This window comes from Bradyrhizobium sp. KZN70725 (assembly GCF_055264925.1).
The window spans coordinates 1-57,671 of record NZ_JBUYWT010000028.1 but is presented as its reverse complement, the minus strand read 5'-3'; the positions used below and the strand labels follow the sequence as shown (position 1 = coordinate 57,671).

The 57,671-nt window shown below is 65.6% G+C and carries 49 protein-coding genes (1 of these 49 running past the window's edge); 29 read left to right on the top strand and 20 right to left on the bottom strand.

Annotation, left to right across the window (positions count from 1 at the left end; translation table 11 throughout):
- Positions 1 to 49, bottom strand: partial view of a cytochrome P450 gene (locus ACZBJS_RS24690; protein WP_316396570.1) — the 5' end (the start) only. Its footprint begins 1,154 nt before the window's first position; only the first 49 of its 1,203 coding nucleotides appear in the window; the start codon lies at positions 47 to 49; its stop codon lies beyond the left edge, outside the window.
- Between the two features lie 82 nt (positions 50 to 131).
- On the opposite strand from ACZBJS_RS24690, the gene ACZBJS_RS24685 reads away from it, so the two are divergent.
- Positions 132 to 656, top strand: coding sequence for a MarR family winged helix-turn-helix transcriptional regulator (locus tag ACZBJS_RS24685; RefSeq protein WP_076831045.1), 525 nt, complete (start codon positions 132 to 134; stop codon positions 654 to 656).
- Between the two features lie 437 nt (positions 657 to 1,093).
- On the opposite strand, the gene ACZBJS_RS24680 is transcribed toward ACZBJS_RS24685, so the two are convergent.
- On the bottom strand, positions 1,094 to 2,959 hold the full coding sequence (locus tag ACZBJS_RS24680; protein ID WP_410469741.1) for a feruloyl-CoA synthase: 1,866 nt from the start codon (positions 2,957 to 2,959) through the stop codon (positions 1,094 to 1,096).
- 155 nt (positions 2,960 to 3,114) lie between these two features.
- Between ACZBJS_RS24680 and ACZBJS_RS24675 the strand changes: the two genes are divergently transcribed.
- A complete protein-coding gene (locus ACZBJS_RS24675) occupies positions 3,115 to 3,645 on the top strand; it encodes a MarR family winged helix-turn-helix transcriptional regulator (RefSeq protein WP_316396568.1) in 531 nt (176 codons plus the stop codon).
- 195 nt (positions 3,646 to 3,840) lie between these two features.
- On the top strand, positions 3,841 to 5,670 hold the full coding sequence (gene atzF / locus ACZBJS_RS24670) for an allophanate hydrolase (protein ID WP_316396645.1): 1,830 nt from the start codon (positions 3,841 to 3,843) through the stop codon (positions 5,668 to 5,670).
- 56 nt (positions 5,671 to 5,726) lie between these two features.
- Here atzF and ACZBJS_RS24665 read toward each other — a convergent pair whose 3' ends face one another.
- The 10 genes from ACZBJS_RS24665 to ugpB form a co-directional block, all read right to left on the bottom strand.
- Positions 5,727 to 6,446, bottom strand: coding sequence for a GntR family transcriptional regulator (locus ACZBJS_RS24665; RefSeq protein ID WP_057019483.1), 720 nt, complete (start codon positions 6,444 to 6,446; stop codon positions 5,727 to 5,729).
- Positions 6,447 to 6,459: 13 nt separating this feature from the next.
- On the bottom strand, positions 6,460 to 6,852 hold the full coding sequence (hpxZ, locus tag ACZBJS_RS24660; RefSeq protein ID WP_168859043.1) for an oxalurate catabolism protein HpxZ: 393 nt from the start codon (positions 6,850 to 6,852) through the stop codon (positions 6,460 to 6,462).
- Between the two features lies 1 nt (position 6,853).
- Complete coding sequence (locus tag ACZBJS_RS24655) at positions 6,854 to 8,251, bottom strand: AtzE family amidohydrolase (protein ID WP_316396566.1); 1,398 nt, start codon at positions 8,249 to 8,251, stop codon at positions 6,854 to 6,856.
- A gap of 7 nt (positions 8,252 to 8,258) precedes the next feature.
- On the bottom strand, positions 8,259 to 8,438 hold the full coding sequence (locus ACZBJS_RS24650) for a DUF4089 domain-containing protein (protein ID WP_229189674.1): 180 nt from the start codon (positions 8,436 to 8,438) through the stop codon (positions 8,259 to 8,261).
- Positions 8,439 to 8,533: 95 nt separating this feature from the next.
- Complete coding sequence (locus ACZBJS_RS24645) at positions 8,534 to 10,360, bottom strand: dipeptide ABC transporter ATP-binding protein (RefSeq protein ID WP_316396564.1); 1,827 nt, start codon at positions 10,358 to 10,360, stop codon at positions 8,534 to 8,536.
- 300 nt (positions 10,361 to 10,660) lie between these two features.
- On the bottom strand, positions 10,661 to 11,560 hold the full coding sequence (locus ACZBJS_RS24640; RefSeq protein ID WP_253588692.1) for an ABC transporter permease: 900 nt from the start codon (positions 11,558 to 11,560) through the stop codon (positions 10,661 to 10,663).
- A gap of 3 nt (positions 11,561 to 11,563) precedes the next feature.
- Positions 11,564 to 12,577 carry an ABC transporter permease gene (locus ACZBJS_RS24635; RefSeq protein ID WP_316396562.1) on the bottom strand — a complete coding sequence of 338 codons (1,014 nt, stop codon included), beginning with the start codon at positions 12,575 to 12,577 and terminating at the stop codon, positions 11,564 to 11,566.
- A gap of 7 nt (positions 12,578 to 12,584) precedes the next feature.
- Entirely contained in the window at positions 12,585 to 14,207 is a 1,623-nt protein-coding gene (locus ACZBJS_RS24630) for an ABC transporter substrate-binding protein (protein WP_316396560.1), read from the bottom strand.
- Between the two features lie 247 nt (positions 14,208 to 14,454).
- Positions 14,455 to 15,405: an aminoglycoside phosphotransferase family protein gene (locus tag ACZBJS_RS24625; protein WP_316396558.1), complete on the bottom strand. Its 951-nt coding sequence runs from the start codon at positions 15,403 to 15,405 to the stop codon at positions 14,455 to 14,457.
- A gap of 162 nt (positions 15,406 to 15,567) precedes the next feature.
- Entirely contained in the window at positions 15,568 to 16,887 is a 1,320-nt protein-coding gene (ugpB, locus tag ACZBJS_RS24620; protein WP_316396557.1) for a sn-glycerol-3-phosphate ABC transporter substrate-binding protein UgpB, read from the bottom strand.
- 216 nt (positions 16,888 to 17,103) lie between these two features.
- Between ugpB and ACZBJS_RS24615 the strand changes: the two genes are divergently transcribed.
- The 6 genes from ACZBJS_RS24615 to ACZBJS_RS24590 all read left to right on the top strand — a co-directional run bounded on the left by ACZBJS_RS24615 (position 17,104) and on the right by ACZBJS_RS24590 (position 26,847).
- Positions 17,104 to 18,060, top strand: coding sequence for a TRAP transporter substrate-binding protein (locus ACZBJS_RS24615; protein ID WP_316396556.1), 957 nt, complete (start codon positions 17,104 to 17,106; stop codon positions 18,058 to 18,060).
- A gap of 34 nt (positions 18,061 to 18,094) precedes the next feature.
- Entirely contained in the window at positions 18,095 to 20,161 is a 2,067-nt protein-coding gene (locus ACZBJS_RS24610; RefSeq protein ID WP_176936741.1) for a sensor histidine kinase, read from the top strand.
- Positions 20,131 to 21,879: an ATP-binding response regulator gene (locus ACZBJS_RS24605; protein WP_057019490.1), complete on the top strand. Its 1,749-nt coding sequence runs from the start codon at positions 20,131 to 20,133 to the stop codon at positions 21,877 to 21,879. Before ACZBJS_RS24610 ends, ACZBJS_RS24605 begins: the two co-directional genes overlap by 31 nt.
- Positions 21,876 to 22,613 carry a response regulator gene (locus ACZBJS_RS24600; RefSeq protein ID WP_076831064.1) on the top strand — a complete coding sequence of 246 codons (738 nt, stop codon included), beginning with the start codon at positions 21,876 to 21,878 and terminating at the stop codon, positions 22,611 to 22,613. Before ACZBJS_RS24605 ends, ACZBJS_RS24600 begins: the two co-directional genes overlap by 4 nt.
- A gap of 256 nt (positions 22,614 to 22,869) precedes the next feature.
- Complete coding sequence (gene polA / locus ACZBJS_RS24595; RefSeq protein WP_316396555.1) at positions 22,870 to 25,908, top strand: DNA polymerase I; 3,039 nt, start codon at positions 22,870 to 22,872, stop codon at positions 25,906 to 25,908.
- A 303-nt stretch (positions 25,909 to 26,211) separates the two neighbouring features.
- The gene (locus ACZBJS_RS24590) at positions 26,212 to 26,847 is read left to right on the top strand and encodes a LysE family translocator (protein WP_316396554.1); all 636 of its coding nucleotides are present in this window, start codon (positions 26,212 to 26,214) and stop codon (positions 26,845 to 26,847) included.
- A 148-nt stretch (positions 26,848 to 26,995) separates the two neighbouring features.
- Here ACZBJS_RS24590 and ACZBJS_RS24585 read toward each other — a convergent pair whose 3' ends face one another.
- Positions 26,996 to 27,622, bottom strand: coding sequence for a glutathione S-transferase family protein (locus tag ACZBJS_RS24585; protein WP_057019494.1), 627 nt, complete (start codon positions 27,620 to 27,622; stop codon positions 26,996 to 26,998).
- 214 nt (positions 27,623 to 27,836) lie between these two features.
- Between ACZBJS_RS24585 and pyrE the strand changes: the two genes are divergently transcribed.
- Both pyrE and ACZBJS_RS24575 read left to right on the top strand, forming a co-directional pair.
- Positions 27,837 to 28,400 carry an orotate phosphoribosyltransferase gene (gene pyrE, locus ACZBJS_RS24580; RefSeq protein ID WP_057019495.1) on the top strand — a complete coding sequence of 188 codons (564 nt, stop codon included), beginning with the start codon at positions 27,837 to 27,839 and terminating at the stop codon, positions 28,398 to 28,400.
- A 196-nt stretch (positions 28,401 to 28,596) separates the two neighbouring features.
- Positions 28,597 to 29,394, top strand: coding sequence for a DUF2865 domain-containing protein (locus tag ACZBJS_RS24575; RefSeq protein ID WP_316396552.1), 798 nt, complete (start codon positions 28,597 to 28,599; stop codon positions 29,392 to 29,394).
- A 107-nt stretch (positions 29,395 to 29,501) separates the two neighbouring features.
- On the opposite strand, the gene ACZBJS_RS24570 is transcribed toward ACZBJS_RS24575, so the two are convergent.
- On the bottom strand, positions 29,502 to 29,933 hold the full coding sequence (locus ACZBJS_RS24570) for a hypothetical protein (RefSeq protein WP_016843277.1): 432 nt from the start codon (positions 29,931 to 29,933) through the stop codon (positions 29,502 to 29,504).
- Between the two features lie 186 nt (positions 29,934 to 30,119).
- Here ACZBJS_RS24570 and ACZBJS_RS24565 point away from each other — a divergent pair, with 186 nt between their 5' ends.
- Positions 30,120 to 30,410, top strand: coding sequence for a GIY-YIG nuclease family protein (locus ACZBJS_RS24565; RefSeq protein WP_168858359.1), 291 nt, complete (start codon positions 30,120 to 30,122; stop codon positions 30,408 to 30,410).
- Between the two features lie 280 nt (positions 30,411 to 30,690).
- Here the strand turns inward: ACZBJS_RS24565 and ACZBJS_RS24560 are convergent, their stop codons facing one another.
- On the bottom strand, positions 30,691 to 30,924 hold the full coding sequence (locus tag ACZBJS_RS24560) for a hypothetical protein (protein ID WP_057019498.1): 234 nt from the start codon (positions 30,922 to 30,924) through the stop codon (positions 30,691 to 30,693).
- Positions 30,925 to 31,216: 292 nt separating this feature from the next.
- Here ACZBJS_RS24560 and ACZBJS_RS24555 point away from each other — a divergent pair, with 292 nt between their 5' ends.
- The 3 genes from ACZBJS_RS24555 to rocF all read left to right on the top strand — a co-directional run bounded on the left by ACZBJS_RS24555 (position 31,217) and on the right by rocF (position 35,772).
- Entirely contained in the window at positions 31,217 to 33,736 is a 2,520-nt protein-coding gene (locus tag ACZBJS_RS24555) for a glycogen/starch/alpha-glucan phosphorylase (protein WP_463439402.1), read from the top strand.
- A 134-nt stretch (positions 33,737 to 33,870) separates the two neighbouring features.
- The gene (locus ACZBJS_RS24550; protein ID WP_316396549.1) at positions 33,871 to 34,692 is read left to right on the top strand and encodes an acyl-CoA thioesterase; all 822 of its coding nucleotides are present in this window, start codon (positions 33,871 to 33,873) and stop codon (positions 34,690 to 34,692) included.
- A 102-nt stretch (positions 34,693 to 34,794) separates the two neighbouring features.
- Positions 34,795 to 35,772 carry an arginase gene (gene rocF / locus ACZBJS_RS24545; protein ID WP_076831116.1) on the top strand — a complete coding sequence of 326 codons (978 nt, stop codon included), beginning with the start codon at positions 34,795 to 34,797 and terminating at the stop codon, positions 35,770 to 35,772.
- 269 nt (positions 35,773 to 36,041) lie between these two features.
- On the opposite strand, the gene ACZBJS_RS24540 is transcribed toward rocF, so the two are convergent.
- Together ACZBJS_RS24540 and ACZBJS_RS24535 are read right to left on the bottom strand one after the other, a co-directional pair.
- The gene (locus ACZBJS_RS24540; protein ID WP_316396546.1) at positions 36,042 to 37,658 is read right to left on the bottom strand and encodes a phosphoenolpyruvate carboxykinase; all 1,617 of its coding nucleotides are present in this window, start codon (positions 37,656 to 37,658) and stop codon (positions 36,042 to 36,044) included.
- Positions 37,659 to 38,570: 912 nt separating this feature from the next.
- Positions 38,571 to 39,305: a HugZ family pyridoxamine 5'-phosphate oxidase gene (locus ACZBJS_RS24535; RefSeq protein ID WP_316396544.1), complete on the bottom strand. Its 735-nt coding sequence runs from the start codon at positions 39,303 to 39,305 to the stop codon at positions 38,571 to 38,573.
- Between the two features lie 241 nt (positions 39,306 to 39,546).
- On the opposite strand from ACZBJS_RS24535, the gene ACZBJS_RS24530 reads away from it, so the two are divergent.
- From ACZBJS_RS24530 to ACZBJS_RS24510, 5 genes are all read left to right on the top strand, one after another.
- Positions 39,547 to 40,248, top strand: coding sequence for a response regulator transcription factor (locus ACZBJS_RS24530; protein WP_016843287.1), 702 nt, complete (start codon positions 39,547 to 39,549; stop codon positions 40,246 to 40,248).
- A gap of 110 nt (positions 40,249 to 40,358) precedes the next feature.
- Positions 40,359 to 42,167 (top strand): sensor histidine kinase, encoded by a 1,809-nt coding sequence (locus tag ACZBJS_RS24525; RefSeq protein WP_057019534.1) that lies wholly within the window; start codon positions 40,359 to 40,361, stop codon positions 42,165 to 42,167.
- Positions 42,164 to 42,604: an HPr kinase/phosphorylase gene (locus ACZBJS_RS24520; protein ID WP_316396540.1), complete on the top strand. Its 441-nt coding sequence runs from the start codon at positions 42,164 to 42,166 to the stop codon at positions 42,602 to 42,604. The genes ACZBJS_RS24525 and ACZBJS_RS24520 overlap by 4 nt, the downstream gene beginning before the upstream one ends.
- 214 nt (positions 42,605 to 42,818) lie before the next feature.
- Positions 42,819 to 43,220, top strand: a complete 402-nt coding sequence (locus ACZBJS_RS24515; RefSeq protein ID WP_021076632.1) for a PTS sugar transporter subunit IIA — start codon at positions 42,819 to 42,821, stop codon at positions 43,218 to 43,220.
- Complete coding sequence (locus ACZBJS_RS24510; protein ID WP_028335869.1) at positions 43,217 to 43,543, top strand: HPr family phosphocarrier protein; 327 nt, start codon at positions 43,217 to 43,219, stop codon at positions 43,541 to 43,543. Before ACZBJS_RS24515 ends, ACZBJS_RS24510 begins: the two co-directional genes overlap by 4 nt.
- Positions 43,544 to 43,727: 184 nt before the next feature.
- Here ACZBJS_RS24510 and ACZBJS_RS24505 read toward each other — a convergent pair whose 3' ends face one another.
- Positions 43,728 to 45,341 carry a glycosyltransferase family 39 protein gene (locus tag ACZBJS_RS24505; RefSeq protein WP_057019504.1) on the bottom strand — a complete coding sequence of 538 codons (1,614 nt, stop codon included), beginning with the start codon at positions 45,339 to 45,341 and terminating at the stop codon, positions 43,728 to 43,730.
- A gap of 109 nt (positions 45,342 to 45,450) precedes the next feature.
- The gene (locus ACZBJS_RS24500; RefSeq protein ID WP_316396532.1) at positions 45,451 to 45,726 is read right to left on the bottom strand and encodes a M15 family metallopeptidase; all 276 of its coding nucleotides are present in this window, start codon (positions 45,724 to 45,726) and stop codon (positions 45,451 to 45,453) included.
- Between the two features lie 176 nt (positions 45,727 to 45,902).
- Here ACZBJS_RS24500 and lepA point away from each other — a divergent pair, with 176 nt between their 5' ends.
- The 6 genes from lepA (at position 45,903) to ACZBJS_RS24470 (ending at position 54,481) form a co-directional block, all read left to right on the top strand.
- Positions 45,903 to 47,714, top strand: a complete 1,812-nt coding sequence (gene lepA / locus ACZBJS_RS24495; RefSeq protein WP_057019506.1) for a translation elongation factor 4 — start codon at positions 45,903 to 45,905, stop codon at positions 47,712 to 47,714.
- 100 nt (positions 47,715 to 47,814) lie between these two features.
- Positions 47,815 to 48,144: a hypothetical protein gene (locus tag ACZBJS_RS24490; RefSeq protein WP_057019507.1), complete on the top strand. Its 330-nt coding sequence runs from the start codon at positions 47,815 to 47,817 to the stop codon at positions 48,142 to 48,144.
- Between the two features lie 252 nt (positions 48,145 to 48,396).
- A complete protein-coding gene (locus ACZBJS_RS24485; RefSeq protein WP_076831136.1) occupies positions 48,397 to 49,623 on the top strand; it encodes an MFS transporter in 1,227 nt (408 codons plus the stop codon).
- A 161-nt stretch (positions 49,624 to 49,784) separates the two neighbouring features.
- Positions 49,785 to 50,957: an acyl-CoA dehydrogenase family protein gene (locus ACZBJS_RS24480; RefSeq protein WP_316396528.1), complete on the top strand. Its 1,173-nt coding sequence runs from the start codon at positions 49,785 to 49,787 to the stop codon at positions 50,955 to 50,957.
- 459 nt (positions 50,958 to 51,416) lie between these two features.
- Positions 51,417 to 52,334, top strand: a complete 918-nt coding sequence (locus ACZBJS_RS24475) for an NADP-dependent oxidoreductase (protein WP_316396526.1) — start codon at positions 51,417 to 51,419, stop codon at positions 52,332 to 52,334.
- Between the two features lie 179 nt (positions 52,335 to 52,513).
- Positions 52,514 to 54,481 carry a methyl-accepting chemotaxis protein gene (locus ACZBJS_RS24470; RefSeq protein ID WP_253588679.1) on the top strand — a complete coding sequence of 656 codons (1,968 nt, stop codon included), beginning with the start codon at positions 52,514 to 52,516 and terminating at the stop codon, positions 54,479 to 54,481.
- Positions 54,482 to 54,508: 27 nt separating this feature from the next.
- Here ACZBJS_RS24470 and ACZBJS_RS24465 read toward each other — a convergent pair whose 3' ends face one another.
- Entirely contained in the window at positions 54,509 to 55,414 is a 906-nt protein-coding gene (locus ACZBJS_RS24465; protein ID WP_316396523.1) for a sterol desaturase family protein, read from the bottom strand.
- A gap of 108 nt (positions 55,415 to 55,522) precedes the next feature.
- Here ACZBJS_RS24465 and ACZBJS_RS24460 point away from each other — a divergent pair, with 108 nt between their 5' ends.
- The 3 genes from ACZBJS_RS24460 to ACZBJS_RS24450 are packed head-to-tail and all read left to right on the top strand — an operon-like array spanning position 55,523 to position 57,404.
- Entirely contained in the window at positions 55,523 to 56,128 is a 606-nt protein-coding gene (locus tag ACZBJS_RS24460) for a TetR/AcrR family transcriptional regulator (RefSeq protein WP_316396521.1), read from the top strand.
- Positions 56,129 to 56,139: 11 nt separating this feature from the next.
- Positions 56,140 to 56,922 (top strand): sulfite exporter TauE/SafE family protein, encoded by a 783-nt coding sequence (locus tag ACZBJS_RS24455; RefSeq protein WP_316396519.1) that lies wholly within the window; start codon positions 56,140 to 56,142, stop codon positions 56,920 to 56,922.
- Positions 56,923 to 56,957: 35 nt separating this feature from the next.
- The gene (locus tag ACZBJS_RS24450) at positions 56,958 to 57,404 is read left to right on the top strand and encodes a DUF1801 domain-containing protein (protein ID WP_057019512.1); all 447 of its coding nucleotides are present in this window, start codon (positions 56,958 to 56,960) and stop codon (positions 57,402 to 57,404) included.
- The last annotated feature ends 267 nt before the right edge of the window (positions 57,405 to 57,671 follow it).

Here is a 57,671-nt window from a genome sequence, read left to right as displayed (position 1 = left end):
ACGGATCGATATCGAGATGCGGGACGGACGCAGCTTCTGTTGCAGTCATCGGGACCTCCCGAGGTTTGATCTTGTCAACACGGGCCGCATATCTATTGCTCCCGGACAGTTTCGCAGCGATGATTTGAGAGATGAGCAGCCAGCCCCTCCCCCGAAAGCCCCGCCGGCCGAGACCGGCCGATCCCGCAGACGCCAGTGACGGCCCGCTGCTGGACCTTGATCGCTATGTGCCGGCGTTCATCACCTTCATCGGCAACAAGCTGTCGAACAGCGCCACCGCGTTTTACCAGAAGAATTTCGGCGTCAACGTCACCGAGTGGCGGATCATTTCGCAACTGGCGATCGAGCCCGGCATTCCCGCCTCCCGGATCTGCCAGGTGATCGGCTTCGACAAGGGGCCGGTCAGCCGCAACCTCGCGGCATTGCAGAAGCGCGGCCTGCTGACCATCCGTACCGCGCCGGACGACGGCCGCACCCATTCGATCACGCTGACCGCGCGCGGCCGCGCCGTCCACGACAAGGTCATCGTCGCGGCGCTGGAGCGCGAGCGGCGGCTGCTGGCCTGCCTGAAGAAGGACGAGCGCGAGGTGCTGATCGAGCTGCTGCGCCGGCTGCACGAGAATCTCGGCGCCGTGACCGGGCAAAGCACGACCTGAAGGCGAAGCCAGGCCACGGGCGGCGCGCTGCGCCCCCACGGTATTCGCCCGATCTTCCATGCGTGCCGTTCGCGCCGTGCTGCGCAACATTCTCCTCCCAAACGCGTGGCCGTTGACCGGCCCTATCCCTATGGGTGCGGAAACTCGCACAGCTTAGTTGCTATGGCAACTAAAAACGCAGCCGCGTGCAGCGCGGCAAGTGGAAGCAGCGGGGACCTGGCGGGTTGGACAGCTGAAACTTGGATGATCCGTGCCACAAACGCGGTGTCGTCCCGGCCTCCGAGCCGTGACCCATAACCACAAATGCTGATTATCGCATGTCGGCGGAACGACGAACTTTGTTCACAATTACGGCCGCGGAGTATGGGTGCCTGCTTCCGCAGGGACGACGGCAGTGTACGCGGCTCGCTGCTGGCGCGTCAGATGCACAAATCGCCTCACACGCCCGCGCAGGCGATCGCCTCACCCGACCCGTCGTCCTCCAATACCGCCACTGCTGCGGCGCGGCGCGTCAGCACGGCGCGCTGGTTGATGTAGCCCTTGTCGGTGATCTCCCCGCCGTCGACCGAGGCAGGCTCGGCCAGCAGCAACGCGCGCGTGGCATGGCCGGAGGAATGGCCGCCTTGCGCCTTCAGCGTCGCCAGCCCCCGCCCAACCGCAGCACGAACCGCCGGATGGCCGATCACCTCCCGCGGATCGGCGCCCTCGGGCAGCCCTGCCAGCGAACGGCAGGCGGCGAGGTTCGGGAACACCAGGAAGCGCACCTCGTCGCGGCCATGGCCGGTGACGACGATGTCTTGCGCGAGCGGCGCCAGCGCCGTGATGCCGGCGACGCGCAAGGTGCCGACGCTGACCCAGGTGCCGGAATTGAGCTTGAAATCCTCCGCCACGCGGCCGTCGAAGAACAGGCCGAGATCGGGCCGTGCGGGATCGGCGAAGGTGACGGCGTCGCCGATCTTGTAAAAACCCTCGGCATCGAAGGCCTCAGCGGTCAGCTCGGGCGCCTTCCAGTAGCCCGGCGTGACGTTGGGCCCGCGCACGCGCACCTCGAGCTTGTCGCCCGACGGCACCAGCTTGAGCTCGGTGCCGGGGATCGGCACGCCGATATTGCCGGAGCGCTTGGCCAGGAAGTGGCAATCGGTCGCGAGCGGCGAGGTCTCGGTCGAACCCCAGGCCGACACCATCGGCAGCCGGCGGCCGACCGTCCGCAACGACAAGTCCTCCAGCGCGTCCCACAGATTCTGCGGCAGCGCCGCGCCGGCATAGAAGGCGAATTTGGTGCCCTCGAAGAATTTTCTGCGCAGTTCGTCGTCGGTGCGCAGCGCCGCGATCAGCATGTCGAAGCCGCGCGGCACGTTGAAATAGACCGTCGGCACCACGCTGCGCAGGTTGGCCAGCGAGGTCGCGAACAGCCCGGGCGCCGGCTTGCCGCCGTCGATATAGAGCGTGCCGCCGTTGCGCAGCACCAGGTTGAAGTTGTGGTTGGCGCCGAAGGTGTGGCTCCACGGCAGCCAGTCCAGGATCACCAGTTCCTCGCCCGCTTGCTCCAGGAACGTCCAGGTCTGCGCCTTGGCTTGCTGGCTCGAGGTCAGCATGCGCTGGGTGTTGATCACGGCCTTCGGCGTGCCCGTCGAGCCCGAGGTGAACAGGAATTTTGCGATCGTGTCCGCCGTCACCGCCGCGAACGCCTTGGCGACCCCGGGCGCTTCCGGCGTGGCAGCGACGGTACGGAACGACAATGCGTCGGCGTCGTCCGGATTGCCGCTGACGATGGTTGCGCGATGCAGCGACTTGATTGCGGCAAGCGCCGCCGCGAACGGCCTTGTGCTTGCGACGTAGATCGCGCCGGGGTCGAGCAGCTCGATCATGCTCTTCAGCTTGTCGAAGTCTTTCGACATCAAGGAATAGGCCGGCGAGATCGCGGCCGAGGGCACGCCGACATGCTGCGCGGCGAGCGCGAACAACGCGTGATCGATGCCGTTGTCGGAGAGGATGACGAGTGGACGTTCCGTGCTCAGCCCTTGCGCCAGCACCCACGATGCGGCCCGCCGCACGATGCCGAGCGCGTCGCGATAGCTGACGGTGCTCCAGGGCGCATCGGCATTGGCGCGCTCGCCGAGAAAGATGCGATCCGGCGCCTGCCGCGCCCAATGCTCCAGCCAGTCGCCGACGCAGCGGGCGCCTTGCCTCAGCGGCGTGGTGGAGCGAACCAGGATGCTGCCGTCGTCGCGGCGATCCGCAACGATCGCGGGCGTCGCAAACAGGCTGCTCGGATTGTCTCCGCCGGCGGCGGCCATCGTCATGGTTTCCTCCTCGCCCGTGTCTTTGCGGGATTGCGCCGCAACATGGTGCGGCGCCGCGGTCCTGGCCGGGTTCTTTGGTGATAATGTTGCGGACATCAATTGTTGTCGTCAACAACAATCTTTCCCTCTCGCCTTGGGCGCGCTAGCCTGAGCTCATGGCGAGCCAGCAAAAGACATCGCGCAAGGCGGCAGGAACGGTAGCAGCAATCCGCCGCCCCCGATCGCATGGAGCAAATGGCGGGGCGCCCGGCGGCGAGGCCGGCGACGACATCGGCCTCGACGCGCTGGTCGGTCACGCCGGCTATGCGGTGCGGCGCTTCCAGCTCTGGATCTTTCAGGACTTCATCAAGACGCTGGCGACGGTCGATATCCGTCCAACCCAGTATTCGGTGATGACCGTGATCGGGACCAATCCGGGCCTCAGCCAGATGGCGGTGGCAAAGCGGCTCGGGATCGAGCGCGCGCGGCTGGTGCATCTGCTCGACAGCCTGGAAGACCGCGACTTCGTCAGCCGCGTCCCCTCCGCGACCGACCGCCGCTCCCATGCGCTGCATCTGACGGCGCGCGGCAAGACCGCGCTGGCGCAGTTCAAGCGGCTCGCCGCCGAGCATGAGCGGCATGTGGCCGAGAAGATCGGCAAGGAAAACCGCGAGCATTTGTTGCGCATCCTCGCCTCCTTCACCTGACCTTTCGACCGAGATTTCGGCTTGACCGGATTTGCCTTTAAATTGGGCAGATACTCTCTCATACCGGCCTACGTCCGTTCCCGACGAGCATTTCAAGCAACTGATATTGTGCAATAATCCGCCGCGCGACGGACGCGGGTGAATTGTACACAATGGCACATTGCTTGCTTCGACCAGGCTGCAATTCCCTTGCGGATGGCATCCGACGCCTCCCGCTCACGAGATGAGGCCAAGCACGTGACTGAAACTGTCGCCGCGATCGTCGCCGCGCACCGCGCCGGGACCATGACGCCGGCCCAAACCGTGGCGCGCAGCTACCAGCGCATCCGCGAGCACAACGACCCCGCCATCTTCATCAGCCTGCGCGACGAGAAGGATGCGCTTGCCGAGGCCGGGCGGCTCGCCGATCCGACGTTGCCGCTCTATAGCGTGCCGGTCGCGGTGAAGGACAATATCGATGTCGCGGGCCTGCCGACCACCGCCGCCTGCCCGGCGTTCTCCTATCTGCCCGCGCGGGATTCCACCGCGGTCGCCAAACTGCGCGCGGCCGGCGCCATCATCATCGGCAAGACCAATCTCGACCAGTTCGCCACCGGCCTGGTCGGCGTGCGCTCGCCCTACGGCATTCCCAGGAACCCGGTGCGCGGCGATCTGGTGCCGGGCGGGTCGAGCTCGGGCTCCGCGGTCGCGGTCTCCGCGGGCCTGGTGCCGCTGTCGCTCGGCACCGACACCGCGGGCAGCGGCCGCGTGCCGGCGATGCTCAACAACATCGTCGGGCTCAAGCCGAGCCTTGGGCTGATCTCGACCACCGGAGTCGTGCCGGCGTGCCGGACGCTCGACTGCGTCTCGATCTTCTCGCTCACCGCCGACGACGCGCTGGCCGCGCTCGCCGTCATGTCCGGGCCCGATCAGTCCGATCCGTATTCGCGCGACCGGGCGCTGGCCCCGCTGGCGAGCTTTCCGGCCAAGCTGAAGCTCGGCATTCCCCAAACCGGCCAGTTGAAATTCTTCGGCGATCGCGAGGCCGAGGAGGCCTATGGCGAGGCGTGCAAGCGCTGGCAGGCGCTCGGCGCCAACCTCGTCGAGTTCGACCTCGCGCCGTTCTACGAGACCGCGCGGCTGCTCTATGAGGGCCCGTGGGTGGCGGAACGGTATCTCGTGATCCGCGACCTGCTCGCGTCGTCGCCCGAGGCGGTCCATCCGGTGACGCGCGAGATCACCGTCGGCGGATCGCGCCCCACCGCTGCGGACACCTTCTCGGCGCTGTACCGCCTCGAGGCGCTGCGCCGCATCGCCGAGCGCAGCCTTGCGCAACTCGATGCGATCGTGCTGCCGACCGCCCCGACCGTGTATTCTACCGCTGACGTGCTCGCCAATCCGATCGAGCTGAACTCGCGGCTCGGCACCTACACCAATTTCGTCAACCTGCTCGATATGTGCGGCCTGGCGCTGCCGGCAGCGATGCGGCCCGACGGCGCGCCGTTCGGCATCACGCTGCTCGCGCGCGCCGGCCGCGACGCCGAGCTTGCCGGCATCGGCCGCGTGTTTCACGCCGACACCGGACTTACACTCGGCGCCAATTCACTTCCGCAGCCGCCGCTCACCGTCGCGCCGACGCAGGCCGGCTCCGACGACATCACCATCGCGGTGGTCGGTGCGCATCTCTCCGGCATGGCGCTGAACCACGAGCTGACGACGCTCGATGCGCGCCTGCTGGAAGAGGCGGTCACCGCACCGGACTACAGGCTCTACGCGCTCGACACCACGCCGCCGAAGCCCGGCATGCTGCGCATCGAGGCCGGTGCCGGCGCAGCGATCAAGCTCGAACTGTGGGCGATGTCACCGGCAGCATTCGGAAAATTTGTCGCCGCGATCCCGCCGCCGCTGTCGATCGGCACGATCAGGCTCGCCGACGGACGGCAGGCCAAGGGCTTCATCGTCGAGCCCGCCGCGATCCAGGGCGCGAAGGACATTTCCGCCTATGGCGGCTGGCGCGCATTCATGGCGGAGAGGGCGAAAGCCTAGCCGCTCCGGCGGCGCACTCCCTCGCCCCGCTCTCTCGGGGGAGAGCTAAGGAGAAGCTACACCGACACCGCGTAGGTCTCGTACTCCCCGCGCACCTGCTCGATATGGGCGCGCATCGCCGCGGCGGCGCCTGTCTTGTCGCCGCGCATGATGGCGACGACGACGCGGTCGTGCTCGGCGTGGGATTTTGCCAGACGGCCGAGGTTGCGGAACTGGGCGCGGCGGAACGGCTGCACGCGCACCCGCGTCGCCAAGGTGATCTCGGCGATGTAGGCGTTCTGCGACCCGGCATAGATCGCGTTGTGGAAGCGCTCATTGACCTCATGGAAGCGCTCGGGATTGCCGGTGTAGCTCAGCACCCGCAACTCCTCGTGGATCGCTTCCAGCGCGTGGCGCTCCGCCGCCGTCATCCGCTCGGCGGCGAGGCCGGCACAGATCGCCTCCAGCTCGGCCATCGCCTCGAACATGCCGGTGAGCCGTTCAAGCGAGGGCCGCGCCACCACGGCGCCGCGATGCGCTCGGGCATCGATCAGGCCGCTGGCGGCAAGCTGCCGCAGCGCTTCGCGCACCGGGGTGCGCGAGACGTTGAAGCGCCGCGCAAGGTCGGTTTCATCGAGCCCGGCCCCCGGCGGCAGCGTGCCACGCACGATCTCGTCGGCGAGTTGCAGCCGCAGCTCTTCGGCACGGGTAACCTTGTCGACCAGCGACGACGGCCGATCGATGCGGCGCACCGTCATCTCGGATTCTGCGCCCTGCGGCAGATCTTCCAGGCTCATCCTCAAGCGCCCTTCAAGCACCTTTGGGTTCGTCGATGACGCTGACATGGGCGGCGACGATTCTCCAGCCCTCGGGGAAGCGAATCCACGTCTGCATCTGCCGCCCCACTCTACCCGGCGCGCTGTCCCGGTAGAACAGCGTCGAGGCGATCGCGGTGTCGCGGCCATAGGTCGTGATCACGGTCCGCTCGATCTTGCGCATCAGCCCGACCGGCGAGCGCCCGGCGCGAAACGCCATGATCTCGGCATAGCCATAGAGGTTCTCGCCAATGCCGTAACGCAGCGTGCGGCGGTCGTCGCGGAACAGCTCGTCGAGCACCGCAACATCGTTCGAGACCAGCGCTCTCTCATATCGCTGGAACTGCGCGGTGACCTCGGCGACGACGTCGGGAATATCGATTTCCATATCAGAGTCCTCTCGGCGCCGGCGCGGCCGCAACGCCCATCTGTTCCAGCGCATAGGCGACCCGCAGCGCGACGTCCTCGCGCCAGGGCGCCGCGATGATCTGCACGCCGATCGGCAGCGGCTCAAGCGGCACCGGCACGGCGACCACCGGCAGACCGATGAAGGAGATCGGCTGGGTGTGGATGCCGATATTGGCGCGCACCGGAAGCTCGACGCCGTCGAGCGTGAAACTGGCCTGACCGATCTTCGGCGCGGTGCACGGCGTCGCCGGCGCCAGGATCACGTCGACCGACTGGAACAGCTCCAGCACCTTCGCGCGATACCAGCGGCGGAATTTCTGCGCCTTGTCGACATAGACCGCCGGGACCATCGCGCCCGCAATGAGACGGTCGCGCACCGCCGGATCGAAATCGTTGGGACGCTTGCGCAGGCGATCGAGATGCAGCGCAGCACCCTCGGTCGTGGTGATGATGTAGGCCGCGGCGCGAGCGCGCGCAGCTTCGGGAAGCTCCACGATCCGCGCGGCACCGAGCGCCTTCGCGACACGCGCGACCGCCTCTGCCGCCTCCGGAAACAGATTTTGCTGGAAATAGCCGCCGGCGATCGCAACCCGCAACCCGCCAATATCGTTGGCAAGCAACGGCACGGTCGGCTCGACCGACTGCACAATGCAGGCCGGATCATCGGCATCAGGCCCCTGCATGGCGTCGTAGGCGAGCGCGAGGTCCTTCACGCTGCGCGCCAGCGGGCCGAGATGATCGAGGCTGGCGACGAACGGATAGGACCGCGCGCGCGACAGCCGGCCGTAGGTCGGCTTCAAACCGAACGTGCCGCAGAATGACGACGGCACGCGGATCGAGCCGTTGGTATCGGAGCCGAGCGCGATCGGCACCAGCGCGCCGCCGACGGCGCTGCCCGAGCCGCCGGAGGAGCCGCCGGTCATCCGCGCCGGATCATGCGGATTGCGCGACGGGCCGTCATGCACATTCTCGCCGGTGAAGTCGTAGGCGTATTCGCCCATGTTGAGCGCGCCGACCAGCACCGCACCGGCCGCTTCCATCCGCTCGATCAGCGTCGCATCGCGCGGCGACGGCGGCAGATCGCGGTTGATCTTCGAGCCGGCGCTGGTCGGAAGGCCCTGCACATCGAACAGGTTCTTGACCGCGAACGGCACGCCGGCGAGCGGGCCGACCGGTTGACCGGCGGCGATCGCGGCATCGACCGCGCTGGCCCTGGCGCGCGCGCGATCGGCGGTGACGTCGGTGAAGGCATTGAGGACCTTGTCATGCGCGGCGATGCGCGCCAGCGCAGCCTCGGTCGCGGCAAGAGCCGTGATCTTGCGGCTCGATACGGCCTGCGCGATCTCGGCGGCCGACATGGAAGCGGGAGTTTCGGACATCGGGGTCTCAGGTCGAATAGACGGCGGCCGACACGACGTCGTCCGGCAGCGGGAAATCATCGACCAGCCGCGCCAGTCGCAGCGAGACGTCGAGATTGGCGCGCACCGCCGGACGCCACGCGTCCTCCAGCGGCAACGCCATCGCGCCGGCGACGGCGTTCATATAGTCGTCGAGATGATCGGTCATTTCGCTCCCAATAACGATTTTGCGCATGATCTCCGCGCAAACGCATTCCGCGTTTGTCGCGAGGAAAACCGGTCCCCACTTTTCCGGATCATGCGTCAAGACACCGGCAGCGGCGGATGCGGGATCGCCGTCAGCAGCTCCCTTGTATAGGCATCCTGCGGATTGCCCAAGACGTGTTCGGATGTGCCCTGCTCCACGATGCGACCGGCGCGCATCACGATGACGCGATCACACAGCAGACGTACGACGTTGAGGTCGTGCGACACGAACAAATAGCTCATGCCCATCGAATGCTTGAGGTCCTGCAGCAAATTGAGCACCACCGCCTGCACCGAGACATCAAGTGCCGCGGTCGGCTCGTCGAGGATGACGAGCTTCGGGTGCAGCGCGATGGCGCGTGCGATGCCGACGCGGGCCTTCTGGCCGCCGGAGAGCTGGTGCGGGAAGCGGTCCAACAGATTGACCGGCAGGCCGACCAGCCGCGCGAGCTCCTCACAGCGGGCGCGGAGCGCGTCGCGCCCGCTGATGTCACCCAGCTGCATGATCGGATCCGCGATGGCGCGCGCCGCGGTGAAGCGCGGATTGAGGCTGTCGGTCGGATCCTGAAACACCATCTGGATCTGGCTGCGCCGCGGCAGCCGCGCGAACGACTGCGGCGTGATGCCGCCGATGTCCTCGCCGTCGAACATGATGCGGCCGGAGGTCTGGTCCAGCAGCCGCATCACCATCATCGACGTCGTCGACTTGCCGCAGCCGGATTCGCCGACCAGCCCGACACTCTCGCCATGATCGATCGAGAAGCTGATACCGTCGACCGCACGGAAGGTCTCTTCCTCGACCGGCGGCTTGCGCCCGAACAACTTTGCCAGCATCCCGCCCGCGCCCTGGCGCGGGTATTCCTTGACGAGCTTTTCGACTGATAGGAGAGGCTCCATCCGCCCCCTCTCCCCGCTCTTTACGGGGAGAGGGTTGGGGTGAGGGGCCGCATCCGCAGGCACGGCCCGTGGAGGGTCCCCCTCACCCGCCACGCTCTTGCGCGCGAGTGCGCTGCCGAGCGTGTCGGCCTCTCCCCGCACGCGGGGAGAGGCAAGCGAATCCTCCTCCGGCAACAGATCCCGGAGCGACACCCCGAGCCGCGGCGTCGCGCGCATCAGCTTCCGGGTGTAGGCATGCCGGGGCGCGGCGAAGATGTCGGCCGAGACGGCGGTCTCGACCACGCGGCCCTTCTCCATCACCACGACGCGGTCGCAATAGGCGGCGGCGAGGCCGAGATCATGCGTGATCAGGATCGTCGACATCGCCCGGCGCCGGGTCAGCTCGACGATCAGGTCCATCACCGCCTTCTGGGTGGTGACGTCGAGGCCGGTGGTCGGCTCGTCGGCGATCAGAAGCTGCGGATTGCAGGCCAGCGCCAGCGCGATGACGACGCGCTGGCACATGCCGCCGGACAGCTCGAACGGATAGGCGTGGTAGCGCTCGCGTGCGCGCGCGATCTTGACCCGCTCCAGCGCCTCGATCGCCGTCTCGCCGCGATCGGTGACCTGCGCCTGCTGCACATGCTGGCGCAGCACGTCCTCGATCTGGTGACCGACCTTGCGGATCGGATTGAGCGCGGCGCGCGGATTCTGGAAGATCATCGAGACTTCGCGGCCGCGCAGATCGCGCATCTGGCTCTCCGAGGCCGACTTGACGTCGATGCCGGAGAACATCACCGAGCCCTCGGCGATCCGGCCGGCGCGATCGAGGATGCGCATCACGGCATAGGAGGTTACCGACTTGCCGGAGCCGGACTCGCCGACGATGCCGACGGTCTCGCCCTTGCCGACCGATATGTCGACGTGCTGCACCGCCTTGACGATGCCGCGGCGGGTGGTGAACTCGACCGTGAGGTCGCTGACGTCGAGCAGCGGCTGGGCGGTCATGCGCACCTCCCCTCATGCGGTGCGTCATCCAAAAATCCGCAAAACAACCCCATGCAAAGGAGCGGAGCGGTAGCACGGCACCGGACCGGGACAGGCATCATGTTCTCCGCCTGTCCAGTGCGCCCCCTCGCCCCGCTCTTGCGGGGAGAGGGTTGGGGTGAGGGGCATCTATCGGCACGTACAACTGGCTGAGGAGTGCGCGGAGCGCCCCCCTCACCCGGTCCGCTAACGCGGCCCGGCCTCTCCCCGCACGCGGGGAGAGGCGAAGAAAGCGCGCATGCGTTAGCCAGGTCCACATCATCACGTCCTCCGCTGCGGGTCGACGATGTCGCGCAGACCGTCGCCGAGCAGGTTGAAGCAGAACACCGCGATCATCAGCGCCAGGCCCGGGAACAGCGCGATCCACCACTCGCCCGACACCATGAAGCCTGCGCCCTCGGCGACCATGATGCCCCACTCCGCGGTCGGCGGCCGGACGCCGAGCCCGATGAAGGACAGGCCCGCGGCGTTGAGGATCGCATAGCCCATGGTCAGCGACATCTGCACGATCATGATCGGCATGATGTTGGGCAGGATGTGCCCGAGCAGAATGCGGTACTCGCCGTTGCCGGACAGCCGCGCCGCCTGCACGAAGCCGGCATTGCGGCGGACGTTTGCTTCTGCGCGTGCGACGCGGGCATAGAGCGGGAAGTTCACGATCGCGGTCGCGATGATGATGTTCTGCACGGTGTTGCCGAGCGCCGCGACGATGCCCATCGCCAGCACGAACAGCGGAAACGCCATGATGGTGTCGGCGATGCGGCCGACGATGCGGTCGGTCCAGCCGCCGAAATAGCCGGCGGCGATGCCGGCCAGCCCGCCCATCAGGAACACCAGCACGACGGAGGCGACCGCGATGAAGGTGTCGAGCCGCGTCGCGACGATGACGCGGCTGAAGATGTCGCGGCCGAGCTGATCGGTGCCGAACCAGTGCGCGGCGGACGGCGGCTTCAATGCAGCCGCGGTGTCGGAGGCGAGCGGGTCGTACGGCACCACGTAGGGCCCGAACAGCGCGGCAAACAGGATCAGGACCAGCAGCGCGAAGGCAAAGCCGGTGACCTTGTTTTCGCTCAAGACGTAGCGGGTCTGCTCAAAAGCAGCGGCAAGCCCCGACGTGCGGGCGGGTCCTGCGGGTTCGACGGTTGGAGCTACGGTGCTCATGCTCTAGCCCTCCAGCCTGACGCGGGGATCGATCACGCCGTAGAGGATGTCGATCACCAGATTGAGCAGCACGTACATGACCGCCATGGTCAGCACGAAGCCCTGCACCGGCGCGAAGTCGGATGCGATCAGCGCCTCGACCGCGTAGGAGCCGATGCCGGGCCAGGCGAACACCTTTTCCACCAGCACATTGGCGCCAAGCAGGAACGAGAACACCATGCTGAGCGTGGTGATGACCGGCAGCATCGCGTTGCGGAAGGCGTAGGTGACGATCACCTTGCCGGGCGACAGGCCGCTGGCACGCGCGGTGCGGACGAAGTCGGACGCCAGCACCGCCAGCATCGAGGCCCGCGTCATCCGCGCGATCGGCGCCAGCGAGAAGATCGCGAGCGTCACCGCCGGCAGGATCAATTGGCTGAGCGCGGAACGAAACGCCTCGAAGTCTCGCGCGATCAGCGTGTCGACGAGATAGAAGCCGGTGACGGTCGGCGGTGCGCTAGCGAACACGTCGAGCCGGCCGAGCGGCGCCGGCGACCAGCCGAGCCGGAAGTAGAACAGATAGACCAGCACGAGCCCGGTGAAGAACACCGGCAGCGACACGCCGGCCGTGGTGGTGACGCGGCAGAGATGGTCGATCCAGGAGCCCGGCCGCGTCGCCGCCAGCACGCCGAGCGGGATCGCGATCACGATGGAGACGACGAGGCCGAGCAGAGTGAGCTCGGCCGACGCCGGCAGGCGGTTGCGCAGCTCGGCCGCCACCGGCTGGCCGGTGGTGAGCGATGTGCCGAGATCGCCATGGGCGAGATCGTTGGTGTAGCGGACGAACTGCTCGATCAGCGGCTTGTCGAAGCCGAGCTTCTTCCGGATCTGGTCGACCGCCTCCTTGGTGGCCGCGGGGCCAGCAAAATACGCCGCGGGATCGCCCGGCAGCGCACGCGTCAAAAGGAACGTCACGATCACGACCCCGATCAGCGACGGGATCGCGAACAGCAGCCGCTTGCCGATCATCGCAAGCATGAGCGCCTCACCCCTTCGCCATCGCGCGATAATCGAGGCGGCGGTGGAACCAGTATTGGTAGCCCGTCACGTTCTTCTGCATCGCGACGTTGACGAAGGGCTGATAGAGCGGGATGCGCGGGATGTCGGCGAAGGCGAGATCGACGAAACCCTTGACGTCGGCGTCGTAGGCCGCGGTGTCACCATTCGCGGCGGCAATGCGTGCGCCGTCGATGAGCTTGTCCATCTCGGGCGATTTGTAGCTCATCGTGTTGAAGATCGAATTGTTGCCGTGATAGCACCAGTAGAAGAAGTACTCGGGGTAATCGAGCCAGCCCGAGAACACGTTGGTGAACAGCGGCATTTCCTTCTTGGTGAGCTCGGTGCGCCAATTGGCGCCGGGCACCTTGTTGATGGTGGTCTTGATGCCGAGCTGCGCCAGACTCTCCTGCACCAGCACGCAAAGCGGCTCGTTGACACCTGCGAAATTCAGGTCGAACGAGATCGTGGTCTCGAAACCGTTGGCGTAGCCGGCCTCCGCGAGCAGCGCCTTGGCCTTCTCCATGTCGGTAAAATACTTGGTCGGCTGCGGCCAGGCGACCTCGGTCGGCTTGTCCTTGGCCGCGCCGAACATCGGGTTGGCGAGACCGAACAGCACCGCATCCATGATCTTCTGATACGGCATCGCGTAGGCCATCGCCTGCCGTACCTTGGGATTGTCGAACGGCGGCTTGGTCACGTTCATGCCGATATACTGGATGCCGTTGGAGAACGGCAGCGAGACCACGTTGAGCTTGCCGCTCGCCTTCATCTCCTGGAAGTCCTTGAACGGCAGCTCATAGGAGATGTCGGCATCGCCGCGCTCGAGCAGCGCTCGGCGGTTGCCGGCCTGCGGCACCATGCGCCAGATCACGCGCTTGATCTTCGGCAACGGGCCGCAGACCCACTCGTCGTTGCGTTCCATGACGACTTCGGTGCCGGCGGTCCATTTGGTCACCTTGTAGGCGCCGGAGCCCGCGGTCTGCTGCTTGGTGAATTCGAGGCCCCACGGATCCTTCTCGCTGGCGTTCTTCTTCACGAGTTCGGAGTTGACGACGCAGGGCACGATGACAGCGAGGTCGGGGATCGTCAGCTTGTCCTTCCTGAGGAAGTCGACGCGCACCGTATAATCATCGACGACCACGAACTGCTCGGGCTTGGTCAACGAGCCCGCGCTCATCTGGAAGGTCGGAAAGCCGCCGACAGAGACGGCACGGTCGAGCGACCATTTGACGTCCTTCGCCGTGACAGGCGTGCCGTCATGGAATTTGGCGTTCTTGCGCAGCTTGAAGGTGACCGACATGTCGCCGATGTTGATGTCCTCGGCGAGCTCAGGCTTGAACTTGTCGCGGTCGTAATAGGGCACGCCGCCCGGACCGCTCTTCATCTCGTGACTGATCAGGCGGTCGTAGCAATTCCACGACACCTCGTAGCCCGGCACGTTGGTGCCGACGCCGTGGATATCGAGATTGTTGGGACCGCCTTCGGAGACGATGAGCAGCGTCTCGGAGCGCGCGTCGGCCTTGGCCGGCGACCAGATCGCGGGCGCGGTCGGCGCCAGCGCCCCCGCGGCCAGCCCGGACACCGATTTGAGGAAATCGCGACGCTTCATGTGATGCTCCAACGCCCTGGGAAACGGCCTTGGAACTCAGATCGCAAGGATTGTGCCAACCCTTAACGAAATCTTATGTCCTGCTAATGCCTTGCCGGAGCGAGGTAAAACGTCGGCCGGTATCCCGGTCGGGCAAAATCTCAGATCGCCAATTGCATACAAAGACAGGCTATATGCTCAATAGATGAGCATGAAACGGCTTCTGCTTGCTTTGTGGCCGGCAATAGAGGCCGCGCGCTGAAGCGCGCTAATCCGGCCAGATCAGCTCCTGCAATTGCACGAAGTCGTCGACCCGGTCCGGCCAGCCGTCGATGCAGATGTGCCGGAGCGGATCGCTGGCAGAGTGCAGCATCAAGAGCGCCATCAGCCGCCGCTTCAGCGTGAACGTCACATCAGTGCGCGAGATGCCGAAGCCGTCGAACAGGCTGCGCACCCGGCGCGGATGCCCGGCGGCCATGAAGGCGCCGGGACCGAGCAGGTCGTACTCGCCCCATCCGGCCCGGACGTCGCCGAAGTCGAACAGGCCGGCGACGTGCCAGCCGTCGGCCCGGCGCCCGAGCAGAAAGTTCTCCGGAATGTACTCGCCGGTCAGGATCACCGGCGGCGCGTTCATCGGGATCAACTCAGCGGCGTCACGCAGGAGATCGTCGAGCGAGGTGAGGAATTTTTTGGGCAGGCCGAGCCGCTCATGGCGCGCCCGGCACTGCGCGATCTGCCCGCGCATGAAGGCCTCCCAGCGCGGCTCGATCGCGCGCAGGCTGCCGGGCGGCACGCGCTGCACCTCGGCAATCACGGCCCCGATCTCGGCGAGCACGCGCTCGCGCTCGGCTTCCGACAGGGATGGCCAGACCTCCGAGCCGACGGTGCCGGACAGGCGAGTGATGACGAGATACGGCCAGCCGTCGCGTTCGCCCTCCGCGACAAGATCGGGAATCGGAATGCCGAGCCGTCCGCGCAACTCGGCAAGCGCGCCGCGCTCGGACACGAATTGCGGGCGCAGAAACGGCGGGAAGAGTTTGAGGATCAGGTTATCGTCCAGCCCGACAACCAGATTGGTGCCGGTCGAGAACACATGCGGCGCGACGCACGACAGCCCGTGGCCATCAGCAATATCGCGCGCGACCGGCAACCAGCGCGACGTGCCGCTGCGCCAGGCGCGGTAGGAATCGTAGTTGGTGAGGGAAGGAAGGGATATCATTTCAAGGAATCTCGTCGCCCAATCCATCCCCGTCGTCCTGAGGTGCGAGCGGAGCGAGCCTCGAAGGATGAATCGGCCCGACTGGTGGCCGTCGATCCCTCGAGACGCCGCTTCGCGGCTCCTCAGGATGACGGAGAAACAGTTGAGCAGTCTTGATGCCCCTCACCTATCCGGATTGGCGCGCTCGAACTGGCGCAAGAGGCGGTTGCCGCGCTCGACGGCGTTGTCCATCGCGGCTTGCGCCGAACGCTTGCCGGCGAACACCTGCTCGAGCTCCTCCTCGATCACGTCGCGGATCAGGACGAACGAGCCGAGGCGGATGCCCTTCGAATGGTCGGTCGGCGGCTTCAGCGTCACCTCCTCGATCGAGATCGAGGCGCCGGGATTGCGATCGTAGAAACCCTGCGCGCGGGTCAGATCGAATGCGGCGCGGGTGATCGGCAGGTAGCCCGTGTTCTGGTGCCAGGTGGCCTGCACCTCCGGCCGCGACAGATAGGCGAAGAACTTCGCCACGCCGGCATATTCGGCGCGCGGCCGGTCGCGCAGCACCCACAGCGTCGCGCCGCCGATGATCGAGTTCTGCGGCGCGCCCTGCACGTCGGGTTCGTACGGCATCATGCCGTAGCCGACCTCGAATTTGGAATTGGCCTTGATGTCGGCGCGCGTGCCCGACGAGCCGATGAAGATGCCGCACTCCCCTTTCTGGAAGCGCGGCTCGGCCGCCTGCCCGCGGCCGCTATAGTCGAAGGTCTTGTCGGCCTGCCACTGCGCGAGCTGCGCGATGTGGCGCACCACCAGCGGATTGTTGAAGATCAGTTGGGCGTCCAGCCCGGAAAACCCGTTGGCCTTGGTCGCGATCGGCAGATTCTGGAAGGCGGAGAAGTTCTCGACATTGATCCAGGACGGCCACGACGTGGTCACGCCGCACATCGCGCCCGCCGCGCGCAGCCGCTTGGCCACGACGCCGAGCTCCGGCCAGGTCCTGGGCGGCACACTCGGATCGAGCCCGGCGGACCGGAACATATCCTTGTTGTAGTAGAGGATCGGCGTCGAGGCATTGAAGGGGAACGACAGCATGTTGCCGTCGACATCGGCATAGTAGCCGGCCACCGCGGGCAGATAGGCCGACGGCGCGAATGCCTCGGACTGATCGCGCATCAGCTCGAACACCGGATAGATCGCGCCGCGGGCCGCCATCATGGTTGCGGTCGCGATCTCGTTGACCTGAACGATCGCCGGCTGGCTGCGCGATCGGAAGGCGAAGATCGCCGCGGTGACGGTCTCGGTATAGTTGCCCTTGTAGGCGGGCACGATCCGGTAGTCGGATTGCGAGGCGTTGAAATCGGCGGCAAGCTTCTCGAGCTGCTTGCCGAGCTCGCCCGACATCGCGTGCCACCACATGATCTCGGTGGCCGCCCGCGCCGGCGACACAAGCAGAAGAGCCGCGACGACGAGGTACAGGGGCTTCAAAGCGAACTTCACGACGAGCCGTTCCCGGATGCCAACATGCCCTCATAAGGCGCTACAACCGCAGATTCAACCGACACCGCAGGTTGCACCGCGGATTTAACGTTTGGCCGATGGCGAACCAGCGCCATTCTGCTAAAAATGCGTTGAACCTTTTCTTCCCGCCCAGGACACAATTCACAAGGGGAATAGTAGCCTGTGTACCGCCGCGCCGGCCTTTCGCGGATAACGATGCTTGCCGTCGCGCTGTCATGGGCAGCGGTCCCGGCGAGCGTTTTTGCGCGCGAATTCCGGACCGCCGATACCCAGAATGAGGACTATCCGACCGTCCAAGCGCTGAATTACATGGACCGTCTGATCGCCGAACGCACCGCCGGCCGGCACCGCATCGTGGTCTTCCATTCCCGCCAGCTCGGTGAGGAGAAGGAGACGCTGGAGCAGACCCGGGCCGGCGCCATCGACTTGAACCGGACCAATGTCGCGCTGATCGGGACAATGGTGCCGTCGGTCAACGTGCTGGCAATGCCGTTCCTGTTTCGATCGCCCGAACACCTGCAAACCGTGCTGGATGGACCGATCGGCAGCGATATCCTGAACAGTCTCGGGGATCACGGCTTCGTCGGGCTGGCCTTCTACGATTCCGGCGCCCGCTCGATCTATAACAGCGTGCGCCCGGTGCGTTCGCTCGACGACCTCAAGGGACTGCGGGTGCGCGTGCAGCAATCCGAACGGATGTCGGACATGGTGCGCGCGCTCGGCGCCCAGCCGGTCCAGATGCCCTACGGCCAGGTGCTGACCGGATTCGCCACCGGGCTGATCGACGGCGCCGAGAACAACTGGGCGTCCTTCGTCACCACCGGTCACTACAAATATGCCGGCTACTACACGCTGACCCGGCACACTTTCAGTCCGGACGTGCTGCTGATGTCGCAAAAGGCCTGGGCCAGCCTCTCGGCGGAGGAGCAGGCGATCTTCCGCGAGGCCGCGCAACGCTCCAGCGCCTACATGCGCGAGAGATGGCGGGACCTCGAGGAGCGCTCGCGCCAGCAGGCGGAGCTGGCCGGCGTCAAGATCGTGACCGACATCGACCGCAAGCCGTTCGAAGCCGCGATGGCCGGCATCTACGCCGGGGCCGAGCGCGATCCTGCGATATCAGCGCTGATCGAACGCATCCGCAACATGGAGTAACCGGATCTTGGACGCACCAGAGCAGGACGGGACTGTGCGACGGCGGGCGGCCTTCGGGCCGCAGGGCCGTTTCCGCATCGTCCAGTTGCTGCGTGCGGTCCCGATCCGCTGGCGCATCCTTTCGATCGCCCTGCTCAACTCCGCGGTCGTGATCGTGCTGGCGGTGCTGATCTGGAACGGCTCGAAGGTGCTCGGCTCGGCCTGGGAGGATGTCCGCCAGGTGCGGGAATCCGACAAGATCCTGGCCAAGCTCGAAAGCGAGACCAGCCGTCTGCAGAACCTGATCCATCGCTACATCAATCAGCCGAGCCCGGACCTGTTCGCTGAAATCCTGCTGCTCCGCGAGGCCGTGCTCGGCACGCTGACCAACCGGGCCTCGACCGACCCGATGCTGTCAGGCTCGGTCGAGCAGCTGGAGCGCGTCACCAGCCGTTTCCTCGACGGCTTCGGCGAACTGCGCACCGTGCAGACCAGGATCGCCAAGACCTATGACGAGCAGGTGCTGTCGCCGACCAAGGACATGGCCGGGCTCTATTCGATCATCGAGGGCGCGACCGGCCATCGCGATGCACTGATCTGGCCCGCGCTCGGCAAGTCGCGCGAAGCGTTCACCTCGCTGCTGGTCGCCGCCAACGCCTACTACCTCTCGCTTGCCTCCTCGTCGGCCGAGGAGGCCCGCCGCAACATCGATACGATCGAGCGGACGATTCCCGTCATGACCGATCTGGCCGAGAACGATCTGCAGCGCATGGCGCTGGCGCGGCTCAAGGTCAAGACCGCCGAGCTGCGCGACGGGCTCGGCAAGCTCAGCGAGCAGCTCACCAACCGCACCGATCTGCTGCGCAACTCGATCGACGCCAGCCAGGCCGATGCGATCGGCGCGATCGACGATCTCTCGGTGAAGATGCGCCAGCGCGAGCAGAAGGCGCAGGAGACGTTCGACAAGACGCTGACCTCGATCTCGCGCCGGGTGCTGTCGATTGCCGTGATCTTCCTCGGCGTCATCATGTCGGCCGGCGTCATGATCGCGCTGTCGATCCGGCTGCCGCTGGCGCAGATCATGGCCGCGATGCGCACCATCACCTCGGGTGACCTCGACCGGCCGGTGCAGGGCACGTCGGCCAAGGACGAGGTCGGCGCCATGGCGCGCGCGGTCGAAGTGTTCCGCGAAAACGCGATCGCCAAGCGCAAGACCGAGGACGAGCTGCGCACCGCCAAGGAGGAGGCCGAAAGCGCGCTGCTCGAGCTCAATACCGCGCAGCAGAACCTGATCGATGCCGAACGTCTCGCCGCGCTCGGCGGCCTCGTTGCCGGCGTCGCCCACGAGGTCAACAACCCGATCGGCATCAGCCTGACGGTGGCCTCGAGCTTTGCCCGCCGCAGCGAGATGTTCGAGAACGATTTGAAGACCGAGCCGCTGCGCCGCTCCAGGCTCGACGAGTTCGTCCGCGCCTCGCGTGACGCATCGCAGCAACTGGTCTCGAACCTGACGCGCGCCGGCGAGCTGATCCAGTCGTTCAAGCAGGTCGCCGTCGACCGATCGCATGCCGAACGCCGCCAGTTTGCCTTGAGCGAATCCACCGACCAGATCGTGGCGAGCCTGCGGCCGGTGCTCAAGAAGGCCGCGATCGCGCTGTCGGTCGATGTGCCCGAGGGGCTCTTGATCGACGGCTATCCCGGCGCCTATGGGCAGATCTTAACCAATCTTTTCCTCAACGCCGTCAATCATGCCTTTGCCGATGGCCGCTCCGGCACCATCACCATCTCGGCGCGCGGGCGCGGCGCCGACGATGTGGAGATCATCTTCGCAGACGACGGGGCGGGCATGACGCCGGACGTGCAGCGGCAGGCGTTCGACCCGTTCTTTACGACGCGCCGCAACGAAGGTGGTACGGGCCTTGGCCTCCACATCGTCTATAACCTCGTCACCCAGCAGCTCGGTGGACGCATGATGCTGGAGTCAAGGGTAGGACAAGGCACCACTTTTCGCATTATCATGCCCAGGATCGCCAAGGGGGCTGCCAAGGGCGAGCCCACGATCGCTGACGCAGCAGCCGACGGAACCAGTCAATGGCCGAACAGGACGATGTCCTCCAACTGATCGACGATACCGAGAGCCCCCCGGAGGACTCGTCGGCCCGCAAATGGAAGATCGCCGTCATCGACGACGATCACGCCGTCCATGAAGGCACCCGTTTCGCGCTGAGCGATTACAACCTGAACGGTTCGACGCTGGAGATCCTCTCGGCCTACTCTGCGGCCGAAGGCCGCACGCTGATGCGGGACAACCCCGACATCGCGGCCGTGCTGCTCGACGTCATCATGGAGACCGACGTCGCCGGCCTCGAGCTCGTCGAGTTCATCCGCAACGAGATCAAGAACGAGACCGTGCGCATCATCCTGCGCACCGGCCAACCCGGCCAGGCGCCGGAGCGGCGCGTCATCGTGCAATACGACATCAACGACTACAAGGCGAAGACCGAGCTCACCGCCGACAAGCTGTTCACGTCGCTGACCGCCGCGCTGCGCAGCTACCAGCAGCTCGAGCGCATGGTGCAGACGCGGCGCGGGCTCGAGATCATCATCGACGCGGCCTCGACGCTGTACGATTTCAAATCGATGCAGCGGCTGGCCGAGGGCGTGCTGACCCAGCTCGCCTCGCTGCTCAACGTCGACTGCGCCGGCATTCTGGTGCTGCGCGACGACGGCAATTCGGCGGCGGCCGATTTCTCGGTGCTGGCCTGCTCGGGCTGCTACAGCCGCTTCATCGGCACCACCTCGTCGAAGGCGCTCGATCCGGACCTGCGGCACATGGTGGAGGAAGCATTCCAGCGCCGCAAGAACGAGTTCGCCGACCACCGCAGCGTGCTCTATTCGCGCACCGGCAGCGGCCGCGAGGTCGTGGTGCTGCTGCAGGCCGAGCGCCAGCTCTCCGACACCGACCGTGCGCTGGTCGAGATATTCTCGAGCCGGCTGTCGATCGCGTTCGACAATGTGATCCTCTACCAGCAGCTGCACGAGGCCAACACCCAGCTCGAGGACCGCGTCGCGCAGCGCACCCGCGCGCTGATGCAGGCCAACCGGCGGCTCTCGGCGCAGTGGCTGCGGCTGCAGCGCGCCAACGGCTTCAAGAACGAAATCCTCGGCACCGTCGCTCACGACCTGAAGAACCCGCTCGGCGTCATCCTCGGCCGCACCGAGATGCTGACCGAACTGATCGGCGCCGGCTCGCCGAAGGAAAACGTCACATCGCAGGTCGAGCACATAAGGGACGCGACCAAGCGGCTGACCTCGATGGTCGACCATCTGATCTCGGACGCGATGGCCGACGCCTTCGACATCACCATCCGCCGCGAGCCGGTCGACGTCGCGGCCCTGGTCAACGAGGTCACCGAGGCCAATCTGCCCTCGGCGGTCAACAAGCAGCAGAGCATCTCGGTCTCGGGGCCGCAGCAATTCGTCACGATGTGCGACGCCGACCGGATTCGCGAGGCGATCGACAACCTCGTCAGCAACGCCATCAAGTACTCGCCGATCGGCGGCAAGATCACGGTCACGGTCAGCCATGAGGGCGACGACACCGTGATCCGGATCGCCGACCAGGGACCCGGCCTCAGCCCCGAGGATCTCGGCCGGCTGTTCGGCCGGTTCCAGCGGCTGTCGGCCAAGCCGACCGCGGGCGAAAGCTCGACCGGGCTCGGCCTTTCCATCGTCAAGCGCATCATCGACATGCATGGCGGCCATGTGACCGCGCAGAGCCCGGGCCCCGGACAGGGGTCGACCTTTACGGTTACACTGCCGGCGACAGAGACATCATGAGCCAGAACCCGCATATCTTCATCGTGGACGATGAGGCGCCGGCCCGAGAAATGGTCGGCGATTACCTCAAGATGCACGGCTTCGGCGTGACGCTGTGCGACGGCGGCAAGAGCCTGCGCAAGGAGATCGAGGGCTGCACGCCCGATCTCGTGGTGCTGGACCTCAACATGCCCGAGGAAGACGGGCTGTCGATCATTCGCGACCTCAAGAGCAAGATCAACGTCCCCGTCATCATGCTGACAGCTACTGCCAGCCCGATCGACCGGGTGGTCGGGCTGGAGCTCGGCGCCGACGATTACGTGGCCAAGCCCTGCGAATTGCGCGAGCTGATGGCACGCATCCGCTCGGTGCTGCGGCGGAGCGGGCCGGCGAAAGCGGCGGCGCCGGAACCGGCGAACGCGAAGGCCGAAAAGGAGCAGCTGGTTCGGTTCGGCACCAAATGGCTCGATCTCGAGGCCCAGGCGCTACGCGACGACGAGGGCAACGAGCATCCGCTGACGGCCTCCGAATTCGGCCTGCTGAAGGTGTTCGCGGCCAACCCGAAGCGGGTGCTGTCGCGCGAGCGGCTCTTGGAACTCGCCAATGCGCGCGACGCGGAGGCCTTCGACCGCGCCGTCGACCTGCGCATCATGCGCATCCGCCGCAAGATCGAATTCGACCCGACCAAGCCGTCCGTGATCCGCACCATCCGCGGCGGCGGCTATCTGTTCTCGCCGACCGGCGACAAGGCGTAGTCATTCCGGTGCCGTCCCCGTCATCCCCGCGCAAAGGCTTCGCCTTTGTCGCTGGAGGAGCCGCGCAGCGGCGTCTCGAAGGATGCACGGCCCCGGCTGGTGGCCGTCGATCCTTCGAGGCTCGCTGCGCTCGCACCTCAGGATGACGGGACTACGCCCTGCATCATCCTCGAATTTATCGATTTGGCTGTGCGACACACCCAGAATCCACACAGCAAAGGCTGTCAATCCGCGCAAAAATCCCTAAGTTTCGGCCATGCCGAAAACAGCCTCCAAAGCCCCCGCCAAGCCCGCATCGAAGACCGCCGCCAAGCCCGTTGCCGCCAAGGCCACGGCGAAGGGCGACCATGTCTTCCTGGTCGACGGCTCGTCCTACATCTTCCGCGCCTACCACGCGCTGCCGCCGCTGAACCGCAAATCCGACGGGCTGCAGGTCAACGCCGTGCTCGGCTTCTGCAACATGCTGTGGAAGCTGCTCCGCGACATGCCCGAGGACAACCGGCCGACGCATCTGGCGATCGTGTTCGACAAGTCGGAGATCACGTTCCGCAACAAGCTCTACCCCGACTACAAGGCGCACCGGCCGCCGGCGCCCGACGATCTGATCCCGCAATTCGCGCTGATCCGCGAGGCGGTGCGCGCCTTCGAACTGCCCTGCCTCGAGCAGGTCGGCTTCGAGGCCGACGATCTGATCGCGACCTATGCGCGGCTCGCCAGCGAGCGCGGCGCGACCACGACGATCGTGTCATCGGACAAGGATCTGATGCAGCTCGTCAACGACAAGGTCGTGATGTACGACACGATGAAGGATCGCCGCATCGGCCGCGACGAGGTGATCGAGAAGTTCGGCGTGCCGCCGGAGAAGGTGGTCGAGGTGCAGGCCCTGGCCGGCGACTCCACCGACAACGTGCCCGGCGTGCCCGGCATCGGCATCAAGACCGCCGCGCAGCTGATCATCGAATATGGCGATCTCGATCAGCTGCTGTTCCGCGCCGGCGAAATCAAGCAGCCGAAGCGGCGCGAGGCGCTGCTCGAGAACGCCGAGAAGGCGCGCATCTCGCGCCAGCTGGTGCTGCTTGACGACAAGGTCGACCTCGAAGTGCCGCTCGACGACCTCGCCGTGAACGAGCCCGACTCGCGCCGGCTGATCGCCTTCCTCAAGGCGATGGAGTTCACCACCCTCACCCGCCGCGTCGCCGACTACGCGCAGATCGACCCGGCCAATGTCGATGCCGATCCCGGCAACAAGAGCGGCGCGAGCGTGTTCTCGCCGTTGCCGCCGTCGGATGTGACGCCGGCGCCCGGAGACGCTCCGGCATCGGCCGCGGCGCCACTGCCGAAAGCCAAGCCGACCGGCGCGCGCGACGACAAGAATTCGAACCTGAAGGGCACGCCGGCAACGCTGGCCGAGGCCCGCGGCGAGGCGATCCGGAAAATTGGCTTCGACCGCAAGGCGTATCAGGCGATCGGCAGTCTCGATCAGCTCAACGCCTTCATCGCCCGCGTGCCCGACACCGGCTATGTCGCGATCGAGGCGATGTCGGAATCGATCGACCCGATGCAGGGCGAGCTCGCAGGCCTTGCGCTGGCGCTGGCGCCAAACGATGCGTGTTACGTCCCGCTCAGCCACCGGCAGGCCGGCGGCGGCGCGGGCCTGTTCGATGCCGGCCTCGCACCGGGCCAGATCAAGACCGCCGAGGCGCTGGCGGCGCTGAGGCCGCTGCTGGAGTCCGTTGGAATCCAGAAGGTCGGCTTTGACGTCAAGTTCACCTCGGTGATGCTGGCGCAGCACGGAATCACCCTGCGCAACATCGACGATGCGCAGCTCATGAGCTACGCGCTCGATGCCGGCCGCGGCTCGCATGCGCTGGAGGCGCTCGCCGAGCGCTGGTTCGGCCACGCCGTCGTCAATTACGGCGGCCTCGTCGGCAGCGGCAAGGGCAAGCTGACCTTCGATCAGGTCACGATCGACAAGGCCAGCGAATATGCGGCCGAAAGTGCCGACGTGATTCTGCGGCTGTGGCGGGTGCTGAAGCCGCGTCTCGTCGCCGAGCGGATGACGACGGTGTATGAGACGCTGGAGCGGCCGCTGGTCTCGGTGCTGGCGCGGATGGAACGGCGCGGCATCTCGATCGATCGCCAGGTGCTGTCGCGGCTGTCGGGCGATTTCGCCCAGACCGCTGCGCGCGTCGAGGCCGAGATCCAGGAGATCGCCGGCGAGCGGGTCAATGTCGGCAGCCCGAAGCAAATCGGCGACATCATCTTCGGCAAGATGGGATTGCCCGGCGGCAGCAAGACCAAGACCGGCGCGTGGTCGACCACCGCGCAGGTGCTCGACGAGCTCGCCGAGCAAGGCCACGAATTCCCGAAGAAGATCCTGGAGTGGCGCCAGGTCTCGAAGCTGAAATCGACCTACACCGACGCGCTGCCGACCTATGTCAATCCGCAGACCCATCGCGTCCACACCACCTACGCGCTGGCCGCGACCACCACGGGCCGGCTGTCGTCGAACGAGCCGAACCTGCAGAACATCCCTGTTCGTACCGAGGACGGCCGCAAGATCCGCCGCGCGTTCATCGCGACGCCGGGCCACAAGCTGGTGTCGGCCGACTATTCCCAGATCGAGTTGCGGCTGCTCGCCGAGATCGCCGACGTGCCGGTGCTGCGCCAGGCCTTCCGCGACGGGCTCGACATTCACGCCATGACCGCATCCGAAATGTTCGGCGTGCCGATCAAGGACATGCCGAGCGAGGTGCGCCGCCGCGCCAAGGCGATCAACTTCGGCATCATCTACGGCATCTCGGCGTTCGGCCTCGCCAACCAGCTCGGCATCGCCCGCGAGGAGGCCTCGGCCTACATCAAGAAATACTTCGAGCGCTTCCCGGGCATCCGCGCCTATATGGACGAGACCAAGGACTTCTGCCGCCGCAACGGCTATGTGACGACGTTGTTCGGGCGCAAGTGCTACTACCCCGACATCAAGGCGTCCAACGCCTCGGTGCGCGCCTTCAACGAACGCGCCGCCATCAATGCGCGGCTGCAGGGCACCGCGGCTGACATCATCCGCCGCGCCATGATCCGCGTCGAGGACGCGCTCACCGAGAAAAAGCTCTCGGCGCAGATGCTTTTGCAGGTGCATGACGAACTGATCTTCGAGGTGCCCGACGACGAGGTCGCGGCGACGCTGCCGGTGGTGCAGAAGGTGATGCAGGACGCACCCTTCCCGGCGGTGATCCTGTCGCTACCGCTGCAGGTCGACGCCCGCGCCGCGAACAATTGGGACGAGGCGCATTAGCGCTTCCTCACCTCGCCCCGCTTGCGGGGAGAGGTCGGATCGCTCTTGTGATCCGGGTGAGGGGGTACAGGTCTCACCTCGGTCCTTGCACGTTGAGAGAACCCCTCACCCCCAACCCTCTCAGAGCGAGCTTCGCTCGTCTCGACCCCGCATCCGCCTTCGCCCGAAGGCGGGCTTCGGCGGACAAGAGAGCGGGGCGAGGGAGCGCACCACCGCCCCGCCACATTGCTCCGAGAGCAATTCCGCGATGGCCGCGCGGCGGACGGCACGCTAGAAGCGTGCGCATCCCTCGCGAGACCCGTCATGCCCCACACCTCCGCTTTGCTCGGCTTTGCGCTCATCTGCCTTGGCATGGTGCTGACGCCGGGGCCGAACATGATCTACCTGATCTCGCGCTCGATCACGCAGGGGCCCGCGGCGGGCATCGTCTCGCTCGGCGGCGTGGCGCTCGGCTTCGTGTTCTACATGATGTGCGCGGCGTTCGGCATCACCGCATTGCTGTTTGCGATTCCCTACGCCTATGACGCGCTGCGCTTTGCCGGCGCGGGCTATTTGCTGTGGCTCGCATGGCAGGCCGTGAGGCCCGGCGGCCGCTCGCCGTTCCAGGTCAAGGCGCTGAAGGTCGACGGCCCGCGCAAGCTGTTCGCGATGGGCTTCGTCACCAATCTGCTGAACCCGAAGATCGCGATGCTTTATCTGGCGCTGCTGCCGCAGTTCATCGATCCCACCGGCGGCAGCGTGCTGACGCAGTCGCTCGCGCTCGGCTCGATCCAGATCGTGATCAGCGTCAGCGTCAACGCGATGATCGCGCTCGCCGCCGGTTCGATCGCGGTGTTTCTCGGCACTCGCCCGACCTGGCTCCTGGTGCAGCGCTGGCTGATGGGCACGGTGCTCGCAGGGCTGGCGATGAAGATGGCGCTCGAAGCGCGGCAGGCCTAGCTTTCTTCACCTCGCCCCGCTCTTGCGGGGAGAGGTCGGCGCGTAGCGCCGGGTGAGGGGCGCATCCGCAAATTCAATTCCCACCGTTATCGGGGAGATAGCCCCTCACCCCACCCCTCTCCCCGCAAGGGCGGGGCGAGGGAGAAGATCAATCCAGCTTCGCCTCCATGCCCCGCTTCGTCGCCGGGCGAGCCATCAGCGTCTCGTACCAGCGCTTGACGTTGGGGAAGTCTGATAGCTCGACCTTGTGGCGCGGATGGCGCCAGGCCCAGCCGAGGATGGCGAAATCGGCGACCGAGAGATCGCCGGCGACGAATTCGCGCTCCTGAAGCCGGCGGTCGAGCACGCCGTAGAGCCGCCGCGTCTCGGCCATGTAGCGCTTCAGGCCGTAGGCGCGGTCCTGCTCGTTCTCCAGCGCGATGAAATGGTGCACCTGGCCCGGCATCGGGCCGAAGCCGCCCATCTGCCACATCAGCCACTCATAGACCGGGATCCGCTCCGCCAGCGGCTTCGGCAGGAACTTGCCGGTCTTCTCGCCGAGATAGAGCAGGATCGCGCCGGACTCGAAAATGCTAACCGGCTTGCCGCCCGGCCCATCCGGATCGACGATCGCCGGGATCTTGTTGTTCGGACTGATCGCGAGGAAGGCGGGCGCCATCTGCTCGCCCTTGCTGATGTTGACCGGGATCACCTTGTAGGGCAGCCCCATTTCCTCCAGCGCCACCGAGATCTTGCGGCCGTTGGGGGTGTTCCAGGTGTGCAGCTCGATGGTCATTTCCGCTTCCCGTGCAAGTGTTTGGGCAAGTGTTCGGCCGAGTGTTTGGCGCCTGCTTACGGGGAACGGAACGGCCGCACAACCGCGCTTTGCGGAAAGCACGCCCGCGGAAATCGCGGCTTGGGCACTGTTGACGGCCCGATTTCCACGCTGGAATGTGCCGGTAAGCGTGGATAGATTGCCGCCCGCCTCAAACCCTCAAGGGAAAAAGTCTTTGTCCAAATCAGCCTCCCGCGCCCGCCTCGCCGAGATCATCCGCAAGCGCTCGTTCGGCCGCGGCGAGATCACGCTGGCGTCGGGCCGCAAGAGCGACTTCTATTTCAACCTGAAGCCGACGATGCTCGATCCCGAGGGCGCGGCGCTGCTCGCCGAGCTCACCTATGAAGCGCTGAAGGATGACAAGCTCGATTTCGTCGGCGGGCTCGAGATGGGCGCGGTGCCGCTCGCCGGCGCCATCGCGCAACTGTCCTGGCTGAAGGGCCACCCGATCGCGGCGTTCTTCGTGCGCAAGAAGCCGAAGGAGCACGGCGCGAAGCTGTCCGTCGAAGGGCTGGCGAAGGGCGAGAGCCTTGCGGGCAAGCGGATCGTGATCGTCGAGGACGTCACCACGACAGGCGGCTCGGCGCTGAAGGCGGTGGAAGCCGTGCGCGAGGCCGGCGGCGAGATCGCCCTGGTCTTCACCATGGTCGACCGCGAGGAAGGCGCCACCGAGACGTTCGCCGAAGCCGGGCTCCAATTCCGCGCGCTGTACAAGGCCGGCGAGTTCCTGAAGGACTGAGTTTATTCCCTCCCTCTTCCCGCAAGCGGGGCGAGGTGGATGGGGCGGTTCGCGCGACCTCGCCTTCGTGTGACGCCGTCACCCCAAATCAATCGCTCGTTTACCATCGCGCACTAGGGTGAAGCCGCCGGGGCAGCTTGTCGCCGTGGCGCGTCGGGTGGAGTTGGCGTTGCGTACAGAGTTGAGTGATCGGCGCATGCGGCGCCGCGTGATGCTGGGCGCCGCAGCCTTTGCGGGTTCCGTCCTGGTGGTGCCCGCGCCTGTATCGGCCGAAGGGCTGTTCGACTTCTTCTTCGGCGGTTCCCAGAAGCAACAGGGTCGGCAGGCGCCGCCGCAGGCCAATTTCTTCGCCGATCCGTTCGGCCTCAATCAGCAGGCTGAACGGCAGCCGTCCGCCCCCATCTCGGCGCCGCGCGTGGCCGGTTCCGGACCGGCGTATTGCGTGCGCAGCTGCGACGGCAAGTATTTTCCGCTGACGATGCGCGGCAACGCCACGCCGGCGCAGCTTTGCCAAGCGTTCTGTCCGGCGAGCGCGACCAAGGTCTATTACGGCAGCCATATCGACAGCTCCGCGTCGAGCACGGGCGAGCGCTACGCGGACAGCGAGAACGCCTTCGCCTATCGCAAGGCGTTGCGCGCCGACTGCACCTGCAATGGCCGCGACCCGGCAGGGCTTGCGCCGGTCGACCTCGCGCTCGATGCCTCGCTGCGCGCCGGCGACGTGATCGCGACCACCGACGGCCTCGTCGCCTATACCGGCATCCGTGTCGGCAACGAGCAGTCGTTCGACTTCACGCCGGTTGCCTCCTATCCCGGACTGACTTCGGCGGTCCGCGCGCGGCTCGGCGAAATGAAGGTCGCCCCCGTCAGCGCCGAGATCGCCGGCGACGCGCCGCTGCCGGAAACCAGAAGCGATGTCGCGCCGTCGCCGCCGTCGTCTGTTGCGCCGAAGGGCAACGCCGCGAAGCCGGCAAGGCGCGCCGAAGTGAACTGACGGGCGTCAGCCCGTCATTCCGGGATGGTGCGTAAGCGCCAGACCCGGGATCTCGAGATTCCGGGTTCGATGCTTCCCATCGCCCCGGAATGACATCGCGACAACTATCAGCGCGCCACGATCACGCCGATCACGTTCGGCGCGGCCATGTATTTCTCCTCGATCGCGGCCCGCGCGGCCGCGCGGTTCTCCGGATTGAGGATGCCGCGCTTCTCGGCGAGGATCATCCAGCAATAGCCCCACCAGTCCGTCAGCATGCCGTGGTCGTCGACGAGATCATAACCCTGCTCGCCGGCGAAGATCCGCGCATGCGCTTCATCGAGCGAGTCGAGCCAGGCGTGATCCTCGTCCGAGAACAGTTCGTCGCTGAAATCATCCGTGGTGTAGCCCCAGATCGACATGCAGACCGCGTTGAACTCGCGATCGAGCTGGTCGTCGTCGATCGGCTGGCGGCGCGAGGCCTGGTGCAGCCGCGACAGCGACCGCGCGAAATCGGCAATCCGGGTCAGGGCGAATTGATCGAAGGCGATGGTGGACATGTAGTCCTCGCAGAGACTGAAAGACCATAGATATTGTGTCGGCGCAGCCGCCGAATCACAATGATATATCAAAGACTTGCTAAAGTGTTCTTAATTCGTTCTGATGCTATCAGTAGACGTCGCCCCGGTGAAGGCCGGGGCCCATAACCACCGCTATCGGACATCTCACGTGATCGGTGCCCCGAAATGAATACCGCAGTCTATTACGTCTACATTCTCGCGAGCCGCCGCCATGGGACACTCTACGTCGGCGTCAGCAACGATCTTTGCAATCGGCTTACGCTTCACCGCTCTGGACACGGCTCACAGTTCGTCAAGAAATACGGCGTCACGCGACTGGTTTACGTGGAGGTCTACGTCACACCGCAGGAAGCGATCGCACGGGAAAAAGCGCTGAAGGAATGGCGCCGCGACTGGAAGATTCGCCTGATCGAGAAAGACAATCCGGAGTGGGGCGACCTGTCCCATCTTCTCTGACGGCTGTGGTTATGGGCCCCGGCCTTCGCCGGGGCGACGCATTGCGGTGACTGTCTTCGCCTCATGAAAAAACGGTGGCCATGAAAGGCCCCAAAAAGCAATTCGGGCCGCTGACCAGGTCAGCGGCCCGTTGAAAATGGCTTCGGAATGAAATGCGTCGGAGCTGAAAAATGTGCCCGCCCCACGAGCGACAGCTGTGTTTGTAAAGGCTCCGTTAAGGCTTGGAAATCCGTATCACCACGGTGTCCCGATTGAGCGTGAAAGCGCGTTGCGCGGCCGCTCAATTCATCGCCGAGAGCAGCTTGTCGCCGCAGGCATTTGCGTAGAACTTGCCGCCGCATTGCCGCTTGATGGCGGCACAGCGCGCGGCGGGCGATGCGTTCTGCGCCACGCTGAAGCCGCAATTCAGGCCGTCGGCGCTGCGGCCCGGTCTGCCCGCGGCATCGGCTGCGCTGGTCGCCGTGATGCACACCACGAGCAACGCCGCGGCCGCGATTTCGATCAAGAGTCTCATCACGCATCCTCCGGTCAATTGTCGCGAAATCCCGGCTTCTGCAGCGCCATCGTAGCACCCATGACGGCTGGTCCGGAAGGTTCCCGAAGCGGCCCGGTCCTTGCATAAAATCACGGCAGCGCTGTGTATGGCACCGTCCCTGACGGTTTCGATTGCCATGCAAGGCGGGTATCATTGCGCTGGAGCGTAATCGGAAGGCCGCGGAACCGGGATTTCCGGGGAACCATGCTCCACCAATGAGATGGGGTCATGATGCGCATCACCGCATCATGTTCCGGTTGAACGGCAGGGATTGGGCGCGTTGCAGGAACAGACAAACTACCCGGCATTGAACCAGCCGATCGACGAGCTGGCGCTGACCGAGATCAAGAGCGCGATCCTGGCCAAGCTCCGGCTTGCGATCGGCAAGGACGCCACCGTTGCGACCAGACGCGACTGGTACAAGGCCGCGGCACTGACGCTGCGCGACCGCATCGTGCACCACTGGCTGACGGCCGAGAAGCAGAGCTACGACGCCGGCGCCAAGCGCGTCTATTATCTCTCGCTCGAGTTCCTGATCGGCCGCCTGTTCACCGACGCGCTGAACAATATGGGACTGCTGCCGCTGTTCGAGGCGGCGCTCGGCGACCTCGGCGTCGATCTTTCGGACCTGCGCAAATGCGAGCCGGATGCGGCGCTCGGCAATGGCGGCCTCGGCCGGCTTGCGGCCTGCTTCATGGAGAGCATGGCGACGCTGGCGATCCCCGCGACCGGCTACGGCATCCGCTACGATTTCGGCCTGTTCCGCCAGATCATGAACCATGGCTGGCAGCAGGAATATCCCGATGAATGGCTCGCCTTCGGCAATCCCTGGGAATTCCAGCGGCCGGAGGTGGTCTACAACGTTCACTTCGGCGGCAATGTCGAGCATGTCGACGAGCGCGGCCGCGACCGCGCCACCTGGCATCCGGCGGAAACCGTCGAGGCCATGGCCTATGACACGCCGATCGTCGGCTGGCGCGGCCAGCACGTCAACGCGCTCCGCCTGTGGTCGGCGCATGCACCCGATCCGCTCGAGCTCGACGTCTTCAACACCGGCGACTACGTCTCGGCCAGCGCCGAGCAGGCGCGCGCGGAAGCGATCTGCAAATTCCTCTATCCGAACGACGAGAGCGCGGCGGGCCGCGAGCTCCGGCTGCGCCAGGAATACTTCTTCGTCTCGGCCTCATTGCAGGATCTCGTCAAGCGGCATCTCGCCTCCGACGGCGGCCTGCGCAATCTTGCGCAGAAGGCGGCCGTGCAGCTCAACGATACCCATCCGAGCCTTGCGGTCACCGAGCTGATGCGCATCCTGGTCGACCTGCACAATTTCCGCTGGGACGAGGCCTGGAAGATTACGGTCGCGACCCTGTCCTACACCAACCACACGCTGCTGCCCGAGGCGCTCGAGACCTGGCCGGTCGAACTGTTCGAGCGGCTGCTGCCGCGGCATCTCGAGATCATCTACCGCATCAATGTGGCCCATCTCGCGCTCGCCGAGGAGCGTTTCCCCGGCGACATCGAGTATCGCGCCTCGGTCTCGCTGATCGACGAGCGCAGCGGCCGCCGCGTGCGGATGGGCCAGCTCGCCTTCGTCGGCTCGCACCGCATCAACGGCGTCTCCGCGATGCATTCCGACCTGATGAAGGAGACCGTGTTCCACGACCTGCATCATCTCTATCCGTCGCGCATCACCAACAAGACCAACGGCATCACGTTCCGCCGCTGGCTGATGCTGGCCAATCCGCGGCTGACCGCGCTGCTGCGCGAAGCCTGCGGCGAGGCCGTGCTCGACGACTTCTCGCTGCTCGAGCGGCTCGAGACCCATTCGAGCGACCTGGAGTTCCAGAAGCGCTTCCGCGACGTCAAGCATCACAACAAGCTGGCGCTGGCAAGGCTGATCGGCGAGCGCAACCACATCAAGGTCGACCCGTCGGCGCTGTTCGACGTGCAGATCAAGCGCATCCACGAATACAAGCGGCAACTGCTCAACATCCTGGAGACGATCGCGCTGTATCACGCGATGAAGGACGATCCGCGGCGCGACTGGGTGCCGCGCGTGAAAATCTTCGCCGGCAAGGCGGCGGCGAGCTACCGCTACGCCAAGCTGATCATCAAGCTGATCAACGACGTCGCCGAGGTCGTCAACAACGACGCTTCGCTCGGCGGCAGGCTGAAGGTCGCCTTTCTCGCCGACTACAATGTCAGCCTCGCCGAGGTGATCATTCCGGCCGCCGATCTCTCCGAGCAGATCTCGACCGCCGGCATGGAGGCGTCCGGCACCGGCAACATGAAGCTCGCACTGAACGGTGCACTGACGATCGGCACGCTCGACGGCGCCAATATCGAGATTCGCGACAATGTCGGCGAGGAGAACATCGCGATCTTCGGCCTCGAGGCCGGCGACGTCATGGTCCGCCGCAAGCAGGGATTGGACGCCAGCGATGCGATCCGCAAATCGCCACGGCTGGAGCGCGCGATCCGCGCCATCGAGAGCGGCGAGTTCTCGCCCGGCGATCCCGCACGCTTCGCCTCGATCGGGCACGCGCTGCGCTACCTCGACCACTACATGGTCTCGGCCGATTTCGATTCCTACTACGACGCGCAGCGCGGCATCGACGCCCGCTGGATGGTAGCGCCGGCATGGACCCGCGCCTCGATCCTCAATGTGGCGCGCATGGCCTGGTTCTCCTCCGACCGCACCATCCGCGAATATGCCGAGGACATCTGGCACGTGCCGATGCATCCGGGTGCCTCGCCGCAGCTCGGCAACCAGCGCGAGGCGAAGGGATAATCCCGGGACGCGGAAATCGATTACGCCCGACGTCATTGAAATCAGCGCAATGCTCGCGATATTGCATGACGAACGTCATTGCTCGTCATTGCGTATGGCGATACGGAAGCGCCAGTCGATATTGAAAGACCTGCATGCTCACCAAGACCCCGCACCTTTTCGATGAAGCCACCGCCGTGACCGCCGGCGACAGCCGCTGGCAGGGACGGACCAGTCCCGATTACTGGGCGTTCGTCGGCCCGTTCGGCGGCTGCACGGCCGCGACCATCCTGCGCGCGCTGATGCAGCATCCGCAGCGCGCGGGTGATCCGCTGGCGCTGACGGTCAACTACTGCGCGCCGGTCGCCGAGGGCGCGTTCGATCTCGATGTCCGCCTGGTCAAGGCCAACCGCTCGAGCCAGCACTGGTCGGTCGACATGACGCAGGGCGGCGGCGAGGTCGCGACACTGGCGACCGCCGTGTTCGCCGAGCGCCGCCCGTCCTGGTCGCACCAACCGGCCGGGTTTCCGGGCGCCGTGCCGTTCGAACATCTGCGGTCCTTTCCAAAGCTCAAGATGACCTGGGCCAACCAGTACGATTTCCGCTTCGCCGAGGGCGAGCCGAAGTTCGCCCGGGGCGGCGGCGCGAAACAGCCGTCGAGCCCGTATTCAAAGCTCTGGATCGCCGACCGTGTGCCGCGCAAGCTCGATGCGCTGTCGCTGATGTCGATGTCGGACGCGTTCTTCGGCCGCGTCTTCCACGCAAGGCACGAACTGGTGCCGTTCGGCACCGTGTCGCTGACCACCTATTTCCACGCCGACGCGGCCGACCTGGACGCGGAGGATACCACCCGCGTGCTCGCCACCGCCGACGCCAAGAGCTTCCACAAGAGCTACGGCGACCAGCAGGGCGAATTGTGGTCGCCGTCCGGCCGGCTGCTCGCGACCACGACGCAGATCGCTTATTTCAAGGCGTAGCCAAATATCCACATTGGTCTGTTACGACCGCATTGCCTATTTCAAGGGTTGAGGGAACATTGGCACGTCGCTTCTGTTCCACACCTTTGGGAGCACTGCTGCATGTCCGAAGCCGACACGTCAAAGCCCTCGCGCATCGCCCTGCTTGGCGTTCCCATCGAGATCGGCGCATCGCAGGCCGGCCCGCTGATGGGACCGGACGCGCTGCGCACCGCGGGCATCGCGCGCCTGCTCGAGCAGCTCGACTTCCAGGTCGATGATCACGGCAACCTTGCGATCCCCGCCGTGGTCGCCGACGGCCCGGTGCCGGCCAACACCAGGTTCTATGACGAGGTGAAGACCTGGACCCGCGCGCTCTCCGAGCGCGCCTATTGGCTGGCGCATTCCGGCGCGATCCCGATCTTTATGGGCGGCGATCATTCATTGTCGATGGGGTCGATCAACGGCGTCGCGCGCTACTGGCAGGAAAAGGGCCGGCCGCTGTTTGCGTTGTGGGTCGACGCGCATGCTGACTACAACACGCCGGCCACCACCATCACCGGCAACATGCACGGCATGTCGGCCGCGTTCCTATGCGGCGAGCCCGGTCTCGACGATCTGCTCGGCGGACTGCCGCGCGCCTCGATCCCGCCTGATCAGCTCGACCTGATCGGCACGCGCTCGGTCGATCCGCTGGAGCGCAAGCTGCTGCGGCAGCGTAATGTGTCGATCGCGGACATGCGCCAGATCGACGAGTTCGGCGTCGCCGTGCTCACGCGCCGCGTCATCGAACGCGTCAGGGCGAAGAACGGCGTGCTGCATGTCTCGTTCGATGTCGACTTCCTCGATCCGGCGGTGGCGCCCGGCGTCGGCACCACGGTGCCCGGCGGCGCGACCTATCGGGAAGCCCATCTCATCATGGAGCTGCTGCACGATTCCGGGCTGGTGCGCTCGCTCGACATCGTTGAGCTCAATCCCTTCCTCGACGAGCGCGGCCGCACCGCGCGTGTCGCGGTCGAATTGATCGGCAGCCTGTTCGGCCTGCAGATCACCGACCGGCAGACGCCGAGCAACGCGGTGCTGCCGGAGATGGGGGAGTAGTGGAGCAACACGCGCGATGTCGTCCCGGCGAAAGCCGGGACCCATAACCACCGATGGTCATTGTTGCGCATCGGTGGAATGACGAGTCCCAACCACAACATCCGCTGCGGAGTATGGATCCCGGCCTTCGCCGGGACGACACTGGAGTATGTGGCGCCGTTGGCTGCTCAGCTTGCCGGATCGAGAAGGTGCGCGCTTCGTTGACTGCGTAAAAATCAAAAAGGCGGCCACGAGGGCCGCCTTTTCAAATCGCGTATCGCTTGCGCGAACTACTCCGCCGCCAGCTTCACTTCCGGCGCGGCGGCGCGGACTTCGGCGTCGACCTGCGCTTCGAACTTGGCGAAGTTCTTCTGGAACATGCCGACCAGCGCACGCGCGGTCTTGTCGAACTCTACCTTGTCGGCCCAGGTCTTGATCGGATCGAGGATGTGCGGCTCGACGCCCGGCAGCGAGGTCGGCACCGCGAAGCCGAAATACTTGTCGGTGCGGAAGTCGGCGTTGCGGAGCGAGCCGTTCAGCGCCGCGGTGAGCAGCGCGCGGGTCACCTTGATCGGCATGCGGCGGCCAGTGCCGTACTTGCCGCCGGTCCAGCCGGTGTTGACCAGCCAGCAATCGACACTGTGCTTGGCGATCAGCTCGCGCAGCATGTTGCCGTAGACCGACGGATCGCGCGGCAGGAACGGCGAACCGAAGCAGGTGGAGAATTCCGGCTGCGGCTCGTTGCCGAGGCCGCGCTCGGTGCCGGCGACCTTCGCGGTGTAGCCGGACAGGAAGTGATACATCGCCTGCGCCGGCGTCAGCTTGGCGATCGGCGGCATCACGCCGAAGGCGTCGGCGGCGAGCATCACGACGTTCTTCGGATGCGGTGCGCAGCCGGTGCGCGAAGCGTTCGGGATGAAATCGAGCGGATAGGCCGAGCGGGTGTTCTCGGTCTTCGAGCCGTCGTCGAAATCGGGCACGCGATCATTGGCGCCGAGCACGACGTTTTCCAGCACCGCGCCGAAGCGCTTGCTGGCGGCGTAGATTTCCGGCTCGGCTTCGCCGGACAGCTTGATGCACTTGGCGTAGCAGCCGCCTTCGAAATTGAAGACGCCGTCCTCGCTCCAGCCATGCTCGTCATCGCCGATCAGCGTGCGCTTGGGATCGGCCGAGAGCGTGGTCTTGCCGGTGCCGGACAGGCCGAAGAAGATCGCGGTGTCGCCGTCGGAGCCGACATTGGCCGAGCAGTGCATCGGCATCACGCCCTTCTCGGGCAGGTAATAGTTCAGCGTGGTGAACACGCTCTTCTTCATCTCGCCGGCATATTGCGAGCCGCCGATCAGGACGATCTTGCGGGCGAAATCGATCGCGACGACGTTCTCCGACTTGCAGCCGTGACGCTTCGGATCGGCGCGGAAGCTCGGCAGGTCGATGATCGTCAGTTCGGGCACGAAGCTCGCGAGCTCCGACGCCTCGGGACGAATGAGCAGCGTGCGGATGAACAGCGAGTGCCAGGCAAGCTCGGTGAAGACGCGGGTCTTGATGCGATGCTTCGGATCGGCGCCGCCATAGAGATCTTGCGCGAACAGCGTCATGCCTTCGGCATGCTTGAGGAAGTCGGCATGGAGCATGGCGAACTGCTCCGAGGTGATCGACTGGTTGCCGGCCCACCACATGTTCTTGTCGGTGAGATCGTCGCGGACCGTGAACTTGTCCTTCGGACTGCGCCCGGTGAACACACCGGTGTCCGCGCAAAGCGCGCCATCGGCCGACAGCACCGCTTCGCCGCTACGCAGCGAATGCTCGTAAAGCTGGGGTGCGCCATAATTCCAATGCACGCCCTTGAGATTTTTTAAGCCGAATTTGTCGGCGCCGAAGGCACCGTTATGTACGCCCGTCTCTTGCACGAAGAACCTCCTCGAACCCGCGTATCCTTGTTCGCGCGAATGTCGCCAATCGCGCCCCGCCGCGGTGACCGTGATCAGAATATAGCCTCTCGGCTTCGGTCCGGCGACCTAATAGTGGGGATCGCCAAGCTTGCCAAGCCAATCGAACGGCTTTTGGCTGATTCCAAGGCAGGCCCATCATCTGGCGCAAGTACCGCAGCGCGAAACCCTTTCGTCTTGCTTTCGTTTTCTCGTTGTTTTGCCGGCAGTCGGGCGACGTTTCATCGCCTTTCCCATCGCGCACGGAGCTTTGCGATGCACAAAAAGTGCCAGCCGGCGGGCGGCGCGTTCGCCGATCGAGGCGGACGGCGCGGAGAATGCCGGGTATGCATTTCGCGCTGAGGATGTATCGTTGAGATGAGCCGCCGCGCGTTGACGCAGCGCTGCAGAGCCGAGCATGACCATCGTGTTGCACGCGGCACCACCTGATCGGCATTGAGCTGCAAGTGAGAAGCTGCTGATGAGCAGTTTCGACTGCGCTCAACACACCTTCGTCGAAGCCCGATTGATACAACGCTCAACTGCGGTGAACGTTCCGCAACGGCGGCGAGGCGATCGCTGACCCTGGCGATCGATGATAACGCAATCAGCGCGTCGCACGCGCGCGCGTCATCGGTCGACATCGCGATCCGGATGATTTTCCGATGCAGCAGCGCCAGATATTCTTGCACGCGGATCGAGCCAACAAGGCGATGACGAGACACGCCGGCGCGAAATGATCGCGCTGTCAAACCTTACGCAAGCAGGAAGCGACGCGCGGCTGAAGGACACTTCACCTCGGCGATCGCGCAATCGCGCCGCCGCAGCCATGCGACACCATGCCTCGCCACGGCCGCAGCGCCGCCGTGCGGACAGGTCTTTCTCCTATCCTTGCTATCCCTTGGCGCGCGCCTCGCCGGCGAGCCGCACCAGCACCTTGCGCAGCTCGGTGCCGGTGGTGACGCGCTCAGGGAAATCCAGCCGCAGCGTGTCGCGGCCGGCCTGCATGTCCATGCCATCCGGATCACAGCCTGTGCAGAGCCATTCGGCACTTTCCGCGCCGAGCAGCCGCGTCGCGTAAAGGTTCATGGCCTCGCGGTGATCCTCGTTCATATGCGCCACCGCGCCGGGCTCGGCTTCGAGCAGCGCCTCGGCTCCGCCGAGATCGGTCAGGAATTGCGCGGGTTTGAGGTCCACGATGCGGCCGAACCCGGCGACCAGATGGGCACCGCTTGGCTTGATCCGGAAGAACGAGAAATCCTTAAATTCCACAAAGGCTTCCGCTGACGGATGGGCAGCGAGATAGCGCCTTCGGACGAGCTCCCGCCCGGCCTCCCCGACCTCTTCCGCCTTGCCCGCCAGCATGATCCGGGCGCCCTCCAGCGGATCGCCCTCGGCGCGCTCGTCCAGCATCAGCGACACCCGGCTGTCGGCCAGGATGTTCTTGGTATGCAGCGCCAGCCGGGAAATCAGCAGGATCGGCGAGCCGTCGGGATGGCTGGCCAGATTGACCAGCGAGCAATAGGGATCGCCGGTGCCGGCCATCAACGTGGCGAGGGCGCCCTGGCGACTGCGGCGGAGCAGCGAGCGGGCAAGGTGGGCTGGATCGAAGGCGGCGGTCGGTTGCATGGGCCTATCGGGTCATTTTATGGGCGAATCGGGTGGGTTCCCTATGAAAAAAGGGCCTTTTCTCATGGTCTAAGGGTGCTATATGGGGACCCATCGCGTGGGTCGCAGAAGCGGATTTTTGCGGAACTCGGTCACACTTCAGCCCAGCTTGCATTGCTCGTTGACCGCGTTCGAAGCCCAATTCTACGGCGCGTCGCCAGAGTGCCCGCCGTCTAAGCCACTCTCATTGTGAAAGCAGCACATGCCCACAATCGCCCTGGTCGACGACGACCGCAACATTCTCACTTCGGTTTCGATCGCGCTCGAAGCCGAAGGCTATCGCATCATGACCTACACGGACGGTGCGTCGGCGCTGGATGGGTTTCGCACGTCGCCGCCCGACCTTGCGATCCTCGATATCAAGATGCCGCGCATGGACGGCATGGAAACGCTGCGCCGGCTGCGCCAGAAGTCCGACCTGCCGGTGATCTTCCTCACCTCGAAGGATGAGGAGATCGACGAATTGTTCGGCCTGAAAATGGGCGCCGACGATTTCATCCGCAAGCCGTTCTCGCAGCGCCTGCTGGTCGAACGGGTCAAGGCCGTACTCCGCCGCGGTCAGCCGAAGGATCCGACCGCCGCGCCGAAGGAGCCGGACGCCCGCGCGCTGGACCGCGGCCTGCTGCGGATGGATCCGGAGCGCCACACCTGCACCTGGAAGAACGAGCCGGTGACCCTCACCGTGACCGAATTCCTGATCCTGCAGGCGCTCGCCACCCGCCCCGGCGTCGTGAAGAGCCGCAATGCGCTGATGGACGCGGCCTATGACGACCAGGTCTATGTCGACGACCGCACCATCGACAGCCACATCAAGCGGCTGCGCAAGAAGTTCAAGGTGGTCGACGACGACTTCGAGATGATCGAGACGCTGTACGGCGTCGGCTATCGCTTCAAGGAAGCCTGATCTGCGCTTCCCGGGCGGCTTGTTAACTGACAGGCTCCGCACGGCTGGGGTAAGCTCGGGCGAACGATTGCTTCGCGGGACGACATCCATACCAACCGGCAGCTTTGCCAGTGCTTGATCGAACGCAGCTCGAGCAAGGCCTGAACACCGAGGACGCGTCACAGCTCCTCGATCAGGACGCCGTTGCCGAAGACGTGGCGCAGGACAAGGGCTGGCGCCGTCCGCTCGGCTGGCTGCGCCGCGCCGGTCAGTTCTTCTTCGCGCTGTCGTTCTCGAGCCTGACGCGCCGTATCGTCTCGCTCAACCTCGCCGGCCTCGTCGCGCTGGTCGCCAGCATCCTCTATCTCTCGCAATTCCGCGCTGGCCTGATCGAGGCGCGCACGCAGAGCCTCCAAGTCTATGCCGAGATCATCTCGGAGGCGATCGCGGCCTCGGCCACCGTCGAAGGCAACACCGTCACGATCGACCCCGATCGCCTGCTCGACCTCAAGCCCGGCGAAAGTTATGGCCAGCCGGATGAATCGGCGGATTTCCCGATCAATCCCGAGCGGGTCGCGCCGGTCCTGCGCCGCCTGATCGCGCCGACCAAGACGCGGGCCCGCATCTTCGACCGCGATGGCGGCCTGATCCTCGACAGCCGCAATCTGTTCGCGCGCGGCGACGTGCTGCGCATGGAGCTGCCGCCGCCGTCGGAGAAGCCGTCGCTCTATGAAAGGACCAAGGCCACCATCAAGACCTGGCTCAACCGCGGCGACCTGCCGATCTATCGCGAACTCGGTCCCGAAGGCGGCAAGGGTTATTCCGAAGTCGCGCAATCGCTCGAGGGCATGAAGGGCAGCGCCGTGCGCGTCACCGAGCGCGGCGCGATCATCGTGTCGGTCGCCGTCCCGGTGCAGCATTTCCGCGCCGTGCGCGGTGCATTGATGCTGACCACGCAGGGCGACGACATCGACCAGCTGGTGATGTCCGAGCGCCTCGCCATCCTCAAGATCGGCGGCGTCGCCTCCGCCGTCATGATCATGCTGTCGCTGCTATTGGCGAGCACGATCGCTGGCCCGGTGCGACGGCTCGCCGACGGCGCCGAGCGCGTCCGCCACCGCATCCAGACCCGCGTCGAGATTCCCGACTTCACCGGGCGCCGCGACGAGATCGGCCATCTCTCCGGCGCGCTGCGCGACATGACCAACGCGCTGTACAGCCGCATCGAGGCGATCGAGATGTTCGCCGCCGACGTCGCCCATGAGCTGAAGAATCCGCTGACCTCGCTGCGCTCCGCGGTCGAGACGCTGCCTTTGGCGCGCAACGACAACAGCCGCGCGCGGCTGCTCGCCGTGATCGAGCATGACGTCAGGCGGCTCGACCGCCTAATCTCCGACATCTCCGACGCCAGCCGGCTCGATGCCGAATTGCAGCGCCAGGACATGGCGCCGGTCGATCTGCGGCGGCTGCTGACGACGCTGACCGGCGTCGCCAACGAGACCAGGCTCGGCCACGACGTCGCCGTCGAAGCCCGCTTCGAGGGCCGCGGACCGACCGATACGCTCTCTGTGCCCGGCCATGATTCACGGCTCGGCCAGGTGATCTCGAACCTGCTGTCGAACGCGCAATCATTCTCCAAGCCGGGCGACAAGGTGCGCATCGTCTGCCGCCGCAACCGCGGCGAGGTCGAGATCGTGGTCGACGATGACGGGCCCGGCATCGGCGAGGACGCGCTGGAGCGGATCTTCGAGCGCTTCTACACCGACCGGCCGCACCAAGGGTTTGGCCAGAACTCCGGCCTCGGGCTTGCGATCTCCAAGCAGATCATTGAAGCCCATGGCGGACGCATCTGGGCCGAGAACCGCGCTGGCCCTGCGGACGCAGACGGCAAGCCCACCATCGCCGGCGCACGCTTCGTGGTCAGGCTGCCGACACTATGAGCGACAATTCAAGCGTGCACGCATCCGCCGTTCTGGTCGGCGAGCGTGCGGTGCTGATCCGCGGCCCGTCGGGCGCCGGCAAGTCGCGTCTGGCCTTTGACCTGATTCTCGCCGGGCGCACCGGAGCGCTTCCGCCGGCCATTTTGGTGGGGGATGACCGTGTCCGTCTCGACACAGCCGGCGAACAATTGTGGGTTCGTCCGGTCCAGCAATTGGCTGGTCTGATCGAGATCCGAGGCCTCGGAATCCGCCATTGTCCGTTCGCAGATGAAGCCGTGGTGGGGCTGATCGTCGACCTCGCCGCTGACGACGCCGAGCGACTGCCGCCGCCGGAGGCGCTCACGATTCGCCTTAATGGTGTTTTGGTACCGCGAATTCCCGTCGGCGTTGGCTTCCAACCCCTGCCGCTGGTTGTCGCCGCGCTGACGACAACCTGAAAGTTCATGTTCCCGTAATCTTGCGGCCAATTGTGGGAAGGGAATTGGTAACCATATCACATCCACTATCGCGTCGGATTTTGCCGGCGCAGCCTCCCCTCTCTACCGCCAGGAACCGGGAGACTAGCCAAGATGCCCTCTTGCGTAGGGCCTCTGGATGGTCAAAGTGGCGCGTTCGTGCGGTGCACCAAAGGGCGCCCGCGAGGAGTTTCCAATGATTGGTCTAGTGCTGGTGACCCATGGGCGCCTTGCCGACGAGTTCAGAGCGGCGCTCGAACACGTCATGGGTCCGCAGAAACAAATTGAAGCGATCACGATCGGGGCCGAGGACGATTCCGATCTCTGTCGAAGCGACATCATCGAGGCGGTGAACCGCGTCGATAGCGGCGACGGCGTTGCGATCCTCACCGACATGTTCGGCGGCACGCCGTCAAACCTTGCGATCTCCTGCATGAGCCGCCCGAAGGTGGAAGTGCTCGCAGGCATCAACCTTCCCATGCTGGTCAAGCTTGCCAAGGTTCGCGAGGAGCGTTCGCTGCCCGACGCGATCGCGATGGCCCAGGAAGCCGGCCGCAAATACGTCACCATCGCCAGCCGCGTTCTCGCAGGCAAATGAGCGACGAGGCCCCGGGCGGAAATCAGGTCGGCCCGGGCGTGCCAGCGGGCGCCATTTCCCGTGAGCTCCTGATCGTCAACAAGCGCGGCCTGCATGCGCGGGCATCGGCCAAGTTCGTCCAGCTGGTCGAGCGATTCAACGCCGAGATCTGGGTCACCCGCGGCACCGAGACCGTCGGCGGCACCTCAATCATGGGCTTGATGATGCTCGCCGCCGGGCCCGGCACCACGGTCGTGGTCTCAGCAAAGGGCGACGAAGCGCAGCAGGCGCTCGACGCCATCGCCGAACTCGTCGCCAGCAAGTTCAACGAGGAAGGCACGTAAGGCAGTCACCCCTTACCTCGCCCCGCTTGCGGGGAGAGGTCGGATCGCATCGAACGATGCGATCCGGGTGAGGGGTACAGGTCTATCGATAGATCGCCATCGCGGCGAGAGCCCCTCACCCCAACCCTCTAAGAGCGAGCTTCGCTCGTCTCGACCCCGCAAGCGCGAGGCGAGGGAGCGACAGCTACTTCGCCGGCGGCACCAGATAGACCTTCCAGACCGTCGACGGACCGGGATGGCCGTTGAAGAAGCGCATGGTGGTCATCACCAGCGGCTCGGCGTCCTTGGCGTGCTCCGCCATCCACGCCTCGCAGGGCTTCAGGAACACCGGATCGGTGGTGTCGCAGACGCCGATGAAGCCGAGACGCTTGGCTTCGTCGAGCGACGTCAGCCCCGACGACCAGGCTTCGCCCGGCACCAGCGATGCCGGATGATCCGGACTGTAGAACGTCATCGGCTCGCCGATATCGGACCGCGCGACGACCACGGCCCAGCGCGAATGGAATCTGTCCTGCCAGGTCTGGGTGAGTTCGCGCGCGAGCTCGGAGCGCGCGGCGTAGGTCGAGCCGCCGACATGGTTGGACGCGATCTCCTGCGTGGCGATGCTGGGCGCGGCGATCAGCGTGGCGATCGTGGCCACGAACCAGATCGCGGTGATCGAGAACAGCGCCATGCGCGGGAAGCGAAGCGAGGGAATCGCGACCAGCGCAAGCGGCACCAGGAAGAACAGCGGGATGCCCCAATCGGTCTTGATATAGACGGTGAACGCCAGCGCGCCGAGCGGCGGCCCGATCGCGACGATCAGCTGGATGATCCAGACGTTGAGCGCCTGCGGAAGGTTGACGGCGGGATTGGGTCCGCGCGACCAGACCCGCGCCAGCACGTCCGACGGCCGCCACGGCACCGAGCCCAGCAGCAGCGCCACCAGGCCCAGCACGACGGGAATCGCGAGCAGCCCGACATTGTGCACGACATAGCCGATGACGAGCTGCACATTGAGTGCGCGGCTCGACAGCGCGTAGACGTCACCGGCATAGGTGAACGGCACGAAGTCCACCTCCTCCAGCCACACCAGGTGCGGGATCATCGCCACCGCCATCGTGCCGATCGCAACCCATGGCGCCGGCGAGCGCAGGAATTGCGTCCGTTGCGGATGGATCAGCGCGGCCAGCCCGACGGCGCCGATCATCGTCACCACCCAGTACTTGGTCATCAGCGCCAGCATGCCGGCAAAGCCGAGCCAGAGACCCGACTTGAAGCTGCGCTTCTCGAATGCGTTCAGATAGGCCAGCACCAGCAGCGGCAACGGCACCAGTTGCGCGAGATCGGCGTTGTATTTGAAGCCCTTGAAATTGAAGATCGGGTAGAGCGCGAGCATCACCACCATGAAGAACGCGCGGCGGCGATCGACGACACGCAGCGCGATCAGCCAGCACACCACCAGCGCGAAGCTGACCGTCGTCATCGCAAGCGCATAGGTCGACCAGTTGGTGACCGGAAAAATCCTGAACCAGACCCCGGCGATCCAGCCCGACAGCGGCGGGTGCTTGCCATAGCCGAGCAGGAAGCGCTGGCCCCAGGCATAGGCTTCCGCAACATCCATATGGATGTCCTGTGCGGCCTTGAGCTTGACCAGGATAAGCGTCCACAGCACCGCATGAACCAGCGCGAAGCCGATCACGAACCACAGGCTGGTCCTGGGATCGGTGGCGCGCGAGGCGATCCAGGCGGCAATCCGCCGGATCGTCAGCTTGCGTTTGGTGCGCCGGGCGGCGGGGAGCGTGGAGGCGGTCGACATGGCCTGTGCCTGAGGCATGCCCCGGAAAAGTGGAAAGCGGTTTCCCGGAAGGATCATGCCCGAATGGAAGCGGAAGCGCGATGAGTGCTCATCCGCATTTCAGCGCGCTTTAGCGCGTTTTTGTGGCCAGTGAAATCAGCTTGGCGTGAGAACGCCTCCAGCCAGCGGATTCACTTTCGGGGAAGTCCGGCCGGTGCTCGAAATGCATGGTATCGTAGTGACACCATTCGCCGCCCCAGATGAAGCCGTGACGCTCGAAGATGTCGACGATCTCGCGCGGCATCCAGTTGTTGCAGGGGATGGTCTTGCCTTTGCCGGCCCACAGCCGGTCATCCCGAACTTTCAGGTTGAGGTCGATGGCGGCGGCGTAGCCGTGCATGCTCATCCGCCCGGTGTCGGCGACGCGAAAGACGATTTTCGGGCCGCCGAACCTGGCAGGAACATGCCCGGGAATCGGTCACGGCAACCCAGCCGGAAACGGCGCCGTGATTCGTCGTCACACCGCTGCAAAATACCGCAATTTGGTTGCCCGCGCGGGGGTGCGGATGCTATCCCGCGCCCATGACAACTGCCCCGATTTCGAACATCCGCAACTTCTCCATCGTCGCCCATATCGACCATGGCAAATCGACCCTTGCCGACCGCCTGATCCAGATGACGGGCGGCCTGTCGGATCGTGAAATGGCGGGCAAGGAGCAGGTGCTCGATTCGATGGATATCGAGCGCGAGCGCGGCATCACCATCAAGGCGCAGACCGTCCGGCTGAACTACCGCGCCAAGGACGGCAAGGATTACATCTTCAACCTGATGGACACGCCCGGCCATGTCGACTTCGCCTACGAGGTCTCGCGGTCGCTGGCGGCCTGCGAGGGTTCCCTGCTCGTGGTTGACGCCAGCCAGGGCGTCGAGGCGCAGACGCTCGCCAATGTCTATCAGGCGCTCGACAACAATCACGAGATCGTGCCGGTCCTGAACAAGGTCGACCTGCCCGCGGCCGAGCCCGAGAAGGTCAAGCAGCAGATCGAGGACGTGATCGGCATCGATGCGTCCGACGCCGTGATGATCTCGGCCAAGACCGGCGTCGGCGTGCCTGACGTGCTGGAAGCGATCGTCACCCGCCTGCCGCCGCCGAAGGGCGACCGCGATGCGACCCTGAAGGCGTTGCTGGTCGACAGCTGGTACGACGTCTATCTCGGCGTGGTCGTCTTGATCCGCGTCGTCGACGGCGTGATGAAGAAGGGGAGCCGCATCCGCATGATGGGCACCGGCGCGGCCTACGATATCGAACGCGTCGGCTTCTTCACGCCGAAGATGGAGCAGGTCGAGGAGCTCGGCCCCGGCGAGATCGGCTTCATCACCGCGGCGATCAAGGAAGTTGCCGACACCCGCGTCGGCGACACCATCACCGATGACAAGAAGCCGATCAGCGAGATGCTGCCGGGCTTCAAGCCGGCGATTCCGGTCGTGTTCTGCGGCTTGTTTCCGGTCGACGCCAACGACTTCGAAACGCTCCGCGCGGCGATGGGCAAGCTGCGGCTCAACGACGCAAGCTTCTCCTACGAGATGGAAACTTCCGCCGCGCTCGGCTTCGGCTTCCGCTGCGGTTTTCTCGGCCTGCTGCATCTGGAAATCATCCAGGAGCGGCTGTCGCGCGAATTCGACCTCAATCTGATCGCGACCGCGCCGAGCGTGATCTACAAGATGAAGCTGACCGACGGCACCGAGCTCGAGATCCACAACCCGGTCGACATGCCCGACGTGGTCAAGATCGCCGAGATCGAGGAGCCGTGGATCGAGGCGACGATCCTCACGCCCGACGAATATCTCGGCAGCGTCTTGAAGCTGTGCCAGGACCGCCGCGGCTCGCAGAAGGAGCTCACTTATGTCGGCTCCCGCGCGATGGTGAAATACGACCTGCCGCTCAACGAAGTGGTGTTCGACTTCTACGATCGCCTGAAGTCGGTCTCCAAGGGCTACGCCTCGTTCGACTATCATCTGACCGACTACAAGCCGGCCGATCTGGTCAAGATGCAGATCCTGGTCAACGCCGAGCCGGTCGACGCGCTGTCGATGCTGGTGCATCGCACCCGCGCCGAGGGCCGCGGCCGCGCCATGGTCGAGAAGATGAAGGAGCTGATTCCACCGCACATGTTCCAGATCCCGATCCAGGCGGCGATCGGCGGCAAGGTGATCGCGCGCGAAACCGTCCGCGCGCTGCGCAAGGACGTCACCGCGAAGTGCTACGGCGGCGACATCACGCGCAAGCGCAAGCTTCTGGAGAAGCAGAAGGAAGGCAAGAAGAAGATGCGGCAGTTCGGCAAGGTCGACATCCCGCAGGAAGCCTTCATCGCCGCGCTCAAGGTGGACAGCTGAGGCGGCGCTACCGGCGCGACTGTTGCCCATTCTTGTCCCAGCAACAAAACGCACCATGATTTGAATCGCCACTGCATCGCGCTCCGACTAGACTGCGATCATGTTGCGCATCCTGTTCCTCCTTATCGTCATCCTCGCACTGATGCAGCCGGACCTGAGCTCCGCCGCCTCCTCGAAGAAGCGGCACGGCACCCGCTGGCACGGCTATGGTTTCCTGCCCGGCTACCGGCAGCCGCCGAACCAAACCATTCCGGTGTTCGGCCCGCGCGGCGCCGCCCGCGGCTACCCGGACTATTCGCCGCAATATTGGTATGGCGGGGATTGGTACTATTTCGGCCGCCCCGGATTCTACCGCGGCCGCTACAATGGCGGCAGTTTTGGCCCGTGCTGGACCTGGACGCCGATCGGGCGCGCCTGGCAGTGCGGCTAGAGCGTTTTCGAGCGAAGTGGCTCCGGTTCGCGTGAAGAAAACGCGTCAAAGCAAGAATCTAGAGCCCCGTTCCGATTCTATCGGAACGGAAAAGGCTCTAGCCGCACCTCGCTGCGACATCTTGCGCATGCAACGCACAATCCGCTGGTCCCGGAATGAGAGGCATGTTGCCCGTCATGTTGCCCCTGGACCTCAGATAGGCCAGCATCCTCCCTGCGCGCACCACAACAAACAACAGCGCCGGGGAAACGCATGAGCAAGGCCGCTCGGTTGGATTATGGCTGGGTCGTCGTCGGCGCGGGCGCGCTGATGACCTGCGTCGGCTTCGGCACCATGCTGTCGCTCGCGGTGTTCCTGCAGCCGATCTCGGATGCGATGGGCTGGTCGCGCGCCGGCGTCTCGGCGGCGGCGACGCTGGATTTCCTCTGCATGGGTTTTGCGGCGTTCGCCTGGGGCGCGCTGTCCGACCGCTTCGGTACCCGCATCGTGGTGCTGGCGGGCAGCCTGTTGCTCGGGCTTGGCCTCGTGACGGCAAGCCAGGCGCAGAGCCTGTGGCAATTCCAGCTCTGCTTCGGCGTGCTGATCGGGATCGCCGCCGGCAGCTTCTATGCGCCGATGATGGCGCTCGCCAGCGCCTGGATCGACAAGCATCGCAGCCTCGCGGTCGCGCTGGTGTCGGCCGGCATGGGCGTATCGCCGCTGACCGTCGCGCCGTCCGCGAGCTGGCTGATCACGGCCTATGACTGGCGCTTTGCGATGTTCGTGATCGGCATCGCCGCATGGGCGTTGCTGATCCCCGCATCGTTCCTGGTGCGCCCGGCGCCGCAGGGAACGGACGTCGCAATCCCGACCGCCGCGAACGTGCCGCAAACTGAATGGACCGCGGCGCAGGCGCTGCGCACGCCGCAATTCATCACGCTGGCACTGGCGCATTTCGCCTGCTGCGCGGCGCATTCGGGACCGATCTTCCACATGGTGTCCTACGCCATGGTGTGCGGCATCGCGCCGCTCACCGCGGTCACAGTCTACAGCCTCGCCGGCTTCTCCGGGCTCGGCGGCCGGCTGCTGCTCGGCGTGCTCGCCGACCGGCTCGGCGCCAAGCCGGTCCTGGTCGGCGGCCTCCTGGTGCAGGCGCTGTCGATCGCGACCTATCTCGCGGTGGCGCAGCTCGGCGAGTTCTACGCGCTGTCTGTCGTGTTCGGGCTGGCCTATGGCGGAGTGATGCCGCTCTACGCCGTGCTGGTGCGCGAGTTCTTCGGCGCGCGCATCATGGGCACGGTGTTCGGCGCGGTGTCGGCCTTCGCGAGCCTCGGCATGGCGCTCGGGCCGTGGGCCGGCGGTTACGTGTTCGACACGTTCCACGGCTATACGTGGCTGCACGCCGGTTCCTTTGCGATCGGCCTCGCCGCGGTCGCCGTGGCGCTGAGTTTCTCGACCAAGCGCCAGCCGTCGCTCGATCTCGGCCGCGCCGCCGCCTGAGCGCGGCTGCATTCGTCACACTCGCGCGCACCGGCACAGCGGATGGATAGCTGATCTGCATCGGCGCCGTCCTGCCTTGCCTTCCCTTGCCCTCTCCTGCCGGATGAGCCACCATCGCCCGGCCTGCCCAACAAGAATGACAGAAGGCGCCGAGGACACGCATGAACAAGCCGCAGGGATTCGACCTTGTCGAGCGGGCGCGCGCGCTGGCGCCGCTGATCACGAGTGAAGCCAACGAGATCGAACGGACACGGCGACTGACGCCATCCGTCACCGCGGCACTGGTCGAGAACGGGCTGTATCGCGCGCTGCTGCCGAAGCGTTTTGGCGGCGCCGAGGCGACACTGGACGCCTTCATGCAGATGCAGGAGGAGATCGCCAAGGCCGATGCATCGACCGCCTGGTGCCTCGGCCAGTGCAGCGTCTGCGCCATGACCGCGGCCTATCTCGAACCCGACGCAGCTAACGAGATCTTCAACACCACGCCCGGCATCCTCGCCTGGGGCGCTATCGCCCATGAGGTGCGCGCCGAGCCCGGCGGCTATCGCGCCAGCGCGCGCTGGGATTTCGCCTCGGGCTCGCGGCAGGCGAGCTGGCTCGGCGCCCATGTCCGCGTCGTCGAGGACGACGGCTCACCGCGCAAGAAGGCCGACGGTTCGCCGGAGATCCGCACCATCCTGTTCCCGATGTCGTCAGCGACAATGTATGACGTCTGGGACGTGATCGGTCTGAAAGGCACCGGCACCGATTCCTACTCGGTCGACAACCTCTTCATTCCGGAGCAGTTCGCCGCGCTGCGCGACGATCCCGCCGCGTGCCGCGAGCCGGGGCCGCTCTACAAGCTCTCCACCAACATGGTGTTCAGCATGGGCTTTGCCGCCACCTCGCTCGGCGTCGCGCGCGCCATGCTGGACGCGGCGACCGAGCTTGCCCGCGGCAAGACCCCGCAAGGCCTCAAGGCGATGCGCGACAACAATGCCGTGCAGGGCCAGATCGGGCGCACCGAGGCCAGCCTGCGCGCCGCGCGCGCCTATCTGTACGCGACGGCCCACGAGGTCTGGAACGATCTCGTCCGCGGCGACCCGATCACCGAGGCACATCGCGTCGCGATCCGCATCGCCTCGACCTGGACCATCCACCAGTCGGCCGCAGTGGTCGACATCGCCTATCACATGTCGGGGGCAACGGCGGTGTTCGCCAAGAATCCGTTCGAGCGACGGTTTCGCGACATGCACGCAATCGCGCAGCAGATCCAGGCCCGCGACACCCAGTACGAGGACGCCGGCAAGGCGATTTTGGCAGGCAATCTCGGCGCTCCGCCGACCGCGCGCTAAAGCATGATCCGGAAAAGTGCGAAGCGGTTTTCCGAAAAGATCATACTTGAACAGGAACTGAAGCGCGATCAAGTCAGATTGCATCAGGGCGTTGACTCATAAGTCCGCTGTGTCGGCTCTGCTCCCTAAAACACGACATCGCCGGGTAATCATGGCATGTCGGTTTTGGGCCCAACAGTGGGCATGACGACTGGCGGCCCTCGCAATCTGAATTCTGTCCCCTCAAAATGGATTCTGTCGACTGCCCGGATTTTTCAGCGGTGCGGTAACGCATTGAGCTCGCAGAGGGCAGCCGTCGCGCTTGGTACAGCCAAAATTCGCAATCTTGGTGCTGTTTTATGAGCAAGCGCAGCGCATCTATTGTTCGTACTAAGCAACCGAACTGCCTTGGCAGTTCTTGGTTAGTCGGCGCGTCCGCGCGCTCTGCAGCAGTTCCACCAAGAGACAAGGAGTATTCCCATGAAGGCCATCGTTGTAACGGACCAAGCCGCGGGAACGGCCGGGATGAAGCTGGTGGACCGGCCCGAGCCGCAGGCAGCGATAAACGACGTCGTCGTTCAGGTTTATGCGTCGAGATTTGTCCCGACTGAGCTGGCGTGGCCCTCGACCTGGACCGATCGCCTCGATCGTGACCGAACACCGTCGATCCCGGGGCACGAGCTGGCCGGAGTGGTCACCGCTCTCGGATATGGCACTACAGGGCTATCGGTGGGACAGCGGGTGTTCGGTCTAGCGGACTGGTATCGCGACGGCACGCTGGCCGAGTATGTGGCGATCGAGGCGCGCAACCTCGCGCCGCTACCGGGCGACGTCGACTTCACAATGGGCGCAAGCCTTCCGGTCTCGGGCCTGACGGCATGGCAAGGACTATTTCAGCACGGCCGCCTCCAGGCGGGGCAGAGTGTCCTCGCACACGGCGCGGCCGGCGCGGTCGGGTCGATGGTGACGCAACTCGCGCGAGAGGCCGGCGCGTATGTGATCGGCTCCGGGCGGTCCGCCGACCGTCAGACTGTGCTCGACTTCGGCGCGCAGGAGTTCGTCGATCTCGGCAACGACGCCCTTGAGGACGTCGGCAAAGTCGATCTGGTGTTCGACGTCATTGGCGGTGAAATCCAGAAGCGGTCGGCAAAACTGATTCGAGGCGGAGGAACGCTGGTGACGGTCGTTGGGCCGGCCGAGGCGCGACCTTCCGACGGCCTGGCGGTCGACTTCGTCGTCGAGTCCGATCGTTCCCAACTGAGTGAGATCGTCCGGCGGGTGCGGGACGGACGCCTGCGGACAAACATCGGCAACGTCACGACTCTCGACGAGGCCGTCGCTGCCTTGAATCCGACCGGTCGACGCAAAGGGAGTACGATCATCCGCGTTCGCCCCTGAGTGACACATGCCTATTGATGCGCGCAGCCGGCCGGCCCTGTCAGGCCAGACGTTGAACAGTACGAAAGTAGCACCGGCGGCCATGGTCGCGGCACGAATACCGGCGGCGCAACATCCGGTTGTTAAGCTTTTTCTGCGACTTTGCGGACGGCGCTAATGCCTGGAGTTTCGCTGGTCCCATGTTCACGCTTCGATCGATTGCCGCCCGCCTGATTCTGGCTATTTCGCTGACTGTCGCAGTCGCCTGCGCCATCCTCGGCGGCTTCTCCATCAGCCAGCAGCGGGCGCTGACGCGGCTCGCGCTCGATCAGCAGCTCAAGCTGCAATATGACAGCGTGATTGCAGCGATCGACTACGAGGGGCGCGCGGCGCTCGCGGTCTCGGCGGTCATCGCCGCCTTGCCGCCGGTCGAGGACGCCATCGCCAAGGGCGACCGCGACGGCCTCGGAAAGCTGCTCGGCGCCTCCTGGGCGTCGATGAAGGCGCAGGGCATCCCGCTGATCTCGTTCTGGCAGCCCCCGGCGACCAGCTTCTACCGGGTCCATGCGCCGAAGACTTTCGGCGACGACGCCTCGACGCGGCGCACCACGGTGGTGGAATCGAACAGGACCGGCAAGCCGATCGTCGGCGTCGAGCCCGGCCGCGAAGCGCTTTCGATCTTCGGCATGACCCCGATCATGCGCGACGGCAAGACGCTGGCCAATGTCGACGTCGGCGCCGCCTTCGGCAAGGAATTCGTCGACCGCGCCAAAAAGCGCTTCGGCATCGACCTTGCGGTGCATTCCTTCGACGGCCAGAGCTTCAAGCGGCTGTCCTCGACCTTCGGCGATACCGTGGTCGCGACCCAGGACGAGCTCAAGCGTGTGATGAACGGTGCGGCCCTGCTGCGCGACGCTGTTCTCGACGGCCATGCGGTGGAGCTCTATCTCGGCCAGATCAAGAACTACGCCGGCGAGCCGGTCGCCGTGCTCGAGATCGTCAAGGACACCAGCGACTATGAAGCCGCCGCGGCAAGCGCGCAGCGCAATCTGATCCTTGGCGTGGTCGCGATCATGGCCGCCGCCGTGCTGCTCGCGTTCCTGCTCGGCCGCGGCCTGTCGCGGCCGCTCACCGCGATCACCGCGGTCATGAACCGCCTGTCCAGCGGCGACACCAGCGTCACGATACCCGGCAGCGAGCGCCGCGACGAGCTCGGCACGATGGCGAAGGCGGTCGACGTGTTCCGCCGCAGCATGGTCGAAACCTCCTCGCTGCGCGAGGCGCAGGAGGCCGACAAGGTGAAGGCGGAGGCCGACAAGCAGGCCTTGCAGCGGCAGATGGCCGATCGTTTCGAAGCCGACGTCAAGGGCATGGTCGCCGCCGTCGCGCGGTCCTCGGGCGACATGCAGCGCGTCGCGGGCGAGATCACCGCCAGCGTCAACGGCGCCTCCGAACGGACCTCGGCGGCAGCCGCCGCGTCCGAGGAAGCATCCGCCAGCGTCAATGCGGTCGCAGCCGCAACCGAGGAGCTGGCGTCGTCGATCACCGAGATCGGCCGCCAGGTCACCCATTCCAGCCGTGTCGCCGACAGCGCCGTGACCAAGGCCATGGAGACCACCGAGATGGTGACGAGCCTCGCCGCATCGGCAGAGAAGATCGGCGACGTGCTGCGCCTGATCAGCGCGATCGCGAGCCAAACCAATCTGCTGGCCCTCAACGCCACCATCGAGGCCGCACGCGCCGGCGAGGCCGGCCGCGGCTTTGCCGTGGTCGCTGCCGAGGTGAAGGACCTGGCGAGCCAGACCGCGAAGGCGACCGAGGAGATCGCCGGCCAGGTCGGCGCGATCCAGTCCGCCACCGGCAACTGCGTCAGCGCGATCGGCGACATCAGCGGCACCATCCGCGAGATCTCGGGTATCGCCACCGCGATCGCAGCCGCCGTCGAGCAGCAGGACTCGGCGACGCGGGAGATCGCCCGCAGCGTGCAGCAGGCGTCCACCGGGACCGTCGAGGTCTCCGCCAATATCGCGGGCGCGAGCGAGGCCGCCAGCCAATCCCGCGCCCTCACCGGCAATGTGCTGGATACGTCCGGCCAGCTCGGCGATCACGCCGCTGCGCTGTCGCACAGCGTCGACACCTTCCTCGCCGGACTGCGCAACGCCGCCTGAGCGGCGGCGCCGGGCTTCAAGTCATGGTCAGGGCAGCACGGGCGGCGGAGCGGACCGGTCGGACTTGTCGTCCGGCCGAGCGTCGACCCGCCCCCAATCGCGCATGAACGGCATCTGCAGCAGGCCGCGCAGCGACTGCTTCTCGGGATCATCGAAGCCGTCGAGGCCATAGCGCAGCTCCGCGAAGCGTGGACCACGATTATAGGTGCCGCCGAGCCGGTCCCAGATCGAGAGCAGGTTCGAATAATTGCTGTCGGTCTCCGGCTGATGACGCGAATGATGCATCTTGTGCATGTTCGGCGTCACGAAGACGAGCCGCAGCCAGCGGTCGAGCCGCTCGGGCAGGCGGATATTGGCGTGCTCGAATTGGGCGTTCAGCGCCGACAGCGTCAGATAGGTAACCAGCACCCAGGCCGGCGTTCCGAACACGAAGACGCCGGCGATGTGCCAGCCGATCCGCCACAGCGTCTCGCCGGGATGCTCGCGGAACGTCGTGGTGACGTCGACGAAGCGATCGGCGTGGTGCATGCGATGGAAGCGCCACATCCAGCCGAGCTTGTGCATGGAGACGTGGGCGAAATAGGCGAACAGGTCGAGCCCGATGATGCCGAGCAGGAGCTGGTTCGGGGGTGACAGGCCGAGCCAGTGCGACAGGCCGAATTTCGCATCCAGCGTCCATTGCGCGGCCAGCGGCGACAGTGGGCTGAGCAGCAGGTTCACGCCGACGAAGATCACGGTGATGGCGGCGTTGCGGCCGATATTGCGCATCCGGTCGCTGCGGCCGTAGCTGAACAGCGGAAACGCGGCCTCGAACAGCAGCACGATCGCGAACGACGCGAGCAGGAACGCGATCCGCGCGCCGGTCGACGGCAGCTCGACATGAGCCATCTCAGCCGCGCCCGGATGCCACAGAAGCTTTGCAAAGCCGATCATGCCGTCAGCCTCCCCTCTTTACAAAACGAATATTCGTTCTTTATAATGGCAACGAATGATCGTCAAGCCCGCCGCATCGGCCGGCCGCGACCTGACAAGGACCCGACTATGCCGAAGGTGAAACCCGAGACGCTCGCGATCCGTCGCGAGGAGATTCTGCAGGCCGCGGAGATCTGCTTTGCCCGCCAGGGATTTCACCAGACTACGATCCAGGACGTGATCAAGCAGTCCGGGCTCAGCGCCGGCTGCATCTACGGGCATTTCACGGGCAAGGAGGAACTGATCCAGGCGATCGGCGAAAGCCGCCATGGCCGCGACAGCGCGCTGCTGGCGCTCAAGGATCCATCGGACGATGTGTTGCAGAGCCTGCGGTCGATCGCCCGCGGCTTTCTCGGCGACCTGCAGAAGGAAGAAGGCCTGCGTGCCCGCCGCGTCGCGTTGCAGCTCTGGGCGGAGGCGCTGCGCGACGACGTGGTCCGCGACCAGGTGCTGAGCGGAATCCGCCAGCCGATCGCCCTGATCGTGGACCTGCTGCGGCGCGGCCAGAAGAGCGGCGCGATCGACCGCGGCGTGCAGCCGCGCGGCGCGGCGCGGGCAATGGTCGCGATGTTCCAGGGCATCGTGCTGCAACGGCTGTGGGGCGAAACCGTCACGACCGCGGAGGCGATGCACGCCTTCGACATCTTCCTTGCCGGCCTTGCCGCCAGACGCTGACGGGGGATGCGGTGATCGTCCACGACCTCCTCGCCGGCATCGGCACGGGCCTCGCCGGCGGTCTGACCGCCGGGCTGCTCGGCGTCAGCCCCGGCGGCGGACTGGTCGTGTTCTCGGTGCTACTGCTCGGCGCCGGCCAACATGTCGCGCAAGGCATCTCGCTGGTCGCGCAGGTGCCGCCGACCAGCCTCACGGGGATCCGGCGCTATTGGCAGAGCGGCAACCGCACCCCATTGCGCTGGATCGCGCTGCTGACAGTCGGCTTTGTCGCCGGCGGCGCGGCCGGCGCACTCGCCGCCAACCATGTCGCCGAGCCCGCGCTGCGCTGGACCTATGTGGCCTATCTCGTCGTGCTCGACGCGATGCTGATCCTGCGCGGCGGACGCGACGAGGCGAAGCACGACGACAAAGTCACCGCGCGCGAAATATCCTGCCCGGCGCTGCTCATTGTCGGGCTGCTGGCAGGCCTGTCGTCGGGCTTTCTCGGCATCGGCGGCGGACTGGCGACCGTGGTGGGCTTAAGCGCCGTGCTCGGGGTGCCGCAGCATCAGGCGCAGATGGCAAGCCTCGTGATGTCGCTGATCCCGACCACGATCCCCTCGGCCTGGATCTATTGGAGCGAGGGCTCGCTGGCGTCCTGGCCGGTGCTGGCGGGCGTGATCGTCGGCCTGCTGGCCGGCACCGATCTCGGCGCCCGCGCCGCCAACCGCATCGACCGCGCGCGGTTACGCAGCACGATGATCGTCTTCGTCTCGCTGATGGCGGTCTATATGACCTTCAAGGCGCTGTGGTAGATAGATATAGGTACGTCCTCCTCACGGAGCCCATTATGCGCAAGCCGGCAGCATCGACCAGCAAGGCGGCGCGACGGCCGCACGCCAAACCGGCAGCTGCGCTGTTCGACACGTACCCTGCCCCGGTCAGAGCCAAGCTGCTGGCGCTGCGGCGGCTGATCTTCGAGACCGCGAAGGCAACCAAGGGCGTCGGCGCGCTGGAAGAGACATTGAAGTGGGGCCAGCCGAGCTACCTCACGCCGGAGACCGGCAGCGGCAGCACGGTCCGGATTGATCAGGTGAAGCCGGCTGCCGACCAGGTCGCGGTCTACTTCCACTGCCAGACCAATCTGGTCGAGACCTTCCGCGAACTCTATCCCGAGCTCAGCTACAGCGGCAACCGCGCCATCCTGCTCGATGTCGCGGGCAAGCTGCCGGAGCCCGCGCTGCGCCACTGCGTGGCGCTGGCGCTGACTTATCATCTCAACAAGAAAGAATCGTAGGGCGTGAAGGCGACGGCGGTGCGCTCCCTCTCCCCGTTCTTACGGGGAGAGGGTTGGGGTGAGGGGCCGTCTCCGCACATTCGGTAATAGCTGCGTTCGCGGAGAATCCCCTCACCCGGAACGCATCTAACGATGCGTTCCGACCTCTCCCCGCACGCGCAGGGGTGTCCGGGGAAATTCAGGCATAGCGGAGCTCCATCTGGTCAGGTGAGATGGTTGATTTCCGACGGCTGGGGTTGATGGGCGGAGGTTTGTCGATGGCAGCGA

Coding starts and splice junctions, on each gene's coding strand:
- ACZBJS_RS24500 (WP_316396532.1), bottom strand. CDS start 45,726: ATGAGCATGCACGGCTACGCCGCCGCCATCGACCTCAACCTGAAAGTT.
- ACZBJS_RS24685 (WP_076831045.1), top strand. CDS start 132: ATGAGCAGCCAGCCCCTCCCCCGAAAGCCCCGCCGGCCGAGACCGGCC.
- ACZBJS_RS24585 (WP_057019494.1), bottom strand. CDS start 27,622: ATGACCATCGAGCTGCACACCTGGAACACCCCCAACGGCCGCAAGATC.
- rocF (WP_076831116.1), top strand. CDS start 34,795: ATGTCCGAAGCCGACACGTCAAAGCCCTCGCGCATCGCCCTGCTTGGC.
- ACZBJS_RS24535 (WP_316396544.1), bottom strand. CDS start 39,305: ATGCAACCGACCGCCGCCTTCGATCCAGCCCACCTTGCCCGCTCGCTG.
- ACZBJS_RS24480 (WP_316396528.1), top strand. CDS start 49,785: ATGAACAAGCCGCAGGGATTCGACCTTGTCGAGCGGGCGCGCGCGCTG.
- ACZBJS_RS24615 (WP_316396556.1), top strand. CDS start 17,104: ATGCTTGCCGTCGCGCTGTCATGGGCAGCGGTCCCGGCGAGCGTTTTT.
- ACZBJS_RS24665 (WP_057019483.1), bottom strand. CDS start 6,446: ATGAGCCTGGAAGATCTGCCGCAGGGCGCAGAATCCGAGATGACGGTG.
- lepA (WP_057019506.1), top strand. CDS start 45,903: ATGACAACTGCCCCGATTTCGAACATCCGCAACTTCTCCATCGTCGCC.
- atzF (WP_316396645.1), top strand. CDS start 3,841: ATGGCATCCGACGCCTCCCGCTCACGAGATGAGGCCAAGCACGTGACT.
- ACZBJS_RS24600 (WP_076831064.1), top strand. CDS start 21,876: ATGAGCCAGAACCCGCATATCTTCATCGTGGACGATGAGGCGCCGGCC.
- ACZBJS_RS24460 (WP_316396521.1), top strand. CDS start 55,523: ATGCCGAAGGTGAAACCCGAGACGCTCGCGATCCGTCGCGAGGAGATT.
- ACZBJS_RS24450 (WP_057019512.1), top strand. CDS start 56,958: ATGCGCAAGCCGGCAGCATCGACCAGCAAGGCGGCGCGACGGCCGCAC.
- ACZBJS_RS24510 (WP_028335869.1), top strand. CDS start 43,217: ATGAGCGACGAGGCCCCGGGCGGAAATCAGGTCGGCCCGGGCGTGCCA.
- ACZBJS_RS24465 (WP_316396523.1), bottom strand. CDS start 55,414: ATGATCGGCTTTGCAAAGCTTCTGTGGCATCCGGGCGCGGCTGAGATG.
- ACZBJS_RS24680 (WP_410469741.1), bottom strand. CDS start 2,959: ATGACGATGGCCGCCGCCGGCGGAGACAATCCGAGCAGCCTGTTTGCG.
- ACZBJS_RS24655 (WP_316396566.1), bottom strand. CDS start 8,251: ATGTCCGAAACTCCCGCTTCCATGTCGGCCGCCGAGATCGCGCAGGCC.
- ACZBJS_RS24565 (WP_168858359.1), top strand. CDS start 30,120: ATGAATACCGCAGTCTATTACGTCTACATTCTCGCGAGCCGCCGCCAT.
- ACZBJS_RS24640 (WP_253588692.1), bottom strand. CDS start 11,560: ATGAGCACCGTAGCTCCAACCGTCGAACCCGCAGGACCCGCCCGCACG.
- ACZBJS_RS24625 (WP_316396558.1), bottom strand. CDS start 15,405: ATGATATCCCTTCCTTCCCTCACCAACTACGATTCCTACCGCGCCTGG.
- ACZBJS_RS24605 (WP_057019490.1), top strand. CDS start 20,131: ATGGCCGAACAGGACGATGTCCTCCAACTGATCGACGATACCGAGAGC.
- ACZBJS_RS24635 (WP_316396562.1), bottom strand. CDS start 12,577: ATGCTTGCGATGATCGGCAAGCGGCTGCTGTTCGCGATCCCGTCGCTG.
- polA (WP_316396555.1), top strand. CDS start 22,870: ATGCCGAAAACAGCCTCCAAAGCCCCCGCCAAGCCCGCATCGAAGACC.
- ACZBJS_RS24515 (WP_021076632.1), top strand. CDS start 42,819: ATGATTGGTCTAGTGCTGGTGACCCATGGGCGCCTTGCCGACGAGTTC.
- ACZBJS_RS24560 (WP_057019498.1), bottom strand. CDS start 30,924: ATGAGACTCTTGATCGAAATCGCGGCCGCGGCGTTGCTCGTGGTGTGC.
- ACZBJS_RS24475 (WP_316396526.1), top strand. CDS start 51,417: ATGAAGGCCATCGTTGTAACGGACCAAGCCGCGGGAACGGCCGGGATG.
- ACZBJS_RS24470 (WP_253588679.1), top strand. CDS start 52,514: ATGTTCACGCTTCGATCGATTGCCGCCCGCCTGATTCTGGCTATTTCG.
- ACZBJS_RS24520 (WP_316396540.1), top strand. CDS start 42,164: ATGAGCGACAATTCAAGCGTGCACGCATCCGCCGTTCTGGTCGGCGAG.
- ACZBJS_RS24630 (WP_316396560.1), bottom strand. CDS start 14,207: ATGAAGCGTCGCGATTTCCTCAAATCGGTGTCCGGGCTGGCCGCGGGG.
- ACZBJS_RS24650 (WP_229189674.1), bottom strand. CDS start 8,438: ATGACCGATCATCTCGACGACTATATGAACGCCGTCGCCGGCGCGATG.
- ACZBJS_RS24570 (WP_016843277.1), bottom strand. CDS start 29,933: ATGTCCACCATCGCCTTCGATCAATTCGCCCTGACCCGGATTGCCGAT.
- ACZBJS_RS24505 (WP_057019504.1), bottom strand. CDS start 45,341: ATGTCGACCGCCTCCACGCTCCCCGCCGCCCGGCGCACCAAACGCAAG.
- ACZBJS_RS24645 (WP_316396564.1), bottom strand. CDS start 10,360: ATGACCGCCCAGCCGCTGCTCGACGTCAGCGACCTCACGGTCGAGTTC.
- ACZBJS_RS24530 (WP_016843287.1), top strand. CDS start 39,547: ATGCCCACAATCGCCCTGGTCGACGACGACCGCAACATTCTCACTTCG.
- ACZBJS_RS24485 (WP_076831136.1), top strand. CDS start 48,397: ATGAGCAAGGCCGCTCGGTTGGATTATGGCTGGGTCGTCGTCGGCGCG.
- ACZBJS_RS24550 (WP_316396549.1), top strand. CDS start 33,871: ATGCTCACCAAGACCCCGCACCTTTTCGATGAAGCCACCGCCGTGACC.
- ACZBJS_RS24675 (WP_316396568.1), top strand. CDS start 3,115: ATGGCGAGCCAGCAAAAGACATCGCGCAAGGCGGCAGGAACGGTAGCA.
- hpxZ (WP_168859043.1), bottom strand. CDS start 6,852: ATGGAAATCGATATTCCCGACGTCGTCGCCGAGGTCACCGCGCAGTTC.
- ACZBJS_RS24590 (WP_316396554.1), top strand. CDS start 26,212: ATGCCCCACACCTCCGCTTTGCTCGGCTTTGCGCTCATCTGCCTTGGC.
- ACZBJS_RS24490 (WP_057019507.1), top strand. CDS start 47,815: ATGTTGCGCATCCTGTTCCTCCTTATCGTCATCCTCGCACTGATGCAG.
- ACZBJS_RS24575 (WP_316396552.1), top strand. CDS start 28,597: ATGCGGCGCCGCGTGATGCTGGGCGCCGCAGCCTTTGCGGGTTCCGTC.